General features: G+C 63.2%; 43 protein-coding genes and 1 pseudogene (1 of these 44 running past the window's edge). 25 read left to right on the top strand and 19 right to left on the bottom strand.

Annotated features, from left to right (window positions below):
* Positions 1-64: 64 nt before the first annotated feature.
* On the bottom strand, positions 65-655 hold the full coding sequence (dgt, locus tag IFT60_RS13910; RefSeq protein WP_197986324.1) for a dGTP triphosphohydrolase: 591 nt from the start codon (positions 653-655) through the stop codon (positions 65-67).
* A 599-nt stretch (positions 656-1,254) separates the two neighbouring features.
* Here dgt and IFT60_RS13905 point away from each other — a divergent pair.
* Positions 1,255-1,449 (top strand): hypothetical protein, encoded by a 195-nt coding sequence (locus IFT60_RS13905; protein WP_192052562.1) that lies wholly within the window; start codon positions 1,255-1,257, stop codon positions 1,447-1,449.
* Between the two features lie 31 nt (positions 1,450-1,480).
* Here IFT60_RS13905 and IFT60_RS13900 read toward each other — a convergent pair whose 3' ends face one another.
* The 13 genes from IFT60_RS13900 to IFT60_RS13840 form a co-directional block, all read right to left on the bottom strand.
* On the bottom strand, positions 1,481-1,792 hold the full coding sequence (locus IFT60_RS13900; protein WP_192052561.1) for a BON domain-containing protein: 312 nt from the start codon (positions 1,790-1,792) through the stop codon (positions 1,481-1,483).
* 94 nt (positions 1,793-1,886) lie between these two features.
* A complete protein-coding gene (locus IFT60_RS13895) occupies positions 1,887-3,005 on the bottom strand; it encodes a tetratricopeptide repeat protein (protein WP_192052560.1) in 1,119 nt (372 codons plus the stop codon).
* A gap of 16 nt (positions 3,006-3,021) precedes the next feature.
* Positions 3,022-3,960: a type II secretion system F family protein gene (locus tag IFT60_RS13890; protein WP_192052559.1), complete on the bottom strand. Its 939-nt coding sequence runs from the start codon at positions 3,958-3,960 to the stop codon at positions 3,022-3,024.
* A gap of 9 nt (positions 3,961-3,969) precedes the next feature.
* Complete coding sequence (locus IFT60_RS13885; RefSeq protein ID WP_192052558.1) at positions 3,970-4,947, bottom strand: type II secretion system F family protein; 978 nt, start codon at positions 4,945-4,947, stop codon at positions 3,970-3,972.
* 33 nt (positions 4,948-4,980) lie between these two features.
* On the bottom strand, positions 4,981-6,327 hold the full coding sequence (locus tag IFT60_RS13880) for a TadA family conjugal transfer-associated ATPase (protein WP_192052557.1): 1,347 nt from the start codon (positions 6,325-6,327) through the stop codon (positions 4,981-4,983).
* Between the two features lie 17 nt (positions 6,328-6,344).
* Positions 6,345-7,520: a CpaE/TadZ family protein gene (locus IFT60_RS13875; RefSeq protein WP_192052556.1), complete on the bottom strand. Its 1,176-nt coding sequence runs from the start codon at positions 7,518-7,520 to the stop codon at positions 6,345-6,347.
* 65 nt (positions 7,521-7,585) lie between these two features.
* Positions 7,586-7,858, bottom strand: a complete 273-nt coding sequence (locus IFT60_RS13870) for a hypothetical protein (RefSeq protein ID WP_192052555.1) — start codon at positions 7,856-7,858, stop codon at positions 7,586-7,588.
* Between the two features lie 9 nt (positions 7,859-7,867).
* Positions 7,868-9,406, bottom strand: coding sequence for a type II and III secretion system protein family protein (locus IFT60_RS13865; RefSeq protein ID WP_192052554.1), 1,539 nt, complete (start codon positions 9,404-9,406; stop codon positions 7,868-7,870).
* A gap of 25 nt (positions 9,407-9,431) precedes the next feature.
* Positions 9,432-10,292 carry a Flp pilus assembly protein CpaB gene (gene cpaB / locus IFT60_RS13860; RefSeq protein WP_192052553.1) on the bottom strand — a complete coding sequence of 287 codons (861 nt, stop codon included), beginning with the start codon at positions 10,290-10,292 and terminating at the stop codon, positions 9,432-9,434.
* Positions 10,289-11,698 carry a DUF8689 domain-containing protein gene (locus tag IFT60_RS13855; RefSeq protein WP_229510861.1) on the bottom strand — a complete coding sequence of 470 codons (1,410 nt, stop codon included), beginning with the start codon at positions 11,696-11,698 and terminating at the stop codon, positions 10,289-10,291. Before IFT60_RS13855 ends, cpaB begins: the two co-directional genes overlap by 4 nt.
* Positions 11,699-11,894: 196 nt before the next feature.
* Positions 11,895-12,074: a Flp family type IVb pilin gene (locus tag IFT60_RS13850; RefSeq protein WP_192052552.1), complete on the bottom strand. Its 180-nt coding sequence runs from the start codon at positions 12,072-12,074 to the stop codon at positions 11,895-11,897.
* A 178-nt stretch (positions 12,075-12,252) separates the two neighbouring features.
* Positions 12,253-12,783 (bottom strand): A24 family peptidase, encoded by a 531-nt coding sequence (locus IFT60_RS13845; RefSeq protein WP_192052551.1) that lies wholly within the window; start codon positions 12,781-12,783, stop codon positions 12,253-12,255.
* Between the two features lie 60 nt (positions 12,784-12,843).
* On the bottom strand, positions 12,844-13,023 hold the full coding sequence (locus IFT60_RS13840) for a Flp family type IVb pilin (protein ID WP_192052550.1): 180 nt from the start codon (positions 13,021-13,023) through the stop codon (positions 12,844-12,846).
* 350 nt (positions 13,024-13,373) lie between these two features.
* Between IFT60_RS13840 and IFT60_RS13835 the strand changes: the two genes are divergently transcribed.
* Entirely contained in the window at positions 13,374-14,414 is a 1,041-nt protein-coding gene (locus IFT60_RS13835; RefSeq protein WP_192052549.1) for a GGDEF domain-containing protein, read from the top strand.
* Here the strand turns inward: IFT60_RS13835 and IFT60_RS13830 are convergent.
* The gene (locus tag IFT60_RS13830; protein ID WP_192052548.1) at positions 14,411-15,631 is read right to left on the bottom strand and encodes a cyclic di-GMP phosphodiesterase; all 1,221 of its coding nucleotides are present in this window, start codon (positions 15,629-15,631) and stop codon (positions 14,411-14,413) included. The genes IFT60_RS13835 and IFT60_RS13830 overlap by 4 nt on opposite strands.
* Before the next feature lie 123 nt (positions 15,632-15,754).
* On the opposite strand from IFT60_RS13830, the gene IFT60_RS13825 reads away from it, so the two are divergent.
* From IFT60_RS13825 to icmF, 3 genes are all read left to right on the top strand, one after another.
* Positions 15,755-16,687 carry a LysR substrate-binding domain-containing protein gene (locus IFT60_RS13825; RefSeq protein WP_192052547.1) on the top strand — a complete coding sequence of 311 codons (933 nt, stop codon included), beginning with the start codon at positions 15,755-15,757 and terminating at the stop codon, positions 16,685-16,687.
* Positions 16,688-16,856: 169 nt separating this feature from the next.
* Complete coding sequence (locus tag IFT60_RS13820) at positions 16,857-20,426, top strand: indolepyruvate ferredoxin oxidoreductase family protein (protein ID WP_192052546.1); 3,570 nt, start codon at positions 16,857-16,859, stop codon at positions 20,424-20,426.
* Between the two features lie 225 nt (positions 20,427-20,651).
* Positions 20,652-23,939, top strand: coding sequence for a fused isobutyryl-CoA mutase/GTPase IcmF (gene icmF, locus IFT60_RS13815; protein ID WP_192052545.1), 3,288 nt, complete (start codon positions 20,652-20,654; stop codon positions 23,937-23,939).
* 33 nt (positions 23,940-23,972) lie between these two features.
* Here the strand turns inward: icmF and IFT60_RS13810 are convergent, their stop codons facing one another.
* Positions 23,973-25,175, bottom strand: a complete 1,203-nt coding sequence (locus IFT60_RS13810) for an FAD-dependent oxidoreductase (RefSeq protein WP_229510860.1) — start codon at positions 25,173-25,175, stop codon at positions 23,973-23,975.
* A gap of 96 nt (positions 25,176-25,271) precedes the next feature.
* Here IFT60_RS13810 and IFT60_RS13805 point away from each other — a divergent pair, with 96 nt between their 5' ends.
* The 5 genes and pseudogenes from IFT60_RS13805 to IFT60_RS13785 all read left to right on the top strand — a co-directional run.
* Positions 25,272-25,583, top strand: coding sequence for a hypothetical protein (locus tag IFT60_RS13805; protein WP_192052544.1), 312 nt, complete (start codon positions 25,272-25,274; stop codon positions 25,581-25,583).
* Positions 25,584-25,845: 262 nt separating this feature from the next.
* Positions 25,846-28,617, top strand: coding sequence for an XrtA/PEP-CTERM system TPR-repeat protein PrsT (gene prsT, locus IFT60_RS13800; protein ID WP_192052543.1), 2,772 nt, complete (start codon positions 25,846-25,848; stop codon positions 28,615-28,617).
* 125 nt (positions 28,618-28,742) lie between these two features.
* Complete coding sequence (locus tag IFT60_RS13795; protein ID WP_229510859.1) at positions 28,743-29,528, top strand: N-acyl amino acid synthase FeeM domain-containing protein; 786 nt, start codon at positions 28,743-28,745, stop codon at positions 29,526-29,528.
* A 113-nt stretch (positions 29,529-29,641) separates the two neighbouring features.
* Positions 29,642-30,541: a ThiF family adenylyltransferase gene (locus tag IFT60_RS13790; RefSeq protein ID WP_192052542.1), complete on the top strand. Its 900-nt coding sequence runs from the start codon at positions 29,642-29,644 to the stop codon at positions 30,539-30,541.
* Positions 30,538-31,583 (top strand): annotated as a pseudogene (locus IFT60_RS13785) (nitroreductase family protein); the annotation flags it as partial. The gene IFT60_RS13790 and the pseudogene IFT60_RS13785, both read left to right, overlap by 4 nt.
* A 180-nt stretch (positions 31,584-31,763) precedes the next feature.
* Here the strand turns inward: IFT60_RS13785 and pepA are convergent.
* From pepA to IFT60_RS13770, 3 genes are all read right to left on the bottom strand, one after another.
* Entirely contained in the window at positions 31,764-32,621 is an 858-nt protein-coding gene (gene pepA, locus IFT60_RS13780) for a flocculation-associated PEP-CTERM protein PepA (RefSeq protein WP_192052541.1), read from the bottom strand.
* A 347-nt stretch (positions 32,622-32,968) separates the two neighbouring features.
* Positions 32,969-33,601, bottom strand: a complete 633-nt coding sequence (locus tag IFT60_RS13775; protein ID WP_374001307.1) for an XrtA/PEP-CTERM system exopolysaccharide export protein — start codon at positions 33,599-33,601, stop codon at positions 32,969-32,971.
* 145 nt (positions 33,602-33,746) lie between these two features.
* A complete protein-coding gene (locus tag IFT60_RS13770) occupies positions 33,747-34,559 on the bottom strand; it encodes a S1 family peptidase (RefSeq protein WP_229510858.1) in 813 nt (270 codons plus the stop codon).
* A 356-nt stretch (positions 34,560-34,915) separates the two neighbouring features.
* Here IFT60_RS13770 and IFT60_RS13765 point away from each other — a divergent pair, with 356 nt between their 5' ends.
* The 15 genes from IFT60_RS13765 to IFT60_RS13695 all read left to right on the top strand — a co-directional run.
* On the top strand, positions 34,916-36,424 hold the full coding sequence (locus tag IFT60_RS13765) for an XrtA system polysaccharide chain length determinant (protein ID WP_192052540.1): 1,509 nt from the start codon (positions 34,916-34,918) through the stop codon (positions 36,422-36,424).
* A 32-nt stretch (positions 36,425-36,456) separates the two neighbouring features.
* Positions 36,457-37,416, top strand: coding sequence for an XrtA-associated tyrosine autokinase (locus IFT60_RS13760; protein ID WP_192052539.1), 960 nt, complete (start codon positions 36,457-36,459; stop codon positions 37,414-37,416).
* On the top strand, positions 37,397-38,956 hold the full coding sequence (locus tag IFT60_RS13755) for a TIGR03016 family PEP-CTERM system-associated outer membrane protein (protein WP_192052538.1): 1,560 nt from the start codon (positions 37,397-37,399) through the stop codon (positions 38,954-38,956). Before IFT60_RS13760 ends, IFT60_RS13755 begins: the two co-directional genes overlap by 20 nt.
* Positions 38,957-38,969: 13 nt before the next feature.
* Positions 38,970-40,019, top strand: a complete 1,050-nt coding sequence (locus IFT60_RS13750; protein ID WP_192052537.1) for an XrtA/PEP-CTERM system-associated ATPase — start codon at positions 38,970-38,972, stop codon at positions 40,017-40,019.
* The gene (locus IFT60_RS13745) at positions 40,016-40,900 is read left to right on the top strand and encodes an XrtA system polysaccharide deacetylase (RefSeq protein ID WP_192052536.1); all 885 of its coding nucleotides are present in this window, start codon (positions 40,016-40,018) and stop codon (positions 40,898-40,900) included. Before IFT60_RS13750 ends, IFT60_RS13745 begins: the two co-directional genes overlap by 4 nt.
* A complete protein-coding gene (locus tag IFT60_RS13740; protein ID WP_192052535.1) occupies positions 40,897-41,988 on the top strand; it encodes a FemAB family XrtA/PEP-CTERM system-associated protein in 1,092 nt (363 codons plus the stop codon). Before IFT60_RS13745 ends, IFT60_RS13740 begins: the two co-directional genes overlap by 4 nt.
* 3 nt (positions 41,989-41,991) lie before the next feature.
* A complete protein-coding gene (locus IFT60_RS13735) occupies positions 41,992-43,185 on the top strand; it encodes a TIGR03087 family PEP-CTERM/XrtA system glycosyltransferase (RefSeq protein WP_192052534.1) in 1,194 nt (397 codons plus the stop codon).
* Positions 43,176-44,708 carry an exosortase A gene (xrtA, locus tag IFT60_RS13730; RefSeq protein ID WP_192052533.1) on the top strand — a complete coding sequence of 511 codons (1,533 nt, stop codon included), beginning with the start codon at positions 43,176-43,178 and terminating at the stop codon, positions 44,706-44,708. Before IFT60_RS13735 ends, xrtA begins: the two co-directional genes overlap by 10 nt.
* Positions 44,709-44,710: 2 nt before the next feature.
* Entirely contained in the window at positions 44,711-45,895 is a 1,185-nt protein-coding gene (locus tag IFT60_RS13725; RefSeq protein WP_192052532.1) for a TIGR03088 family PEP-CTERM/XrtA system glycosyltransferase, read from the top strand.
* Positions 45,883-47,814 carry an XrtA/PEP-CTERM system amidotransferase gene (locus IFT60_RS13720; protein WP_192052531.1) on the top strand — a complete coding sequence of 644 codons (1,932 nt, stop codon included), beginning with the start codon at positions 45,883-45,885 and terminating at the stop codon, positions 47,812-47,814. The genes IFT60_RS13725 and IFT60_RS13720 overlap by 13 nt, the downstream gene beginning before the upstream one ends.
* Entirely contained in the window at positions 47,814-49,028 is a 1,215-nt protein-coding gene (locus IFT60_RS13715) for a TIGR04063 family PEP-CTERM/XrtA system glycosyltransferase (RefSeq protein WP_192052530.1), read from the top strand. The genes IFT60_RS13720 and IFT60_RS13715 overlap by 1 nt, the downstream gene beginning before the upstream one ends.
* Complete coding sequence (locus IFT60_RS13710) at positions 49,025-50,221, top strand: glycosyltransferase family 4 protein (RefSeq protein ID WP_192052529.1); 1,197 nt, start codon at positions 49,025-49,027, stop codon at positions 50,219-50,221. Before IFT60_RS13715 ends, IFT60_RS13710 begins: the two co-directional genes overlap by 4 nt.
* A 141-nt stretch (positions 50,222-50,362) precedes the next feature.
* Entirely contained in the window at positions 50,363-51,712 is a 1,350-nt protein-coding gene (locus IFT60_RS13705) for a putative O-glycosylation ligase, exosortase A system-associated (protein ID WP_192052528.1), read from the top strand.
* Positions 51,709-52,728, top strand: coding sequence for a polysaccharide deacetylase family protein (locus IFT60_RS13700; protein WP_192052527.1), 1,020 nt, complete (start codon positions 51,709-51,711; stop codon positions 52,726-52,728). Before IFT60_RS13705 ends, IFT60_RS13700 begins: the two co-directional genes overlap by 4 nt.
* A gap of 118 nt (positions 52,729-52,846) precedes the next feature.
* On the top strand, positions 52,847-53,461 hold the 5' portion of the coding sequence (locus IFT60_RS13695) for a glycosyltransferase (RefSeq protein ID WP_192052526.1). 567 nt of this gene lie beyond the right edge of the window; only the first 615 of its 1,182 coding nucleotides appear in the window; its start codon is at positions 52,847-52,849; its stop codon lies off the right edge, out of view.

Below are 53,461 nucleotides of genomic sequence, written 5' to 3'. Positions count from 1 at the left end.
GGTCATGTAAACTCCTTCGAAGGTGAATTATCCACCTATCGAGGTGTCCGGGGGCATTAGACCACTACATGGCCGACAAGGTTGCATAAGTTAGGTCTAAACCGAAGTCGTCATTCAGCAGCTGCAGCCGCGTAACGAGACGGAATGCTTGAGCATTCCCTTCAAATTTCAGAAAATCTTCTTTTTGATGTTCGCTCAGTGGTCGATCAGCACTTTCCAAAACCGACACTCTATGATCCGTAAACCAACTTTGTATCGCAGCCTCTCCCTGGTGACCGAAAGGAGGATTGCCGAGGTCATGAACAAGTCCGATAGCGGCTAAGAGAGCGGGAATATCACGCTTCGCTGCATCACTCTCGCCCGCAATTTTATAGTTGAACGCAAGAGCCATGCCGATGCTTCTTGCCAGATTCGAAACCTCGTGAGAGTGCGTCAGGCGCGTCCTCACACTGTCATTCTTGTCAAGAGGAAATACTTGGGTTTTGTCGGAAAGCCTCCGAACAGGTGTCGAGAACAAAATGCGGTCATAGTCGCGCTCAATCTCTGTTCTGGTCTCGTCAGCGCGCGTACTTTGATCGCCCCCTTGCCTCTCTTTTTTGCGGCGGCCTGGGGCGAGTAGTTTGTTCCACCGTTCATCCATAATGTTGACGTTCACGCAATTCCTTTGTCATGTAAGCAATGCTCTGATCTATCCTACCCAACATGCTACGTTAGGCTGCGCGATGACGGCAAGCATTGTAAAAGTTACTGTGTTGCCATTTCCACTTACTTTCAACAGCGGCGTCTACAGTGACAGTATCGGTACAGTTGTCAGTTCTCCTTGACTTCGTCAATTTACGCTAAGTTACTGTTAACTAAGTACTTTTACTTTCGCTAGTTTACTGTACAATTCTCTTACTAATCAAAGACATACTGTTTTCTTTGCTAATTTGTAATCATCAGGTGGCCAGTTCGAAACCGGCAGCCGGCACCAATTAGTCAAACAAAAAGCCCAGCCATCACGGTTGGGCTTTTTGCTTTCCGGGCCGGTGCGGTCCGGATGACGCTTGTCCCGAGTGCGTAATGTGCGCGAGGCGCATGCACCTCGGCAGGGCGCCGCGCGTCATTTTTCGCGTCTGATGGTGCACTTTCCGGGTGCGTCTGAGGTATGGCTTTGCGGGAGAGCAAGGGTTCAGACCAGGGCACGGTTCTTGCTGATCAGTCGATATCGGCATCGAACTGCGTTCGATGTCTCCATCTCGACAAGGACTGCCGATGTCTCCTTCCCTGCACCGCCGTCGCTTGGTTGCGGCGATCTTTGCTGCCACTTTTATCGCGCTACCTGTCCAGGCCCATGAGGCAAACATGCCACACCTGATCCACGTCTACGAAGGCCACGTGGCGCTTGGTGTGGTAGTGCTGTCGCTGGTGGGCGCGGGTCGGCTGATCAGGCGCGCACTACGCCGTTGAGCCGCATTTTCCCTGCGCGCGCGCGTGACCTTTACTTCAGGACGGTGTTGTTGCGTACTTCCTTCACACCCTTGACCCCGCGCGCGATTTGCACCGCCTTCTGGGCGCTTTCACGCGACTCGACAAAGCCGCTCAGCTGTACCGTGCCTTTAAACGTTTCCACATTGACTTCAGTGGCTTTCACAGTGGGGTCGGCCGCAAAGGCAGCCTTGATCTTGCTGGTGAGGACGGTGTCGTCGATGTATTCGCCCGTGCCTTCGCGCGTGCTGGTCGGCGCGCAGCTAACCAGCAGGAACACCATGAAGGCGGCCAATACCGAGGTGAAACGCTGAGCAATGTTCATGGCAACGCTCCCGTGAAATGAAAAAGATCATCCCATTTTCGGGTGGGCGCATCGACAACGTTTGATGAGGAACAAAGGTGTCAGGCTACCCCGTTCAAGGGGCCTTGGTTGGCAACTCTGCCGCTGCCACGATGTGGACAGGTTGCAAGGCTGGACGCAGCACGAGTTGTCCGCTTGCCAGATCCTGGCCGAGAACCAGGCGCAGGTCGGTAGGCTTGCAATTGTCGACCTGCACGATCTGCACCGGATCGAAGCGGCCTGTCTGGCGGTCGCCCAGGCGCTGGGCCAACCGTTCGGCTGCGGCGCGGTAGTCCGCATGGTGCTCGATGCGGGTATGACGTACCTGGAAACCTTTTTCGTTGCTTAGCCGGGTTACTTGCAGTCCATCGCCGGTCATCTTGCGCGACAGCGCGCGCGCCATGCCGGTGACTCCGTTCCCGTTGCGTATTTCCAGTAGCACGAAATCAAGCCGTGAATGCGGGACGGGAGGGAGCGGCGTCGGAACCGGCGCGCTCTGCGCCAACGCGCCTTTTGCCGGCAGCCGCAGCAGCTCAAGCGTGCCGTCGGCGGCTGTACGCACTTCGGTTGCCGCCCAGCCGGTGTCGGGCCGCGCCGGACGCGCGACCGCGGCCTCAATGGCGGCCACCGCCGTGCCGCCGGCCGCCGCGTAGTCGCCGCGGAAATCATGGTCGCGCAACGCAGCGGCCTGGCGGAACATCAATGCAGCGCGTTGGTCATGGCCAAGGCGGCGCAGGCTCTCGCCCAAATTATTCCAGGCACGATGGTCGAGCGGATCGAGCACACAGGCTTTCTCAAGCGCCGTCACCGCGTTCTGAAGGTCACCGCCCAGCAGATAGGCATAGCCGAGGTTGGCGAACAGATAGGCGCCATCCGGTCCGGTGCCAGGCGTCAGCTCGTCGGTCAGCGCACGCCAGATGGGGATGGCCTGGGCGAAGTCGCCCTGGCGTGCAAACGCCGCCGCCAATGCATTGCGCGCGCGCGCATGCCGCGGTGCAGAGGCAAGTACTGTGCGATAGGCGGTAATTGCTTCGTCGTAGCGGCCGGCCACATGATGCTGGCGCCCTTGGTCGTATGCGCGCTCGGCATCGGCAGCCGGCGCGGCGTCGGGCTGGCGCGTAATGTCGGCACAGGCGAGCAGCAGTGCGGCGGCACACAGCACCGAAATTTTCTTGACGATGCGTCGGGATTGCATGGGTCTTCTCCTCGGTTCAGGGGGCGCCGTTGACGGCGCTGAGCGTGCGGCTCAACTGGATTCCGGCCGGTCCCAGCAGGACCATCAGCAGCGTCGGGAAAATGCAGAAGATGAGGGGAAACAGCAGTTTCAAGCCAATCTTGGCAGCGCATTCTTCCGCCAGCAGGCGCCGCTTGTTACGCAGGTTGTCCGAATACACGCGCAGCGAATCGCCGACGCTGGTACCGAAACGTTCGGACTGGATCAGCATGGCAACCAGCGTGTCGACGTCGCCAACGCCACTGCGCAGGGCGAAATTGCGCAAGGCCCGCTCCTTGCTGAAGCCAGCGCGCATTTCCATCAGGACCAATTGCAACTCCTGCGCCAGCGTCACGCTTTTAATATGAATCTCGCCCGCCACTTTCACGAACGCCCGCTCCAGGCTCAGTCCGGCCTCGACGCAGACGGTAAGCAGGTCCAATGCGTCGGGCAAGGTCTCGAAAATCTCGCGCTGGCGGCGGCGTGCGATGCGGCTCAGGCTAACGTTCGGCATGTAATAGCCAACCGCCGCCGTCAACAACAGCAGGAACAGGAGCTGGAGGCCGGACAGCGTGATCACGGCAGTCGCGACCAGCACGCCGACGAGGGCGGGGCCGAGCAAGGCCAGCGACGTTTTCGCGGCAAAGAACAGGGTCGGCGCAACCGGGTTGCGCCAGCCTGCATTCATGAAGCGGGTGCGCAGCTGCGACTTTTCCCAGCCCTCTTCCGGGATCGACAGCTTGGTCAGCGGCTGGGTGACCTTGGCGACCCGCTCGACCCAGCCATCGGACTCGAGCTGGGTGGTATCGGACTTGCCGATGAAACGGCGCAGGCGGGTGCGCAGCACCCCCGGTGCGAACAGCATCATCGCCAGCCAGGCCAGTGCGCAGACGATACCGAAGACGATCAGCAAGAACGATAATTGTGCGGCATTCATTGCAGCTCCTTAAATACGAATGCGGATGACCTTGCGCAGCCAGACGACGCCGAACAGGATCATGCCAGCCGCATACCACAGCAGGCGTACCCCGCTTGGGTCGGTCCACAGCAGGCTGACGTAATCCGGATTAATCAATGTCAGCACCAGCATCACGCCAAACGGCAGGAGGCCGAGGATCCAGGCCGACATGCGGCCCTCGGCCGACAGCACGCGGACCTGGGCCACCAACCTCAACCGGCTGCGGATGATGGTGCTGATATTGCCGAGTATCTCGGCCAAGTTGCCGCCCGACTCGCGTTGGATCAGCACTGCGATGATCAGGTAGCGCAGGTCGGTGAGGGGAATCCGCGCCGCCATGTTGTGCAGCGCTTCGGCCATCGGAACGCCGTAGTTGATTTCCTCGCGCGCTATGCGAAACTCGCTGCTCAGCGGTTCCGGCAGCTCGTTGCCGACGATTTGCAGCACGTTCGTAAACGAGTGTCCGGCACGCAGCGCGCGGGCGATGAAATCGGCGGCGTCGGGCAGCTGGTGCTCGATGCGGCCCAGGCGTCGCGTGCGTGCACGCCGTGCCAGGACGTAGGGAATTGCAAGCGCCGGCACCAGCAGCAGCAGGCGTAGCCCCAGCGGCAGTGGCCAGCGCATGCTCACAACCAGAACCAGCAGGAAGGCTACCAGCGAACAGCCGAGGAAGCGTTCGACGGTCAGCGTGCTGCCGGCCTGGACCAGCAAGGCGTCGATCCGCTGCAGGGGGGTGATCCGGTGTAGCAGGCGATCGAAGCCGTCATGGGCGCTGAAGCGCCGCTGCTTCAGGATGGAGATGCGCTCGCCCGAGCGACCTATCCCGCCGGACATGACCTGCAGGCGGCGCGCGATACGCTGGGCAGCCTTGCCATGGGTGCTCGACCACCATAGATAAACGCCCTCGATCAGCAGGATCACGGCGGCGAACAGAAAAACGGTGAAGGTGTAGAAAAGCAGGTCCATGGCGCGACTCCACTGCAGGCACAGCCTGCGGGTTCATTGGAAAATGCGGTCGGGATCGAAGGTGTCGTCGGGGAGTTCGACGCCATACATTTTGAGGCGGTCGGCGAAGCGCGGACGCACCCCTGTCGCAGAGAATTGACCGAGCACCTTGCCATCGCGATCAACGCCGGTCTGCTCGAAACGGAAGATCTCCTGCATCGAGATAATGTCCCCTTCCATGCCGGTGATTTCCTGGATGCTGACCAGTTTGCGGCCGCCGTCGATCAGGCGCGAAGCCTGCACCACCACCGTCACCGCCGAGCAGATCTGCTGGCGAATCGCTCGCGGCGTCAGGCTCACACCAGCCATACCCACCATGTTTTCCAGACGCGACAAGGCGTCGCGCGGGGTGTTCGAGTGGATCGTCGCGAGCGAGCCTTCGTGACCGGTATTCATCGCCTGCAGCATGTCGAGCGCCTCGGGACCGCGCACTTCGCCGAGGATGATGCGGTCGGGACGCATGCGCAGCGCATTCTTGACCAATGCGCGCTGCGTAACCTCGCCCTTGCCTTCGATGTTTGCCGGCCGCGTCTCCAGACGCACCACGTGCGGCTGGCGTAGCTGCAGTTCGGCTGCGTCCTCGATGGTGACGATGCGCTCGTTGGCGGGAATGAAGCCGGACAGCAGGTTGAGCATCGTAGTCTTGCCGCTGCCGGTGCCGCCCGATATCAGGATGTTGATCTTGGCAATACCCAGGCCTTGCAGCACCTTCATCATCGGCGGCGTCACGCTCCTGTAGTCGAGCAGGTTCTGCACCGTCAGCGGCGAGGCGCCGAAGCGTCGGATCGACAAGATCGGTCCATCGATCGCCAGCGGCGGGATGATCGCGTTCACGCGCGACCCATCGGGCAGGCGGGCATCGACCATCGGACTCGACTCGTCGACGCGGCGCCCCACGCGCGAAACAATCTTCTCGATGATCTTCATTAGGTGGGCGTTGTCGTGGAAGCTGATGTCGGTCATTTCCAATTTGCCGCGGCGCTCGACGTAGACGCGGCTGGCCGTATTGACGAGAATGTCCGACACCGTCGGATCGTTCAACAACGGCTCGAGCGGGCCGAAGCCAAGCATTTCGTGCTGGATGTCGAGCACGAGATTGTGACGCTCATGCTGGTTGAGGACGATCCGCTCTTCCTCGATGATGCGCTGGATGAGCAAGGCCAGCTCGTGCTTGAACTGCTCGGCGGTCAGGCGCTTCAGGCGCTCCAGATCGATCCGGTCGAGGATCATCTGGTGCATCATCTTTTTCAGTTCCTGATAGGCGGCGTTGCCGGCTTCGGCTGGCAGCACGCCGGCCTTGCGGTCATCGTCCGAAATGGAAAGGCGTTCACGCAACGACATGAGGTTCTCCTTGCAAATCAATGCTCGGCTTCCCCGCGCCCGAACAGGCGCTCGAGCAAGCCACGGGTTTCGGGAGTGCGCCGCGCGGTGACCAGTTCCACCAGGTCGGCCAGGCTGCGCGCAGCTGCGCTGGCGCGTGACAGTTCGAGCACTGGGACCCCCTGGTTGACCGAGTCGGTCACAGCGACGTAATCGTTCGGCACGGTATGCACGACTTCGCAGCCGAGCGCCGCGTGCAGGTCCGGCAGGCGCAGACGGCCGCCTTTTTCGTAGCGGTTGACGATCAGGCGGATCGTATCGAGGGGATAACCGAGGGAGCGGAAGATGTCGAGCAAGCGGCGCGCGTCGCGGATGTCGGGCAGCGCCAGCTGCAGCACCGGGTAGATGGTATCGGTGCTGTCGAGCGCACGCAGCGAGGCGGCGTCGATCTGGCGGCCGACGTCGAGCACGATGTAATCGTAGTGTTGGCGTGCCACGCGCAAGATTGCGTCGATGTGTTCCGGCTTGGGTTCCTTTGCCTGCGACGGGTCGTCGGCCGCAGCCAGCACACCGAAGCCGCGCGTGACGTGCACCAGGCAAGAGTCGAGGAACGGGCCGTCGATGCGTGCGATCTGTTCGCATACATCGGACAGCGTCATCGCTGGCTTTTGGTCCGAGACATACAGCGCGGCGTCGCCGAACTGGCCGTGCAGGTCGATCAGCAGGACCTTCTTTTCGGCCAGCGTGGCCAGTGCATAGCCAAAATTGGTCGAAATGAAGGTCGCGCCGCTGCCGCCTTTGCAGGCGATAAAAGCGAGTACCTTGCCGTCGCGTAGCTGGGCGACGCCGGCAGCGGTGGCGATGCGGTCCATCGCCTCGTGAAAGGCCCGGTGCACCAGCGGCAGCTGCAGCACTTCGCGCACCCCGGCGCGCATTGCACGAATCAGGAATTCAGGCTGATGCTCGCTGGTGAGCAGGATGAATTGCGCTTCCGGGAACTGGCGCGCCATGCGTTCAAGGAGGTCGGCATCGTCGGGAGAGCCTTCGCCGGCATCGACAATCACCACGCTTGGTGCCTCCCCCAAGGGCCGCTCGAGCGCATCGCGCATCGAAACACGGCTGTTGGCCACATTCAGCGGCGGCACGCGTGCCGCGCCCTGAGAGGCGAGCTCGGCAAACAGCAGGCTGTCGCGGCTGATCAGAAGGGCTTTCATGACAATCCTCGTGGACGCACTTGAGTTGGAAATAACGGAGGAATTGCAGCCGCGCGCCGATCAGCTTATTTCCCGCTGCCGAGTGTATTGAGCAGCGGCGTGCTGGCCGCGGCGTCAGGCTGGATGAAGGAGCGCTGGTAGCGCTCATGGGCGGCGCGCGCCGCCGCCCCGTCGATGCCGTTGGCAGGATTGGTGTTGGCCGCCGCGGCTGGATCGACCGTTTGCGCCGCCAGATTGGCGCGTACCGCCGTGCCAAAGCTTTTTTCGAAATGCGGCGCGCTCGAGCAGCCTTGCAGCAGCAGTAGCGCCACGATTCCTGCGATTGTCCTGGTGATCATTGCCGCCTCCTATTTGAGTTCGAATCCGTCGACGCTCTGACCCGTGCGTGCGCTTGGCGCCGGCGGCTTTGCCGTGCTCTCAAGCCGGCCGCCGAGCATCAGGGCGGCGCGCGACGGGGCTTCGACGCCATCGGTCGGCAATGCGTAGCCAGTGGCCGTCAATGGCTTGACCAGGCGCGCCGTGATCACGAAGACGAGTTCGGTGCGGTCCTGCTGGAAGTCGGTACTGCGAAACAGCGCGCCAAGCACAGGAACCTCGCCCAGCACTGGGAGTCCTTTCAGGCCGGTCACCAAGTTATTCTTGATCAGGCCACCGATGGCAAAACTTTGGCCGTCGTACAGCTGCACTGTGGTGCTGGCACGGCGCGTGGTGACGACCGGCAGGATCGCACTTGCGTTCAGGCCCGTGGCATTGATGCCGATGCCTTCGCGCGACAGCTCGGATACCTCGGGGGCGACACGCAGGTTAATTCGGCCACCGCCCAGCACTGTCGGCGTAAAGCGCAGGCCGACGCCAAATTCCTTTTCCTCCAGCGTGATCCGGTTGTTGTCCTGCGCCACCGGGATATAGAACTTGCCACCGGCAAGGAAACTGCCTTCCTGGCCACTGATGGCCATGACGTTCGGCTCGGCCAGCACCCGCACCAGGCTGTCCTGGGTCTGGGCACCGACGTTATAACCGTTGCCGTTCGAGCGCTGCGAAGCCAAGCCGCTTTTCAGGGTGCCGCTCAGGAAATTCGTCGCCAGCGTCGTTGCCCAACTGCTGGTACCAAAAAAGCTCCAATTGGTGCCGGTTTCGAGCTTTTCGAGGAGGCTCTTCGATACCTCGGCCACTTTCACTTCGAGTTGTACCTGCTGTGGCGCCGCCACTGCGAGCAGGTTCACCAGACGCGGGCCGGCCGCGGCAGTCGCCGCATCCGCGCCGTTCGACGCCAGGTCCTTTGGTACGGCGCCCAACGGACGGAGCGGACGGCGCACATAAGCGGTGGCCAGCTCGGCGGCGCGAGCGACTGCTGAGGCGTCCGACACGGTCCCGGTCAGCACCAGCGAATCGGCGGCGGCCAGCACGCGGATTTCCTTTTCCTCGGGCATGACGGCAGCAAGTGTCGCCTGCAGTGCGCTCGGGTCCATCGAGACCGTGATATCGAGCACGCTGCACAAACCGCTGCGGCCCTGGACGATCATGTTGGTAGTGCCCACGTCGACGCCGGCGATGTACATCGTGTCAGGCGAGACCAGCATCGCCTGCACGACTTCCGGGTTGCCGACACTGCGGTTCTGGACTACCTCCGGCAGGCGCATCAATGTCGATTTACCCATCTGCAGCGCAACCTGCGCAGGACGCGCCGCTTCGCCGCTGCAGCGTGGCCCGGCGCCGGTTCGCTCGCCGGCAGCCGGTGCGGCATCGGCCTGGGGATTCACGCGAGCGGCATGCGCTGCGCCGGCCAGCGTCAATGCCACGCCGCCAAGCGCGCACTGGCGCAACAGGGAACCCAGGCCGGTGCGCGGATGAATGGAATAGCCGGACGGTTTTGCACTGCTGTTCATAATTTCACCTGATACGGTAAAGGGATCAGAGGCACTCTTGCGAGGAATGCAGGCCATTGATGACGGTGACGCAATTGCGACGTACGGGTGGCGTGGCGACCCGGTGCACCATAGTCTTTACGGGGCGCCGTGGCGTGGCGGCCGGCTTTGGCGGAGCCGGCTTGACGACCGGCGCCGCGACCGGCAACAAGGTCAGTTTGGTGGCACCCTCGGTCTGGGCCGATTGCGGGTCGACCTGGTTGCGCAATGCGAGCGACAGCGTGCCGACACTGCGCGCCAAGTCGAGTTTCTCGGCCTGCTCCGGCGTGACCTCGAGCGTCACGGCGTTCACCACACGCGGCTTGGTTTCGTCGCGGTTGACTTCCTGTGCCACCGCCAGCACCAGGATGCGCTCGAGTACGATCTTCGAAATGCTTTGTTCGCGGGCGTTGGTTTCGGGCGTCGGATCCTTTGCGGTGCTGACGATGATATCCACGTAATTTCCCGGCAGCGTGAAGCCTGCCACGCCGATGACATCATTGACGCGCACCGTGATCGCGCGCTTGCCTTCGGTGATCAGGGCCGAGAGGCCGCCGAGCGTGCCTGCCGGCGCCAGCTTCGCTTCGCTCACCGGTTCGCCCGCCAGCACGCTGCTTTTGAGCACCCGACCAGTCAGCTTCGCGGGATCGGTAAAGGCGCCCTTGGGTACGCTATCGGCGGGCCATTCGGCGAGCTTGACCATTTCCGGGGTCAGGCGCTGGCCGAGGTTGATATCGGTCGCGGCGACCGCGATATGTCCGGCGCTGGCAGCCGGCTGCAGCAGCAGCCAGCGTGAAGCGAGGATCACGGCGGTCAGGCCGAACAGGATGGCAATGGCCATCACGACAAGGGCGCGCTTGTTTTTCATGGTTCGATTCCTGCGACGGGGCACGAGGCCGGGGCGCTGCCGCTGGTGCAGATGCTGTTCCACGCCTGCTCCAGGGCAGCGATCGTCAGGCGGGGTTCGGTGCCGGCAAAACCGGCGAAATCGCGTACACGGCCGAGCAGCTCGTGTGGATAGCAGGCCAGCAGCGGGGTACCGCTGGCACGGTGCAAGCGCGTGATCAGGTGGTTGACCACGTCCTCGTCGCAGTCGACGCCATGCAGCATACTGGTACGGTGCAGTAAAGCCCGGTAGGCCGGTTCAGCCAGTGGTCCGAGGTCGACCCGGTAAGCGATACGGCGCAGGAAGGCAGCGTCGAACACGCTGGCCGGTACTAGATTAGTGACGAGTACGAGCATCGCATCGAATGGCATGGTTTCGCCGGTTCCGAAGCGGGCGGGGCCGCCGTCGAGCAGGCCACGCCAGCCCGCCAGCAGCTCGGCCACAGGCGTACGCGCGTGGCCGAGATCGTCAAGCACGAGGATGCCATTGTTGGCCTGCAGTTGCAGTGGAGCACGATGCATACCGCTGGCGCGATCGGCCTGCAGCGTGAGCATCGATGGCTCAAGTTCCGCGCCGACATGCACCAAGGGGCGCTGGCAGATCGTCCAGCGCGCGTCGCAGCTGCGGCGTTCTTCCTGCTGGCGTCCCAGCGGCAATGGGGCTGGATGGCGCAGCGGGTCGTGGAACGGAACGATGTGACCATCCATCAGGATCGCGTACGGCACTGCGACCGCGCCCGGCAGCAAGCGCGCCAGCTTGCGCGCCAATGTCGTCTTGCCGGCGCCGGACGGGCCGTGCAACAGCAGCGGGCGCTGCGCATGCAAGGCTGCGCCGAGCAACCCGCGCAAAGAGGGATCGAGGCCGTCTTCGGCCAATACGGTGGCCAGTTCCGCCGGCGTCAAGTGGGCAGAAGATGACTGCGCTCTGTGAGGTTTTGGGTGGCGCAGCATTGGCTGGCGCAAGGATTGGCGCTCTACCATCGCGTGGTAATCAAGGAGCGTCACCGGTGCCGGTCCGACATAGCTGCACTCCGCCAGACGAGCAAGCGCGGCAGGTTCGCCAATGGCGGTTAACTGATACTGCACATCGATGTCGGAATCGCCCGACCATGCTACCTCGACCTGCTTCTCGGCCGTCATGGCAACCAGCACTTCGCGCAGCACGCTGATGGAGAGGCGTAGTTTTCCGGACAAGAGCGGCAATGGTGCGCGGCCAGTAACACGCAATGTCTTGAGCACGAGGGTGGCCAGGAGTCGCAGATCGAGCCCGGTGTCGCTGACGGTTCGTGGCTGGCGCGGCAGAATTGCTGCCACCTCCGTCTCACCGGCAAGTGCCGAAGACATTGCAGGCACCGTGCCCGACGCTGCGAATGACAGCGTTTCGCTCATTTGTCATCTCCTAGCATTCACAAGGGTACATTCCCTTGGAATATTGAATTCATTCTAGCGACCAGGTCTTTGTGACCATTGAGGCGTAGCAAGCGGGTACCCGCATGGAAAATAACTTTTTGCAAACATGCGTGTCGAGGTTGGATCAGCTTGGAAAAAGCCCTCCGGAGCGAGTCTGGAGGGCAGGCTCGCGCAATTACTTGTTTTGCATAGCCGTCAACACGCTATTGAAGGTCTTGTCGATCTCGAGACCCAACGCCTTTGCAGCACCCGCCATTGCAACACCGACCAGCGCAGCGATCAGGCCATACTCGATGGCAGTGACGCCGTCTTCGTCAGCGATAAAGGCTTGTACAGCGGTAAAAATCGTTTTCATGATTCACTCCATATGGTGGTGGTTATAAGAACACTGCAGTTGTGATTACTAAGTACGCTGCAGTAATTCCACTATAAGATAAGTTTCCACAAAGAAATTTGTGCATTCACAATGTTTCCTCATGGAATTAATTAGAGCTTGATCCGTATCTTCTTTACTCCCCCGTGTAAACTAGGCATTACGGAAAGTGACGTTGTGCCAGCATCCAAAGCGCCGTCATGGCAATGGCAAGTCCATACGGCATCGAGCCAACACTGGGCCGGCTCAGCGACACGGCCTGCAAGGTCGGACCGGTACGCAACATCGGCAGGAGCATGCTGCGCAGGTTGGCATAGGCGTCGGACCAGCGCCGCGAAAACAGGATCATTACCAGCGCCATTACCCCGCCGACACACCAGGTGAGGATGCAGGCCTGCGCCGTTTCCACTGATCCAAGGAACAGGCCGACAGTCGACATCAGCTTGACATCGCCAGCGGCCATGCCGCGAACGGCGTACAAGGGCAGGAAAAGAGCGAAGCCGACGAGCGCGCCGCCCAGTGCGTTGCCGATGCCCGCGACCGGTGCCGTATCGGCCAAGCGCAAGCCGATGGCGGCACACCAGGCAAGCAACAGAAAAAGATTGGGAATCTTGCGTATCGCAAGGTCGGTTACGGCAGCGCTGACGACGAGGATGGTTAACACCAAGTCGAGCCAGAGTGAAATGGGCATGAGCGGACTCCCCAAAAAAAAAGCCCTCCGGACCGAAGTCCGGAGGGCAAAACTACTTGATTACTGACCTTTCAGCTTGGCGACTACGTTGGTAAACGTCGTATTGATCTCGGCGCCCAACGCCTTGGCGGTGGCCGCCATTGCGACACCAACCAGTGCAGCAATCAGACCGTACTCGATGGCAGTAACGCCGTCTTCGTCAGCGATGAAAGCTTGCACAGCGGTAAAGATCGTTTTCATGAAAAAGCTCCATATGGTGGTTTATAAGAACAACCCTGCGGCAGAAGACTTCTCTTGACGCTGCCAACTTCGCATTGTCAGTTCCGCTGCAGTGAGTTCACTATAAAAGATGATGCTGTACGGTAAGTTGACTACAAGCAAGTTTTCCATAGGGAATTAATTGCGTTCTGAAAATATTGATCCAGATCGCATGTGCCTGCAGTGAGCACCAAGCAGATCAAAAAAACCGGGGGAAATATTGCTCGGATAACAAAAAGGGATTATGCTGTTTCGCTTGCCCCTAGGAAATTTCGGCGCTCGGCGCCAGCCTTGGGAGGCAATGGCGGGTTGATTACATTTCCGAGAACGACATGGATTCCCTTCTAAAACACATGGTGGACATGACCGGCCACCGCGACCACGCGATGCTCGACATCTCCGTGGTGGCGGCTGTGCAGGAACTAGCCGCCGCCGCGCAAACGCGGGTGTTGTCCATCTCTACCACCGGCGTACGTCGCTATGTGCGGGTCCGCGCCACCATCGGTATCGGCGCCAGTGCCCGCGTCGAAGACCTGCACGACAACAGCACGCCCGGCGAGCCGCTCGACGCCTATCCGCAACTGGCAGCCTGCCTGGCGCGTCACGACACCAGCGCCGAAGCCTGCGGCCCCGGTTGTACCCGCACTTTATGGCTGCCGATCTGGTGCGGCGACAAGGCCGATACCTGCCTCGAAATCGTGCGCGACGCGCCCTTCCCGGCCGCCACCATTCACATGGTGGCCGGTATCGTCGGCGTCTACCGCAATTTCCAGAATTTGCTCGACTACAGCGAACGCGATTCGCTCACCGGTCTCCTCAACCGCAAGACCTTCGAAGACCAGCTCGCACGCATGTCGCAATGCCCGGCCGAACCCGAACCGCCGCTGGCGGGCCAACCGGAACGGCGCTGCATCGGGGAAGAGGAAAAAGGATGGCTGGCCGTCGTCGACGTCGACCGTTTCAAAACGGTAAACGACACCTTCGGCCATCTGTATGGGGATGAGGTGCTGATCCTGATTGCGAACCAGTTGCAGGCATCGTTTCGCGCCCAGGACCGGGTGTTTCGCTTCGGCGGCGAAGAATTCGTCGTGCTGCTGCGCGCGACGACGCTGAAGAATGCGCGCCGCATCATCGACCGCTTCCGCGGCAATGTCGCCTCTTACCTGTTCCCGCAGGTGGGAAAGGTGACGGTCAGTATCGGTTTTGTCAGCCTCAGCCCCTACGATTCGCCCGTGGTCACGCTGGGCCACGCCGACCAGGCCCTGTACCACGCCAAGACCCACGGCCGCAACCAGGTCTGCCATTACAACGAGCTGGTCGAGCGTGGACTGCTGCAGACGGTGACCTCGAACGACACCGCGGAGTTTTTCTAAGGAACCAGCAGGAACTTGTCCGGATCGACGCGCCACTTGTCGGGCGCCTCATGCCGCACGATCTTGTCGCCGCCGCCGAAACCGAACCCGCGCGACAGGTCGAGCAGCTCCGGACGGATGTAGGTCTGGCTCTTGGTATTGAAGAACACGTTGACCTTGGGCGTGAGCAGGTTGCTCTCGTGCGGCTCCACCACCACGCCCAGGCGGCCCGACTCGAGCATCACCAGCGTGCCCACCGGATAAATGCCGACGCAGCGCATGAATTCCTGGGTCAGGCCCGGATCGAAGTGGAACTTGCTCCATTCATAGATCTTGCGCAGTGCGTCGGCCGCCGGCATGCCCTTGTGGTAGCAACGATCGGAGGTGATCGCGTCATAGACGTCGACAATCGCCGCCATCTGCGCAAGTTCCGACATCTCCGCTGCATTCTGCATCTCCGGGTAGCCGCTGCCGTCGCGCCGTTCGTGGTGGTGCAGCGTGATGTCGAGGGGAATGGCGCCGATCTCCGGCGTCTGGCACAGGAAATCGTAACCGTCGCGCGGATGTCGTTTGATGACCGCGAATTCCTCGTCGGTCAAGCGCCCGGGCTTGTTCAGGATGGCGTCGGGCACCAGCGCCTTGCCGGTATCGTGCAGCAGACCGCCGACACCGGCCTGGTAAATCGTCTCCTCGTCCATGCCGCGCGAACGGCAGAACGCCACCAGCAAGGTGCAGACGCTGACCGAATGCAGGAACGTGTAGTCGTCCTTGGTCTTGATGCGCATCAGGCTGAGCAAGGCGCCGCTGTTGCGCAGGATCGATTCGGTAATGTTATGCACCACCGGCGCGACGTTGTCCATCTCCACCGCCTTGCCCAGGCGCGCGTCCTGCATCACCGTGCGCACCAGGTTGACCGCCTGGCGCCGGATCCCGACCGCGCGCTGCATCTCCTCGCCGAGCGTACTGCGCACCGGTTTCACAGGCTTGCCGGCGATCGCCGTCACTTCCGCTTCGGTCTTCGCCTGCGATTCGGCCAGCGTCGGCGCTTCCCATACATCGAGCCCCTTCGCGCAATCGATGACGACGTTGCGAATCCCGGCGCGCGTGATCTTGCCGATTTCGTCTTCGCTACTCAGGACGAACCTGGCACGCACAAAAGGGTGATCCATCCAGCCGCAGTCGAGGTCGTGAATGGCCATGCCGACGCGCAGCTGGGAGGAATCGATTTTCTTGAGCATTGCCAGGGTCCGGCGATATGGTAATCTCCGCCACCGCGACGGAAGGGAGAAGTATATTCAATTTCATTTCCCTACATAAACTTTTCGTCTTGACGTGTTGCAGCTCGGCACAAAATAGTCTTTATGGAATTACGCCAACTCCGCTATTTCGTCGCCATCGTCGACCACGGTTCGCTGTCACGCGCGGCCCTGGTGCTGCACGTGGCGCAGCCGGCGCTGACCCAGCAACTGCGCCAGCTGGAAGAAGAACTCGGCGCACAGTTGCTGCACCGTTCCGCGCATGGCGTGCTCAGCACCGATGCCGGAAAAATTTTCTACGAACACGCCCAGGCGATCCTGAAACAGGTGGCCGACGCGCGCTCGGCCGTCACCCAGTCGACCACGCGCCCTTCCGGCAGCGTCACGCTTGGCCTGCCACACAGCATTTCCGGGGCCCTTGCCTTACCCCTGCTCACCGCCGCCCGCGCCACCTATCCGGAAATCACCTTGCAGCTGACCGAGGAAATTTCCGGCAACCTGATCGAACAGCTGAAATCGGGCCGCCTGAACCTGGCAGTGTTGTTCGACGACGGCCAGCTCGGCGGCTTCGAAACAACGTCCCTGGTCGAGGAAGATGTGCTGTACATCTGCCGCGCCGATTCCGCGGAAAAACCGCAGGGCGCGGCGATCACACTCGCCACCGCACTCGGCACGACCCTGATCCTGCCGGCCCAGCAGCACGGGGTACGGCCACTGATCGAGGGCGCCGCGGCAAGCGCCGGCCTGGCCCTGAGCAAACTGATCGAAATCAACTCGATCGCTATTCTAAAATCCGCCCTGCTGGCCGATATGGGCGCCACCCTGCTGCCGCTGGCTCCCCTGCGGGCCGAGATCGACAGCGGCATCCTGGCCGCGATCCCGATCGAAAACCCGCCGATCCGGCGCAGCGTCACCCTGTGCGCCTCGCGCAATATCCCGCTGACGAATGCGGCGGCGGCGATCAGCCGCCTGGTGCGGCAAGTAACCGAAATGCTGTGCACTGATGGTAGCTGGCCCGGCGCGCGGCTGCGTGAATAACGGGTATCATTTTTTCTTATACCCCCATCCGCAATCCGTATTTCCCCTGCCCGCACGCAGCCCCTACACTCCACGCGCCCGTCGCCAACCGCGACAATCTCCGCCCCATCGCGCGCCTACCCGGTGCAGCAGCCAAGGCGGAAACCCCTCGATCACCCATGGAGTCCGTATGCCCGATACCGTCGCGCCGCAAGCCGCGCAGGATGCAATCCCGTCCCGTTTGAATAACTCAGCTTTAACTGCGGTCACTCTGGACGACAAATACACCGCGAAGTCGGGCAACATCTTCTTGTCGGGTATCCAGGCCCTGGTGCGCCTGCCGATGATGCAGCGCGAGCGCGACGCTGTCGCCGGCCTGAACACCGCCGGCTTCGTGTCCGGCTACCGCGGCTCGCCGCTGGGCGGCCTCGACGAAACCCTGTGGAAAGCAAAAGCTCACCTGGAAGCGAGCCACGTCCAGTTCGTGCCGGGCGTGAACGAAGACCTGGCCGCTACCGCCGTCTGGGGCACGCAAACGGTCGACCTGATCGGCCCAACCAAATACGATGGCGTGTTCGCCATGTGGTACGGCAAGGGCCCAGGCGTCGACCGCTGCGGCGACGTCTTTAAACACATGAACCATGCCGGCACCGCGAAAAACGGCGGCGTGCTGCTGGTGGCTGGTGACGACCACGGCGCATACTCGTCTACCCTGCCGCACCAGTCCGACCACATTTTCTCAGCCTGCATGATCCCGGTCCTGTACCCGTGCAACGTGCAGGAATACCTCGACCTCGGTGTGCACGGCTGGGCCATGTCGCGCTTCTCCGGCTGCGCCGTCGCCTTCAAGGCGCTGGCCGACACGGTCGAATCGAGCGCCTCGGTCGACGCCAATCCGCACCGCGTGCAAGTAAAACTGCCGGGCGATTTCACGATGCCGGAAGGCGGCCTGAATACGAAATTGTCCTCGGTCCCGCTGGGCCAGCAGGCGCGCAATCAGGAAGCGCTGATGCAGGACTATAAGATTTACGCGGCCCTGGCGTACGCGCGCGAAAACAAACTGAATCACACCACGATCGATAGCCCGAACGCGAAACTTGGCATCATCGCCTCCGGCAAATCCTATCTGGACGTGCTGGAAGCGCTGGAAGAACTCGGCATCGATGAAGCCATGGCGGCCAAAGTCGGCCTGCGCCTGTTCAAGGTCGCCATGATCTGGCCGCTCGAACCCGAAGGCGTGCGCGAATTCGCCCAGGGCCTGGACGAAATCCTGGTGGTCGAAGAAAAGCGCCAGGTCGTCGAATACCAACTGAAAGAACAGTTATATAACTGGCGCGACGACGTACGTCCACACATCATCGGCAAGTTCGACGACAAGGGAGAATGGGTCGCGCCGCGCGGCGACTGGCTCTTGCCGCCGAAAGCCGATTTTTCAGTCGCGCAGGTCGCGCGCGTGATCGCCGGCCGCATTGCGCGCTTGGTTGACGACGAGACCACGCGCGATTTGATCAAGGCGCGCCTGGCCTTCCTCGATGCGAAAGACGCCGTGCTGCAAAAGGCGATCACCACGCCCTTCCGTCCGGCCTTCTACTGCTCCGGCTGCCCGCACAATACGTCCACCAAGGTGCCGGACGGTTCGTTCGCACTGGCCGGCATCGGCTGCCACGTGATGGCAACCTCGATCTACCCGGAGATGAACAAGCTGACCACCCACATGGGCGGAGAGGGCGCCCCCTGGATCGGCCAGGCCGCGTTCTCGAAAGTGCCGCACGTGTTCCAGAACCTGGGCGACGGCACCTATTTCCACTCGGGCTACCTGGCCGTGCGCGCCGCCGTGTCGGCCAAGGTCAACATCACCTATAAAATCCTGTACAACGACGCCGTCGCCATGACCGGCGGCCAGCCGGTCGACGGCCAGACCTCGGTGCCGATGATCGCCCAGCAGATGGCGGCCGAAGGCGTGAAACGCATCGCCCTGGTGACGGAAGACCTGTCGCGCTACGCCGACCGCTCGGCGCTGCCAGCCCTGGTCACGCTGCACGACCGCAAGGAGATGGACGCCATCCAGCGCGAACTGCGCGAACTGCCGGGCGTCTCCGTCATCATCTACGACCAGACCTGCGCCGCCGAGAAGCGCCGCCGCCGCAAGAAGGGAGAATTTCCCGACCTGCCGAAACGCATGGTCATCAACGAAGCCGTCTGCGAAGGCTGCGGCGATTGCGGCATCCAGTCAAACTGCGTCTCGATCCTGCCGAAAGAAACCGATTTCGGCCGCAAGCGCACCATCGACCAATCATCCTGCAACAAGGATTATTCGTGCACCAAGGGCTTCTGCCCGAGTTTTGTTACCGTCGAAGGCGGCACGCTCAAGAAGAGCAAGACCGGCATCAGCAAAGGCGATGACGACGGCTGGGGCGTGCTGCCCGAGCCGACCCTGCCGAGTGTCGAGCATCCGTACAACATCCTGATCAACGGGATCGGCGGCACCGGCGTCATCACCGTCGGCGCGCTGATGGGCATGGCCGCGCACCTGGAAGCCAAAGGTGCTTCGGTGCTGGACATGACCGGCATGAGCCAGAAGAACGGGTCCGTCACCTCGCACGTGAAAATCGCGGCGACGCCGGAGCGCCTGCGCGCCCAGCGCATCGCCACCGGCGAAGCGGACCTGGTACTCGGCTGCGACATGCTGACCACCGGCGCCGCCGACGCGATTTCCAAGATGCGCCCGGGGCGCACGCTGGCCATCGTCAACCTCCACGAGCAGCCGACCGGCACCTTTGCCCAGAACGCCGACTGGCAGTTCCCGGCGGCAGATGTGCGCGGCCTGATCGTCGAAGCCGTGGGCGGTGCGGCCGGCGCTGACTTCGTCGATGCGACGACACTGGCGTGTGCGCTGATGGGCGACTCGATCGCCACCAACCTGTTCCTGATGGGGTACGCCTGGCAGAAAGGCCGCATCCCGCTCACGGAGGCATCGCTGATGCGCGCGATCGAATTGAATGGCGTCGCCGTCGCCTCCAACAAGAAGAGTTTTCTCTGGGGCCGCCGTGCCGCGGTCGACTTCAAGCGCGTCGAAAAAGTCGCGACGCCGACCCAGGCCGTGCTGGTGCAGATGCCGCAAAGCCTGGACACGGTCATCAAGAAGCGTGTCGAATTCCTGACCGCCTACCAGGACGCGGCCTATGCCGGCGTATATGCGCAACTGGTCGAGCGCGTGCGCGCGGCGGAAACCGCTGCGGGCCTGGGCAATAAACTGTCGCTGGCGGTCGCGAAGTACTACTTCAAGCTGATGGCCTACAAGGACGAATACGAAGTGGCGCGCCTGTACACCGATGGCCGCTTCCTGGAACAGGTCAAATCCCAGTTCGAAGGCGATTTCAAATTCAAATTCAACCTGGCGCCGCCGCTGTTCGCGAAAAAGGATGCGCAGGGCAAGCTGGTAAAAGCCGAATTCGGCCCATGGATGCTGGGAGCCTTCAAAGTGCTGGCCAAGCTGAAAGGCTTGCGCGGCGGCGCCTTCGACGTCTTCGGCCGCACCGAAGAGCGCAAGATGGAGCGCGCGCTGATCGTCGAGTATCGCCAGATGATCGAAGCGCTGCTGCCATCCCTGAGCGGTGCTTCGTATGCGGCCGCGGTCGAGCTGGCGAACCTGCCGGAACAGATCCGCGGCTTCGGCCACGTGAAGGAAAAGGCGGTCGACAACTTCCGCACCCGCAAAGCTGAGCTGCTCTCGGGTAGCGTCATCAAGCGCGCCGCCTAAACCGTAGGGTGGACGGCTCTGCCGTCCACGCGTCGACCGTTATCGGCCCCGGTATCGTGCCGGATGATCTTGCCGCTAACAGTCACCGCGTGGGCGGGGAACCCGCCCACCCTACGGGTCTTACTCAAACGCCGCGTCACCATACATTCCAAACTTGACGTTAACGTTAACGTCATATACCGTACAAGACGAACCTGTCCGCCGTCCGACTCCTGAAGGAACCCCATGAACGACATCACCACCGCTGCCAAACTCGAGCTGCAAGAGCCGCCGAAGCTCGCCAACAAGGTCCGCTTCGTCACCGCCGCGTCGCTGTTCGACGGCCACGATGCCTCGATTAACATCATGCGCCGCATCCTGCAGTCGAACGGCGTCGAAGTCATCCACCTCGGCCACAACCGCTCGGTCGACGACGTCGTCACCGCGGCGCTGGCCGAAGACGTGCAAGGCATCGCCATCTCCAGCTACCAGGGCGGCCACGTCGAGTATTTCAAGTACATGATTGACCTGCTGCGCCAGCGCGGCGGCGCCCACATCAAAGTCTTCGGCGGCGGTGGCGGCGTGATCGTGCCGAGCGAGATCGAAGAACTGCATGCCTACGGCGTCACCCGCATCTTCAGCCCCGAAGACGGCCAGCGCATGGGCCTGGTCGGCATGATCCGCTCGATGATCGAAACCTGCGACATCGATCTCTCGCCCTATGCGCCGACCAGCATCGACGCGCTCCAACACGGCGACATCGGCGAACGCCACCGTCCGCTGGCCCAGCTGATCACGGCCCTCGAAAACGGCAAAGCCGACCCGGACCTGCGCAAGGCAATCGTCGAAGCGGCCGACACGGTAAAAGTCCCGGCACTCGGCATCACCGGCACCGGCGGCGCCGGCAAATCCTCGCTCACCGATGAACTCATTCGCCGCATCCGCCTCGACCAGAACGACCGCATCAACATCGCCGTGATCTCGATCGATCCGTCGCGGCGCAAGTCGGGCGGCGCCCTGCTCGGCGACCGCATCCGCATGAACGCGATCAACCCGTGGAACGGTCAATCGCGCGTCTTCATGCGCTCGCTCGCCACGCGCGAAGCAGGCTCCGAGATTTCGCACGCACTGCCGGACGTGATCGCCGCCTGCAAGGTGGCTGGCTTCGACCTAGTGATCGTCGAGACGTCGGGCATCGGCCAGGGCGACGCCGCCATCGTGCCGCACGTCGACGCCTCGATGTACGTGATGACCCCGGAATTCGGCGCCGCCTCGCAGCTGGAAAAAATCGACATGCTCGATTTCGCCGATTTCATCGCCATCAACAAGTTCGACCGCAAAGGCGCGCAAGACGCGCTGCGCGACGTGGCGAAACAGTACCAGCGCAACCGCGAACTGTGGTCGCACAGCCCGGACCAGATGCCGGTGTTCGGCACCCAAGCTTCGCGCTTCAACGACGACGGCGTCACCGCCCTCTACCACGGCCTGCTGCCGAAGCTGGCTGAACTCGGCCTGAAGGTGGAAGCGTCAAAGCTGGCCGCGCCGCCGCAAAAGCACTCCAGCGGCAAGAACGTGATCGTGCCCCCAAGCCGCGCGCGCTACCTGGCCGAGATCGCCGACACCGTGCGCGGCTACCACAAGAACACCGCGAAACAAGTGAAACTCGCGCGCGAGCGCCAGCAGCTGAGCGAAACCAAGCGCATGCTGGCCGCGGCGAATCGCGAAGTGGTCTTGGACGACCTGATTACCGAGCGTGACAACGCGATGGATGCCGGCGCCAAAAAACTGCTGGCCATGTGGCCCGACATGCAGGCGGCCTACGCCGGCGACGATTACGTCGTCAAAATCCGCGACAAGGAAATTCGCACCAGATTAGTGCAGAAAACCCTGTCCGGCACCACCATCCGCAAGGTCGCGCTGCCGAAGTATGAAGACCATGGCGAAGTACTGCGCTTCCTGATGCTGGAAAACGTGCCGGGCTCCTTCCCCTTCACCGCCGGCGTGTTCGCCTTCAAACGCGAAGGCGAAGATCCGACCCGCATGTTCGCCGGCGAAGGCGATGCCTTCCGCACCAACAAACGTTTTAAATTGGTGTCGACCGGCATGGACGCCAAGCGCCTGTCGACGGCCTTCGATTCCGTCACCCTGTATGGCGCCGACCCGGCGCTGCGCCCGGACATCTACGGTAAAGTCGGCAACTCGGGCGTCTCGATCGCCACCCTCGACGACATGAAAGTGCTGTACGACGGCTTTGATTTGTGCAGCCCGAGCACGTCCGTCTCGATGACCATCAACGGCCCGGCGCCGACCATCCTGGCGATGTTCATGAACACGGCGATTGACCAGCAGATCGACAAGTTCGTGCTTGATAACGGCCGCCAGCCGACCGCCGACGAAGCGGCAAAAATCAAGGAATGGGTGCTGGCCAACGTGCGCGGCACCGTGCAGGCCGACATCCTGAAAGAAGACCAGGGGCAAAACACCTGCATCTTCTCGACCGAGTTCTCATTAAAAGTCATGGGCGACATCCAGGAGTATTTCGTGCACCACCAGGTGCGCAATTTCTACTCGGTGTCGATCTCGGGCTACCACATCGCCGAAGCCGGCGCGAACCCGATCTCGCAGCTGGCGTTCACCCTGTCGAACGGTTTTACCTTCGTCGAAGCCTACCTCGCGCGCGGCATGCACATCGACGACTTCGCACCGAACCTGTCGTTCTTCTTCTCGAACGGCATGGACCCGGAATACACGGTGCTGGGCCGCGTCGCGCGCCGCATCTGGGCCGTGTCCATGCGCGACAAGTACGGCGCCAACGACCGCTCGCAAAAGCTGAAATACCACGTCCAGACCTCGGGCCGTTCGCTGCACGCGCAGGAGATCGACTTCAACGACATCCGCACGACCTTGCAGGCGCTGATCGCGATCTACGACAACTGCAACTCGCTGCACACCAACGCGTATGACGAAGCGATCACCACGCCGACCGACGAATCCGTGCGGCGCGCACTGGCGATCCAGCTGATCATCAACCGCGAATGGGGCCTGGCCAAGAACGAGAATCCGAACCAGGGTTCGTTCATCATGGACGAACTGACCGACCTCGTCGAAGAAGCCGTGCTGCAGGAATTCGAGCGCATTGCCGAGCGCGGCGGCGTATTGGGCGCGATGGAAACCGGCTACCAGCGCGGCAAGATCCAGGAAGAGTCGATGCTGTACGAGCACAAGAAGCACGACGGCTCGCTGCCCATCATCGGCGTCAACACCTTCCGCAACCCGAAAGGCGCCGAAGCCCCGGCCACGATCGAGCTGGCCCGCTCGACCGACGACGAAAAGCAGTCGCAGCTGACGCGCCTGGACGCCTTCCACCAGCAGCATGCAGCCGACGCACCAGCCGCGCTGGCAGCCCTGCAGCAAGCGGCGATCGACAACCAGAACGTGTTCGACAAGCTGATGGACGCCGTGCGCGTCTGCTCGCTGGGCCAGATCACCACCGCCCTGTTCGAGGTGGGCGGGCAGTACCGCCGCAATATGTAAGCCGTTGCGCGGCCGCCTCCGCGGCGGCCACGTTCAATCCCTCCGCAACGCCCCGACGGCGTCCGGAGGGATGTGTTTTTGTGCTTTTGCCGGTGCCGCGATGCTGCGATACATCAGGCGCGCCACTCCCGGCAGCTTCAACCCGGCCGCAAACAGCAAGTCGCGCCACAAGCCGGCGCTGTCGGCCTGGAAGCAAGGCGTCAATGCACGGCTCAGCATCTGATAGTTGCGCACGGCGCACAGGCGCTCGACCGAATAGGCGGCGGCGCCGGCAATCGCGCCGTACCGGCATACCGCATCGGCCAGCGCCAGCGCATCCTGCACGGCCAAGGTGCTGCCCAGGCCGAGCTGGGGACTCATCGCATGGGCCGCGTCGCCGATCACGCACACCGGGCCGCCCGCCAGGCGCCTTGCACGCGCGTGATGGTAGGTGGCGAGCGTGAACTGGTCGTGGCGATGGATCTGGTCGATGACCGGCGCCGCCTGCGGCCACAGTGCGCGTAATTCTTCCTTCCACGCGTCGAGCGGGCCTGCCTGCCAGGCGGCGTAGCCGGCGCACGGCAAACTCCAGAACATCGACAGGCGCAGCTTGCCGTCCACCCGCGCCGTCGGCATCAGGCCGAACATCTGGCGCGTGCCCCGGTAGCGCTGCTCGAGCAGCGCCTGGCCATCCCAGTCGGCGACGTCGAACATCGCCCACAGCGCACCCCATCGATAGACGGTCGATGCCACCGCCAGCCCGGCCTGGGCCGGTAAGATGGACGCTGCGCCGTCGGCGATCGCGACCAGATCGAACCCGAACGCATCGGCAGCGTACAGCGTCGCGCGCTCACCCTCGACCGTGATCCTGTCCACCGCCGCGCCATAACGCACCCGCACGTCCAGCGCCAGCGCGGCGCCAAGTAGCACCTGCGACAGCGCTGCCCGGCTCACGCCGCGCGCTTCGCCTTCGCCGTAGCCGATGTCGACCAGGGTCCAGTTGCGGTGGCAAGTCCCGAGCAGGCGCGTGACAGGCACGCTCGCCGCGTGAAAGGCCGGCCCCACGCCGAGGGCGTCGAAGGCGGCAATCCCCTGCGGCTGGATCAGCAGGCCGGCGCCGAGTGGACGCAACGAGGCGTGTTTTTCGAAGACCGTCACCGCGTGGCCGGCGCGGGCCAGTGCAATCGCACTCGCCAGGCCGGCGGTACCGGCGCCGACGATTCCAATATTCAGAGAATTTCTTTTTGGCATCATCATCGCATTCTAGACGAGTCAGGTGCTGCCGGATCAGCGGTACGGCAATTTTCGATGCGTGCTCTAGAATAAAGGCGAGACCGATCACCGGAGCCACCCATGCCGATCAAGCCCGAAGACCTTGCCGCCCTGATGCGTGAAGTCGAACTGGAAGACCCGATCGATTTCGCCGACCTGCCGTTCGCCGAAGAAGACTTGCGCGCACTGGTGGCGAACCACCTGTGCGAGATGGCGGCATCGATGGAAAACTTCAGTACCGAAGACCGCCTGCTGACCCTGCTCGCGGTATCGGCCAAGCTCGTGCTCGAAAATCTGGTGCTGCATGTCCAGTTGTTGCGGCGCCATGGTTTGCCGGTGAGTGAAGACGTCGAGGCCTTGCTCGGGCGCTTGCGCAAGGGCGAGAGCGAATAACGCTGGCGCTGCTCTCTTACTTCTTGTCACAAATTAAGCGTGGTAATTCAGGCGGACTCGGCGCAAGCTGGCGGACGTTGCTGCCTGGGTGCCATCGAAGCGCTATTAGTGCCGCTAGGAAATCGTTTGTCTACAACGGTAAGTCGATAATGCAGTAATTTCTGCGGTTATCAAGCTGTTCCTTAAGGTATTATTGTTGGCTAGGAAACTTGTCGCCGGGTTTTTCCCGGTCGGCATCCAGCATGTCAACCCTGAGGAAATCATGTCCCGTAACAAGATCAAATTTACTACCGCCGTCGTTTCGGGCGCACTGCTGCTCAGCGGCCTGACTGCCTGCAACCGTGACCAGTCCACCGAAAGCCTGCTGGCTGAAGCCAAGCAATACCAGCAGAAGGGCGACGACAAGGCTGCCCTGATCCAGCTGAAAAATGCGGTGGCGAAGAGCCCCGAGGATGCGGAAGCGCGCCTGCAGCTCGGCACCCTGTACCTGGAAACCGGCGACGCCGTCTCGGCCGACAAGGAATTGCGCAAGGCCGCCAGCCTCGGCATGGCGCCAGCGCGCACCCTGCCGCTGCTGGCCAAGTCGCTGCAAAACCAGGGCCAGTTCAAGGAAATGCTGGACGAGATCAAACCCGAGCTGGCCGCCAAATCGGCGCCTCTGATGGCGCTGCGCGGTGACGCCCTGCTCGCCACCGGCGACGCCGACGGCGCCAAGGCGGCCTATGAGGCGGCGCTGGCGCTCGACCCGAACAGCGGCGCGGCGCTGACCGGCCTGGCGCGCCATTCCCTGATCAAAAACAACGACAAGGAAACCGGCCAGCGTTACCTGGCCGATGCGGTCGCCAAGGACAGCAAGAATCCGGACGTCTGGATGTTCCAGGCCGGAATGCTGCGCGGCCTGAACAAGCCTGAGGAAGCCCTGGCTGCGTTCGACAAGGTGCTCGCCCTGCGTCCGCAAGACCGCAATGCGAACCTGGAAAAAGCGTATATTTTCATCAACCAGAAGAAGTTCGCCGAAGCGCGCACCGAGATCGAGGCGGCGCGCAAGATCGCACCGAGCAGCCTGCTCGTTACCTACGGCCAGGCCCTGCTCGAGTTTAACGAAGGCAAGAACAAGGAAGCACGCGAATCGCTGCAGCGCGTCCTGAAAAGCGCACCGAACCACATGCCGAGCGTGCTGCTGGCCGGCGCCGTGGAACTGAACCTGGACGCGGCCCTGCAAGCGCAGCTGCACCTGCGCAAATACCTGGAAGTCGATCCGAAGAACATGTATGCGCGCAAGCTGCTGGCACAGGCGTACCTGAAAGGCTCGCAGCCGGACGAAGCGGCCGCCACGCTGGCGCCTGCGCTCACCGATTCGAAAGACCCGCAACTGCTGGCGCTGGCCGGCGAGTCGTACATGCAGGCGCGCGACTTCGGCAAGGCCACGGCCAACCTCGAAAAAGCGAGCCAGCTGGCGCCGAATGTTGCTGTGCTGCGCACCTCGCTGGGTATGTCGCGCCTGCAGCAGGGCGACACCGCCAAGGGAATTGTCGAACTGGAACGCGCCACCGAGCTCGATCCGAAGTCGGAGCGCGCGCTGGCGGCGCTGGTGCAGGCCGAACTGGGCCTGAAACACTACGACAAGGCGCTGGCCGCCGTGAACAAGCTCGAGACGCTCACGCCGAACGAGCCGCAAACCCACAACCTGAAGGCAACCGTACTGCTGACCAAGGGCGACGTACCCGCTGCCCGCGCCGCCTTCGAAAAAGCGCTGCAGATCAACCCGACCTTCTTCCCGGCTGCGGCCAACCTGGCCAAGCTCGACATGATCGAGAAGAAGCCGGACGCGGCCCGTAAGCGCTTCGAGGCGATCCTGGAAAAGGACAAGAAGAATTTCGGCGCGATGGGTGCGCTGGCCGAACTGGCAATGTACCAGCAGCGTCCTGAAGAAGCGACCACCTGGCTCGAGAAGGCGCAGGCGGAAAATCCCGATGCGATCGCACCGGTCCTCAAATTGGGCAGCCATTACCTGATGACCAAGCAGGAGAAGAAGGCGCTGACGCTGGCGCGCAAGTTCCAGACGACGAACCCGACCAGTCCCGAAATGATGGACCTGCTCGGCCAGGCGCAACTGGCGAACAACGATCCCCAGGGCGCGCTCGACAGCTATAGCAAGCTGGTCAACATGGCGCCGAAGTCGGCGCTGGCGCAAATGCGCCTGGCGCAGGTGCAGGGCGCGCTGAAGAACGACACCGGCGCGGCCGAGTCGCTCAAGAAGGCCAGTGCGCTGGCGCCGAACATGCTGCAAACGCGTGTCGCCCAGGTCGAACTGGCGATGCGCCGCGGTCGCCTCGACGAGGCAATGACGCTGGCGCGCCAGTTGCAGCAGGATACGCCCGGCTCGCCGGTCGGCTTCCTGCTCGAAGGCGATATGCAGAAGGCGCAGAACAAGCCGGCGCTGGCCCTGGTCGCCTACGACAAGGCCTTCGCCATCACCAAGCAGGGCGCGGTCCTGCTGCGCAGCGCCCAGATGTTGCGCCAGATGGGCAAGGAAGCCGAGGCGAACGGACGTGTCGCCCAGTGGGCCAAGGCGCATCCGGAGGACCTGCAAGTGGCGATGTACATGGCCGAGGCGCACCTGGCGGCCCGGGAATACAAATCGGCGTCGGTGATCCTGGAAGACATCGTCAAGCGCGCACCGAACAGTGGCCCGGCGCTGAACAACCTGGCCTGGGCCTACCAGCAGCAGAAGGATCCGCGCGCGCTGGCCACGGCCGAGCAGGCGTACAAGGTGGCCAGCGACCATGCCGCCGTCCAGGATACGCTGGGCTGGATGCTGGTGGAACAGGGCAATACCCAGCGCGGCCTGCCACTGCTGCAAAAAGCCGCAGCCGCGCCAATGGCGACGCCGGAAATCCGTTATCACCTGGCGGTCGCAATGCATAAATCGGGAGACAAAACGGGCGCGCGCAAGGAGTTGGAAACCCTGCTCGCGCAGAACAAACCGTTTGCCCAGTTGGAAGAAGCCCGTTCGTTGCTTAAAACCTTATAAGCGTCTACTATCTAAAATAAATAAAAACCAACATGCCGCGCTTTTTTCCCACGAAGAGAGCGCGGTATGGGACCAAAAAAGACGCCGTCCGTCCTGGCGGCAAAGTAAAACGAAGGTGTCTTGCCATGACCAATCCCGACGAAGTGAAAGAGTGTGAAGAACGCTCTGTCGAATTTCTAACGAACACTCATGTGTCAGAGGATCGCGATAATATAGCGAACTCAGAATTAGAGGATGTTATCGTGAACCAAGATTCATATGGAATCCGGCTTACCGATACGGCAAAAGGACGCAATTCGGCCAGCATGCTGGTCAACAAGATGTATGCTTGGCGCGGCTATGCTGGCACGCACCAGTTCAGCGACGATCCCAATCGCATCACACTCACGGCTACCGATAAAGGCGAGGTAGTAGGCACCCTGACGCTCGGTATCGATTCGCCCATCGGCATGATGGCCGACCAGATTTTCAAGGAAGAACTCGACGCCCACCGTGCGCGGGGCGCCAAGCTGTGTGAGTTCACCAAACTGGCGTTCGATCCGACCGTGCGCTCGAAAACCTCGCTCGCCAACCTGTTCCACCTGGCGGTGATTTACGCCCGCGATATCCACGATTGCACCGATATCGTCATCGAAGTCAATCCGCGCCACCGCCGCTTTTACGAGCATATGCTCGGATTCAAGCGCGAAGGCGATTTGAAGGATAATCCGCGTGTGAATGCGCCGGCCTACCTGCTGCGCATCGAGCTGGCTTATGTCACCGAGCAGATTCAAAAGCACGGCGGCACTTTCAGCGAATCGTCTCCCGAAGCGGCCACCGAGCGCTCGTTCTATCCGTATTTCTTCTCGCCGCGCGAAGAGCAGGGTATTATCAACCGCCTGCGCCGCATCGACGAACACCAGGCAGCCTGATTCACCGATTTATCCCGGCCTGTTTTCCCGAAACAGGCCGGCGGTGCACCGGCACGGTGCATCTCGTTTTCGCCATCCCGTCATTCACCGTTCACCGTTTTATCTCCCCCTACATGACCACTCCATTCCGCTACGAGCAGGCTTTTTCCCGAAATATTGGCTGGGTAACGCGGGAGGAGCAGTCGCGCTTGCGCAATAAACGGGTGGCCATCGCGGGCGGCGGCGGTGTCGGCGGCGTCCATGCGCTGACCCTGGCGCGCCTGGGGGTGAGCAAATTCCGCATTGCCGACTTCGACACCTTCGACGTGCCCAACTTTAATCGCCAGGTCGGCGCCATGGTCTCGACGCTCGACCAGCCCAAGGTCGAGGTCATCCGCCGCATGCTGCTCGACATTAATCCCGAATGCGAAGTCGAGGTGTTTGAGCAGGGCATCAACGATGCCAACCTGAATGCCTTCCTCGAGGGCGCCGACATGTACGTCGACGCGCTCGACTTCTTCGCCTTCGATATCCGCCAGAAAACGTTTGCCCTGTGCGCCCGTCTTGGCATTCCCGCCAGCACGGTGGCGCCGCTGGGCATGGGGGCGGCGTTGGTCAATTTCCTCCCGGGCCAGATGACCTTCGAAGAATATTTTCAATGGGGCGACTTGCCGGATACGGACAAGGCCGTCCACTTCGTCGTCGGCCTGGCGCCGGCCGGCCTGCACCGCCCCTACCTGGTGGTGCCGGAGGCGGTCAACTTCGTCGAACGCCGCGGTCCCTCGACCATCATGGCCTGCCAGCTGTGCGCCGGCGTGATGGGCACTGAAGCATTGAAAATCCTGCTCGGGCGCGGGCGGGTGCTGGCGGCGCCCTGGGGCATCCAGTTCGATGCCTACCGCAACAAGCTGGTACGCACGTGGCGTCCAGGCGGCAACAAAAATCCGCTGCACCGCCTGATGATTAAAATCGGCAAGAAACAATTGGCCAAGGACCTGGCCGCGGCCGGGGCAGCGGCGGGAGCGACGGCATGAGCACAAGTACGATCCAACACATCCTCGAACTGGCGCGCTGGGCGCCCAGCGGCGACAACATGCAAACCTGGCGCTTCGAGATCGTCGCGCCGGATCATCTTGCCGTGCACGCCTACGATACGCGCGACCATTGCGTCTACGACCTTGACGGCCATCCGAGCCAGATCGCCTTCGGCACCCTGCTCGAGACGATCGCCATCGCCGCCAGCGGCCATGGCCTGCGCGCCGACGTGGCGCGCAGGCCCGAGGGGCGCGCAACGCACCCGGTATTCGACGTGCGCTTCGCCGCCGACGCGGCGGTCGTGCGCAGCCCGCTGATCGACGTGATCGACAAGCGCACCGTGCAGCGCCGGCCGATGCGCACCACCCCGCTCAGCGACGAACACAAGCGCATCCTCGCCGCCACCGTCGCACCCGGCTATGCGCTTACCTGGCTCGAGAGCCGCGCGCAGAAATGGCAGGCGGCCAGGCTGATGTTCAACAACGCCCGCCTGCGCCTGACGATGCCGGAAGCATTCGAAACCCACCGCAGCATCATCGACTGGAACAACCGCACGCACAGCCCGGATAAGGTCCCGGCCGGCGCGCTCGGCGTCGACGCCATGACCCTGCACCTGATGAAATGGGCGATGGTCAGCTGGCGCCGCATGTCCACCGTCAACACCCTGATGGGCACGTGGGCGCCGCGCCTGCAGATGGACCTGGCGCCGGGCATGGCTTGCGCCGCCCACTTCGTGCTGAAAGCGCACGCGGCGCCGCAATCGATCGACGATTACGTGGCCGCCGGGCGCGCGCTGCAGCGTTTCTGGCTGACGATGACGACGCTCGGCCTGTACATGCAGCCGGAAATGACGCCGCTGATCTTCTCGAAGTACGCACGCGAAGGCACGCGCTTTACCGCCCAGCCGAAGCTCGCAGGCGCGGCGCGCGCCCTGCAGCGCGAAACCGAGGCGCTGATCTTCAACGACAGCCTGTTCCCGGTGTACATGGGCCGCCTCGGCTATGGCCCGGCGCCGGCGGCACGCTCGGTACGGCGCCCGCTNTGACTTCGATAAGTCAGCGCCGCTTTTTGCTTTCGTTTTCCCTGCCTGGTAGATCTTGTTCTTATCGCCAGCGCTTGCCCAGCAACTCGCGTCTTATTCTATTTACAACAATTGCGACTGCATGAAAAAGAGCGGGCCAGCCCGCTCTTTTCTTACATCAGGTACGGCTCAGAGGGCAATCAAGCCTTCTTTGCGCGCTTGCGGCTGACGATGCCGGCGCCCAGCATGGCGATGCCGAACAGGGCCAGCGAACCTGGCTCTGGCACTTCAGCCAGCTTGAACTGACCGTTGTTGCTCACGAAGAAGTAGTTCGAGGTGTTTTGGTAGGTGCCGCTGCCGCAGCCAGGACCGGCGAAACCAGCAAAGTCGCACGCCACTTCGCTGACCAGGGTACCGTCTGGATTCGCGATGGTGTTGGCGTTGGTGAATGCGAAGGCCATGATCGATTCCATCGACAGGTCGTCGCCGTTTTCACGGAAGAAGTAGCCTGCGTCCATCGAACCTTGCTGAATCTTTGCCAGCACGCTGACTTGGCCATTGTTGACTGGCGAGCCGCTTGCATCGACGTTACCGCCGCCACCGGCCATCACGTTGAAGACGGCGATTTCGTTGCCCAGATCGGCGCCGTAGGTGCCAGCCGAGGTAGCGTATTGGCCACCGGTTGGGTTCTGGAACATGCGGATGGTGCCGCCGGTGAAGGAGAAGGCGCCGCTGAAGTTACCGGTGCCGGTAGCTTCGAAGGTCGCGGTAATGTTGCCGCCTGGGAAATTCACTGGGAACAGGGCAAAGTTGCTGTCCGCTTGCGAAATGTTGAACACAGCGTGCTCGGTGAACGAGAAGCTGGTGCCGCCATTTGGCGTGATCTGGATGAAGGCATTGCCGTTCACGTCCAGGTATTCGTTGATTTGCTGAGAACCAGCAAAGCCGCCGCCAGTTGGGTTGAAGTGCCAATCGTTCAGCACGGTAGCAGCATTGGCGCCACCGGCGACGGACATTGCGACAGCAGCGGCACAGGCCAGTTTCTTCAGAAATTTCATAATTCAGTTCCTCGCTTAGTTGAAGGTTTGGGCAAACACATCCTCCTATTAGCAAGTGCCGTGCCACGTTAAGTATTTTCTTTAAAATCAAATACTTATATCTCTACAATTAACCCATATTAAGCGCTATGTAAAAAATCCCGACAGCATAAGTTCACAAAAAATTCTTGTAGGAATTATAATGCTTTTTAGACATGTTTCTTCTATTTATTTAACATTTCCTAGCGACAAATGGACTTGCAGTAGAAGGACGTTGCTCTCCAGGCATGCGCCGGCGATACGCTTATGCGTAAACGACAACGGCGCCCGCAGGCGCCGTTGCAATCAAAACGAATCGTCGATTCAGGTCAGAAGAAGCTCTCCGGAATGACCAGGATGTCGCCCGGGCGCATCGGCATGTTGGCCGAGATGTCGCCATCCTTGATCAGGTCGTCGAGGCGCACGTTCAGCTTTTGCTGTTTGCCGTCGATGGTGCGGATGATGCTGGCACGGTTGCCGGAAGCGAATTCGGTAACGCCCCCAACCGTGATCAAGACATCCATCAGCGACATGTCGCGACGGTAAGCCAAGGCTTGCGGGCGGGCGGCCTGCCCGATCACGCGAATCTGGTCGCCGTAATTGCCGACAAAACCGGTGACGACGACAGTGACGACCGGCTGCTGGATGAACTTGGCCAGTGCCTTTTCGATGTCGCGCGCCAGTTCGGTCGAGGTTTTACCCGCGGCCGGCAAGTCTTCGACCAGCGGGGTCGTGATCTTGCCGTCCGGACGGACCGGAACCGACATCGACACTTCCGGATTGCGCCAGACGATGATGTTGACAGCATCGCCCGGGCCGATCAGGTAGTCGGCGGGCGCGGCCCCTGCCAGCGCGGCAGCCGAGGGCGCAGGCGGCTTGTTCCACAGTGCACAGCCGGACAAGGCCAGGGCGCAGGCGCTCGCCAGGGCCAGTTTCGTCAAATTTGTCGAGATCTTGCTCACGTCATTCCCTTTCAGGACAGCAGTAACAGGCTAAGCCCGGCTGTTGTTCTAGCAAATCAAAAATTGTTATTTAGCCATCAAAACCGGCATATTGTATCTCAATCATGCCTATGTGAAAGCTATGCACGATTGAAATACTTCCTTTTCACTTTTGTTGCAACAGTTCCTGCGCATAGCGTGCAGGAATCGCGTAAGTGATCCCGCTCGGGCTGGTAATCGCCGTTTCCTTCAACCCCTTGACGAACACCATATTAATAATGCCGAGCACCGCGCCGCTGTCGGGATCATAGACTGGACTGCCGCTGTTGCCGGGATAGGCCGTGCCGTCGAGCTGGAAAATTTTCAGGGGGTCGCGCTGCAGCTGGGTGATGGCGCGCGCGTCGAGGCTGCGCGAACTGATCGAGGGCATCACGATCGGCGTGATCGCCGACAGCATGGCGCGGTGGGTGACGTGGTTCAGCCCCAACACCATCCCCAGCGGGAAACCGGTAAATGCCAAGGCCTGCCCTTCGGCGGCGCCGTTCGAGTCGCCCAGTACCATCGCCGGCAACGGCGGGCCGTCGAGCAGGCGCAAATGGGCCAGGTCGTGGGCGCGGTCGAGCGCCACCAGGCGCGCCGGGCGGAAGCGGAAATCCTGGCCGGTGCCGACCACGACGCCCAGCGTTTCCATGTTCGCGCCATCGAGCATCTTCGGCACGACGTGGGCGTTCGTGATGATGCTCAGGCCATCGCCGACGGCGAACCCGGTACCCGAAAATGTGACCGATGGACTGCGTGTCTTGAGGAAACTGCCGACGCCGACGATCGACGGTTTGACGGTCGCAATAGTGCGTCCCAGCGTCTCGGCGTGCAGCGGCGCGACCGCGCTCATGGCGCCCAGGACGGCAAGCCCAGCCAGCATGCGGCGCCGCAGCAATGCCTTGGCCGGGTTGCATTCAATATTTCGAATAGGAATCAATCGTGCCAACCTTTTTGCAAATAAAACATTACAATACAACAGCTTGATGTACCGCAAAGACGTTGTCTCGTCCTTCTGACAACAGTCTGCTCCTCACCTCACCCCTTGATGAAGTGCAACATTTTCCACTGCCTTCACTTGTCAAACGGCAATAATACTGCCGGAGATGCCGGGTGACGCAGGATTTTTATATTGCTATTTGGAATTTGTGTTGTAAGGGGGTCCTAAGCGGCGGCTTTATTACCACAAATTTTCTGAAACGCAATTGCAATTGCACATACTACAAGCGATGATGCGTGTTCTTTTATGATTGTTCCTTGCCCGGCCATGCGCCGGGCGTTCATGGCGAGACTACGATGGCAGAAATAACAGCCCTAATCCTGAATTTCCTGAAAGCCCTCGGTAAATACCGTTGGCACGCGGTGTCCATCGCCTGGCTGGTGGCCCTGATCGGCTGGGCCATGGTGTGGCGGATGCCGAATACCTATGAAACCTCGGCGCGCGTCTACGTCGATACCCAGAGCATCCTGAAACCGCTGCTGTCGGGCATGACCACCCTGCCCAACCTGGACCAGCAAGTGTCGTTCATGCGCCAGACCCTGATCAGCCGTCCGAACGTCGAAAAGGTCATGCGCGATACCGACCTGGACGTCAAGGCGACCACGACGCGCGAGAAGGAACAGATCATCGAAGGGCTGATGCGCAACATCAAGGTCTCCGGCACCGGTCGCGACGACATCTACAGCATCAGCTATACCTCGACCGACGCCAAGCTGGGCAAGGACGTGGTGCAGTCGCTGCTGACCATCTTCGTGGAGGGCAGTTTCGGCGGCAAGAAACAGGATTCCGACAAGGCCATCCAGTTCATTAACGACCAGATCCGCAGCACCGAAGAAAAGCTGGCCGCCGACGAAAACAAGCTCAAGGAATTCAAGATCAGGAACATGGGCCTGATGCCGCAGAACGGTGATTTCAGCGGCCGGGTTGCCGGCGCCAACGAGGCGCTGAACCAGGCACGCCTGGAACTGGCCGAGGCCGAGCAGTCGCGTAACGCCATCCGCCGCCGCATGAGCGGCAGTGGCAAGGAAGGCGGCGGCATGGTCGATCCGGAACTCGAAGGTCGCCTTGCCGCTGCCCAGAAGAGCCTCGATACCTTGCGCCTGCAATATACCGAGGAACACCCGGACATCATCGCCACCAGGCGCCTGATCGAGCAGCTGCAGGCGCGCAAGAAGGAAGAAGCGAAGAAGGACCGCCCTGATCCGGGCACCGCCACCAGCTTGATGATGCAACAAATGATGGTGAGCCTGTCGGACGCCGAATCGCGGGTTGCCGGACTGCGCGCCCGCGTCAACGAATATGCGAACCGCGTCACGACCCTGCGTGCCCAGAGCACGACGGCGCCGGAAGTCGAGGCGCAACTGTCCCAGCTGACCCGCGACTACCAGATCAACCGCGACAACTACGAGAAACTGGTCCAGCGCCGCGAGCAGGCCAAGCTGTCCGGTGACCTGTCCTCGGCGACCGACATGCTGACCTTCCGCGTGGTCGAGCCGCCGATGGCGGCGACCAAGCCAAGCGGGCCGAATCGCCCGATGCTGTTCTCCGGCGTCTTCCTGATGGCGCTGGCGGCCGGCGTGGTCGGTGCATTCCTGCTGAGCCAGGTGCGTCCGACCTTCCTCAGCCACGCCGCGTTGCGCCAGGAAACCGGCTTCCCGGTGCTGGGATCGATCAGCATGCACTGGACCGACAGCCAGAAAGTGCTGAGCAAGCGCCGCCTGCTCGCAGTCGGTGCCTCGGTGCTGGTGCTGTTCAGTGCCTATGCCGTCGGCATGGCCACCATGCTGGTGCGCGCCAACGCCTGAGCGGCCATAACGGATCAATATTAGGAGCGAATGTGAGCATTATCGAAAAAGCGGCCAGCCGCATCGACCACACCCGCGCAGCGGCCCCTGCCCCGGCCGTCGTCGAGTACGACGGGCAAACCATCGTGCTCGAGCAGCACGCGCCGCTGGCCGACCTTCCCGCCGTCGCGGCGGCCCCGGTGGCGCGTGTGGAAGTGCCGGGCGTCGCCACGCCGACCGTCGCCGCCGCGCGCGCGGAGCAGCCACGCAAGACAGCCCCGAAACCGGGCGCGCGCAAGGTCGACCTCGACCTGGCGCACATGCGCGCGGCCGGCATGGTCACTGCCGCCAGCGGCCGCACCAGCCTGCTCGAGGATTTCCGCGTCATCAAGCGTCCGCTGCTCAAGCAAGCCTTTACCAAAGGGTCGGATGCGCGCCCGAACAACCTGATCATGATCACCAGCTCGCTGCCGGGCGAAGGCAAGACCTATTGCGCGATCAACCTGGCGATGAGCATCGCCATGGAACTCGATCACACGGTGCTGCTGGTCGATGCCGACGTGGCCCGTCCGTCGGTGCTGCGCACGCTCGGCCTGCCGGCCCAGCGCGGCTTGATGGACATCCTGGTCGACGACAGCCTCGACCTGGCCGACGTGATGCTGCGCACCAACGTCGACACGCTCAGCATCCTGCCGGCCGGCACCAGCACGCCGCGCGCCACCGAACTGCTGGCCAGTTCGACCATGAGCAGCCTGGTCAACGAGATCGCCAACCGCTATCCGGACCGCGTCGTCATTTTCGATTCGCCGCCGCTGCTGCTGACGAGCGAATCGCGCGTCCTGGCCAGCCACATGGGCCAGATCGTGATGGTGGTCGAGGCCCAGGCCACGACCCAGCACGCCGTGACCGAAGCGCTGCGCCAGCTCGAAGGCTGCAGCAATATCAATCTCATCTACAACAAGGCGCGGGACATTCCGGGAATTGAAGAGACGTATGACTATCACTACGGCTAAACGCATCGCCGCCCGCCTGCCGCGGCTGGTGCCGCTGGCGGCGGCGCTGGCGGTGGCGCTGCCGGCCCAGGCGCAGTGGCGTGTCACCCCGTCGCTGTCGCTGACCGAAACGTATTCCGACAATCCCGCCCTGGCCAGCGATGCCCAGAAGCGCAGCCAGTGGATCAGCGAAGCGACCCCGGGAATTGCGGTGTACGGCCAGAATGCACGCGTCCAGCTCAATGCCAGCGCCCGTGCTTCGCTCTACAGCTACAGCGATGGCCGGCCTGGGAACATGCTTCGCAATAACATTCAATACGACGCCTCCGGCCGCGCCAATGTCATCGATGAGTTGCTGTACGTCGACGCGCGCATGAATGGCGGGACGCGTCCGGTGACGGCTTTCGGCCCTGACAGCAGCGGCCTTAACCGCTACACCGGCGAGAACCGCACCAAACTGAGCAACTGGAGCATCAGCCCCTATCTGGTCCAGCGCTTCGGCAACGTTGCCTCCGCAACGCTGCGCTACACTCATGACAGCGTGGACGCAGACGATGTGAATTTCGGCAAGAGTAGCTCCGACAGTGCCGCGATCGACCTCGTCAGCGGCCGCGCATGGCGCGATATCGGCTGGAACCTGCGCTACGTGCGCCAGAATATCGACGCCGAGCGCCTCGGCACGACAACATCGGAAAACGCGCTGTTGGGCCTGAGCTACCGTCTGCACCGAACGCTGAAGCTGACCGCCAGCGGCGGCTACGACAGCTACGATTACGAAGCCATGCCGGGCAACCGCACCGCCGGCACCAGCTGGTCCGGCGGCTTCGCCTGGAACCCGTCGGCGCGCACCGCCGTCCAGATGTCGGCAGGCCGCCACTTCCTGGGCAAAACCGGTTCCCTGCTGGCCACGCACCGCAGCCGCCACACGGTCTGGCAGGCAAGTTATTCCGATTCGGTCACGAACACCCGCCAGCAATTTGCAGGAGTGCAAGGCGTCGACACCCTGGCGCTGCTGGACTCGCTGTTCGCGGCGACGATTCCCGATCCGCTGGCACGGCGCCAGGCCGTGCTCGACTACCTGCTCGCCACCGGCCTGCCGCTCAGCACCGTCCAGAGCGTGAACTACCTGACCAACCGCTACTTCCGCGAGAAGAACGCGCAGGCTTCGTTCGCCTACAACATGCGCAAGCAAAGCAGCGTGTTGACGTTCTATGCGAACGAACGCACCGCGCTGTCCACCAGTGAAGCCGATGCCGGCCTGCTCGGCAGCGGACTGTTCGCACTGAACGACAACGTGCGCCAGGTCGGCGCCAGCCTCGCCCACAGCTACCGCCTGAACGCCCTCACCAGCGCCACGGCCTCGGCGACGGCGACGCGCAGCCGTTCCCTGGAAACGAACTTCGAAACCGACCAGCAGAACTTGCGCCTGACCCTGACCCGGCGCTTCAGCCGCAAGTTGTCCGGCAATGTCGAACTGCGCCACAACCGCGGCGACCTTGGCGTGTTCGGCGCGGGCTACAAGGAAAACGCCATCAGCGCCACCCTTTCGGCGCAGCTTTAAGCGGAGTGACACGATGTACGAATCGTATTATGGATTTTCAGCCAAGCCTTTCCAGCTACGCCCCGACCCGCACTTCTTCTTCGGCAGCAAGGGCCACAAGCGCGCCATGGCCTATCTCGAATACGGCCTGTCGCAAGGTGAAGGTTTTATTGTCGTGACCGGCGAAGTCGGCGCCGGCAAGACGACGCTGGTGCGCAACCTGTTCAACAAGCTGCCCTCGCAGCAGATCGTCGCCGCCCACATCGTCAACACCCACCTCGACCCGGACGACACGCTGCGCATGGTGGCCTCGGGCTTCGGCCTGGCGCACGAAGGCGCGACCAAGACCGACCTGCTCACGCGCCTGGAGCAGTTCCTGCACAGCGTCGACCGCCAGGGCAAGCGCGCCCTGCTCGTCATCGACGAAGCGCAGAACCTGAACCCGAAGACGGTCGAAGAGCTGCGCATGCTGTCGAACTTCCAGACCGACGACAAGTCGCTGCTGCAGACCTTCCTGCTGGGCCAGCCGGAGTTCCGCGGCACCCTGCACAGCCCGAGCATGCAGCAGCTGCGCCAGCGCGTCATCGCCAGCTACCACCTGGGCCCGATGGATGCGCCGGAAACGCGCGCCTACATCGAACACCGCCTGCACACGGTCGGCTGGAAGGGAGATCCTGCCTTCGACGACGCCGCCCACGCGGCGATCTTCGCCTACACCGGCGGCATCCCGCGCAAGACCAACACCCTGCTCGACCGCGTGCTGCTGATGGGCTACCTGGAAGAGCTGCACGCGTTCACCGAAGAGCATATCCAGACCGTGATCGCCGACGTCAGCGAGGAATTCCAGCTGCCCGAGGTGCTGGGCACGCCGGCCGGCCACGGCGCCGGCGGCACCGGGATGAACAACGCGCTGGACGCCGCCGCCGATCGCCGCGACAGCATCGAAGTGCTCGACGAGCGCATGATGCGCCTCGAAAAATCGATCGTCTCGGTGCTGTCGATCCTGAAGAAAATCGTCGCCACGCCGCAAAACGGCGTTTCGGCCAACCTTCCGGCCAACCAACACGTGGATACTCCCGAATGAAGATGCAGACTCCGGCAGCCCGGCCACAGCGCCAGCCGGGCGAGCGTATCCGCAATGCGATGACCTGCGACGTCGAGGATTATTTCCAGGTCTCTGCGTTTGCGCCCTACATCAGCCGCGACAGCTGGCCGGCGCGCGAATGCCGCGTCGAGGCCAACGTCGAGCGCATCCTGGCGCTGTTCGAACGACACGACGTCAAGGGGACCTTCTTCACGCTGGGCTGGATCGCCGAACGCTATCCGCAGATGGTGCGCCGCATCGTCGCCGCCGGCCACGAACTGGCCAGCCACGGCTACGGCCACCTGCGCGCCTCGGACCAGAGCCGTGCCGAATTCGACAACGACATCCGTAGCGCGAAAGCGCTGCTGGAAGACATCGGCGGCCAGCAGGTGCTCGGCTACCGCGCTCCGAGCTTTTCGATCGGCCACGGCAACCTGTGGGCACTCGACGCCCTCACTGAAGCCGGCTATCGCTACAGCTCGAGCATCTACCCGATCGCCCATGACCACTACGGCATGCCGGATGCGCCGCGCTTCGCCTTTTATCCGAACGGTCCCGACGGCCTGCTGGAGATCCCGATCACCACCGCCATGCTGGGCGGTCGTAAACTGCCGGCCGGCGGCGGCGGTTATTTTCGTTTGCTGCCCTACGCGCTGTCGCGCTGGATGGTCAAGCGCGTCAACGAGATGGATAACGAACCGGCGCTGTTCTATTTCCACCCCTGGGAAGTCGATCCGGGCCAGCCGCGTCCCGAAGGTCTCGGCGCCAAGGCGCGCTTCCGCCACTACATCAACATCGAACGCATGGAAGGGCGCATCGCCGCCCTCGCCCGTGATTTCGCGTGGGACCGGATGGACCGCATTTTCCTGAACAAGCCATGAATTCGATTATTGAAAACGCCCATGCGCGGCGCGCAGGCGGCGCTGTGGGCGCGTCCACGCTGCATCTGTTGACACCGGGCGAACGCCCGCGCTGGGATGCGTTCGTGCGCAGCTGCCCCGACGCCACCTTCTTCCACCTGTCCGGCTGGCAGAACGTCATCGAGCGCGCCTTCGGCATCAAGACCTGGTTTTATTATGTCGAGCAGGACGGCCAGATCCAGGGCGTGCTGCCACTGGCGCAAATCAAGAGCCGCCTGTTCGGCCACTCGCTGGGCGCGATGCCGTTCTGCGTGTATGGCGGCGTAGCCGCGATCGACGCCGGCGCCCGCGCCATGCTCGACGCCGCCGCCGACAAGCTGGCGCACGAACTCGGCGTCGGCCACCTCGAATACCGCGGCATGGAACGCGCGCACCCGGACGACGCGTCCTGGCTGACCAAGGAACTGTACGTCACCTTCCGCAAGGAGATCTCCGGCGACGACGAGGAAAACCTGAACGCGATCCCGCGCAAGCAGCGCGCCATGGTCCGCAAGGGCATCAAACTCGGGCTGCGCGGCGAAGTCGACGACAATGTCGAGCGCCTGTTCACGGCCTACTCGCACAGCGTGCACCGCCTCGGCACCCCGGTATTCCCGAAAAAATATTTCGCGCTCCTGCAGCAGGAATTCGGAGACGAATGCGAAGTGCGCACCATCGTCACCGAGGACAAGCGCCTGGTCGGCTCGGTGCTGAGCTTTTACTGGCGCAACGAGGTGGTGCCGTATTACGGCGGCGGCATGGACCTGGCGCGCGAAGTGGCCGGCAACGATTTCATGTACTGGAACCTGATGCAGGCGGCCGCCGCGCGCGGTTGCCGCCTGTTCGACTTCGGCCGCAGCAAGCTCGGTACCGGCGCCTACGATTTCAAGAAGAACTGGGGTTTCACGGCGCAGCCGCTGCCGTATGAATACAAGCTGTACGGGGCCGACGCGTTGCCTGATAATAACCCGCTGAACCCGAAATACCAGCTCTTCATCAAGATGTGGAAGAAATTGCCGATTCCGCTGGCGAACCTGGTCGGGCCCTACATCGTCCGCAACCTGGGGTAATCCGTGCAAGACCTGCTGCTCCTGATCCACCGGATCCCATATCCGCCGAACAAGGGTGACAAGATCCGTTCTTATCACCTGCTCAAACATCTGGCGCAGCAGTACCGGGTGCACCTGGCCACCTTCGTCGACGATGCCGACGACTGGCAGCACGTGCCGACAGTCGAGGCGATGTGCGCGAGCAGCCATTTCGCACCACTCAATCCGACGCTGGCGCGCGTGCGCAGCCTTGGCGCCCTGGTCAGGAACCGTTCGCTCTCGCTCGACTATTACCGCGACGCCGGCCTGGAACGCTGGGTCGACGCGACCGTGGCCCGCCACGGCATCGAACGCGTGCTGGTGTTTTCGTCGGCGATGGCGCAGTACGCCGACAAGTACCCGCAGGCACGCCGCGTGGTCGACTTTTGCGACGTCGACTCCGACAAGTGGCGCCAGTACGCCGAGCAGAAATCCTGGCCGATGAGCTGGCTGTACCGGCACGAGGCGCGCCAGCTGCTGTCCTACGAACGGCGGGTCGCGCGCAACTACGATGCCTCGCTGTTCGTCTCGGCGCCGGAAGCGGCGCTGTTTCGCGACCTGGCGCCGGAAAGCAGCGCCCGCATCGGCTTTTTCAACAACGGCGTCGACACCGACTATTTCACGCCCGATGCCGGCTACGCCAATCCCTACCCGGCGGGCCAGCGCGCCGTGGTGTTCACCGGCGCCATGGATTACTGGCCGAACGTGGACGCGGTGACCTGGTTTGCAAACGAGGTGCTGCCGCAACTGCGCACCCGCTTTACGAACCTGCGCTTCTACATCGTCGGTGCCCGTCCCACCCAGGCCGTGCGCGACCTTGAAAAACTGCCCGCCGTGACGGTCACCGGCACCGTGCCCGACGTGCGTCCGTACATCGCCCACGCGCAGGCGGCGGTGGCGCCGCTGCGCATCGCGCGCGGCATCCAGAACAAGGTATTGGAAGCGATGGCGATGGCAACGCCGGTGGTAGTGTCGCCGCAGGCCCTGGAAGGCATCGATGCCGAACCGGGCCTGGACCTGGTACTGGCCGACGGCGCCGACGCCTTTGTCGACGCCGTCGCCGCCATGCTGCACGCGCCCCAGGGCGCGATGGGACGCGCCGCCCGCGCGCGCGTCGAACGTCAATACAGCTGGCCGAGCAACCTGGCCTGCATCGGAGAACGCCTCGAATGTTCCTGAAACCTCCGCCCGGCCTGGTCGAGCACAGCGCCCAGCCCCTGACCCGCGCCAACATCATCCTGATCGTGCTGGCGCTGCTCGCGCCGCTGGCGCTCTACTTCGATACGGCGCGCTCGATCGTCAGTATCTGGGACAGCTCCGACACCTTCGCCCACGGCTACGCCATCGTCCCGATCAGCCTGTGGCTGATCTGGCGCCGGCGCGTCAATTTTTCGCTGATCCCCGCTACCCCGGCCTGGCCGGCGCTGGCGCTGCTGGCGCTGGCCGGCGCCGGCTGGCTGGCCGCGCGCATCGGCGGCGTGCAGGTCGTGATGCAGTATGCCTTCGTCGTCATGTTCCCGCTGGTCGCGTTCGCGCTGCTGGGACGCCGCCTGGCCGGCTCGCTCGCTTTCCCCTTGCTGTTCCTGCTGTTCGCGGTGCCGTTCGGCGAAGTCTTCGTCGACCCGCTGATCCACATCACCGCCGACTTCACCGTGTGGGCGGTGCAGGTCACCGGCATCCCGGTGCTGCGTAACGGCACCCGCTTCGAGCTGCCTACCGGCAGCTGGTCGGTGGTGGAAGCCTGCAGCGGCGTGCGCTACCTGATTTCCTCGGTCACCCTGGGTTGCCTGTACGCTTACCTGACCTACCGCTCGAACCTGCGCCGCGCGCTGTTCATCGGCCTGTCGATCGTCGTGCCGATCATCGCCAACGGCTTGCGTGCCTACATGATCGTGATGATCGGCCACCTCTCCGGCATGGAACTGGCGACCGGTGTCGACCACCTGATCTATGGCTGGCTGTTCTTCGGGCTGGTGATGTTCCTGATGTTCTGGATCGGCAGCTACTGGCGCGAAGAAGAAGCACCGGCGCCGAGCGCCGCGGCGGCGCAGGGCGTGGCCGGGATGACTCCCGTCCGTTCGCTGCTGCCGATCGCGCTGGCGAGCGTCGCCATCGCCGCCGTCTGGCCGGTCTTTGCCGCCTACAACGACCGCGCCAACCACAATACGCAAGCGGTCGCCCTCGGCCTGCCGCAGCTGTCCGGCCTGGCCGCCGCTGCCGATTTCCCGGGCTGGCAACCGGACTACATGGCGCCCGATGCGCGCGTCTCCGGGGTCTACATGGAGGCGGCGCGCCCGGTGCGGCTGCAGGTGCTGTACTACCGCAACCAGGACAAATCGAAGAACCTGATCAGTTCGCTTAACCGCCTGGCCGGCCCCAAGGATGCATGGCACGCAACGGCCAGCAGCATCCGCAGCGAGCCTGTTGGCGCCGTGCGCGAAAGCACCATGGCCGGCCCTGGCGGCCCGCTGCTGGTGTGGGACTGGATGTCGATCAACGGCCATCATACGACCAGCAATATCGTCGGCAAGCTGCGCCAGGCACAGGGCAAGCTGCTGTTCCAGGGCGACGACGGCGCGCTGATCGTGCTGGCCACGCCGGTCAATGACGACCCCGAGGCGGCGCGCGCCGCGCTGCGCGCCTTCCTGGCACGCGGCGGCGACGCCATCGAGGCCACGCTACAGCAGACGCGGGAACACTGAGCATGGCCGCGGTAACGCTTGAGCGCACCCCTCCTCTGGTGGTGCACCTGATCTATCGGCTCGATATCGGCGGCCTTGAGACGCTGCTGGTCGACACGATCAACCGCATGCCGGCCGGGCGCTACCGGCATGCCATCGTCTGCCTGACCGACTACACCGATTTCGCCGCGCGCATCGAGCGTGCGGACGTCGCCTTGTTCGCCCTGCACAAGGGGCCGGGCCTGGCGCCCGAGGTACACCTGAAATTGTTCAAGTTGCTGCGCCGCCTGCGCCCGGCAATCCTGCATACGTATAACCTCGGCACCATCGAGTACCAGGCGGTGGCGCTGCTGGCCGGGGTGCCGGTGCGCATCCACGCCGAGCACGGGCGCGACGCCTCCGACCCGCAAGGCCTGAACCGCAAGCACAACCTGCTGCGGCGCCTGCTGGCGCACGTGATCGACCGCTACGTGCCGGTGTCCGCCGACCTCGCGCGCTGGCTGGACACGACCGTGCGCCTGCCGCGGCGCAAGGTCGACACGATCATCAATGGCGTCGATACCGACCGCTTCCATGCGGGTGCCCCGCTCGACCCGGCCGCCGCAAGCTGGCGTGCCAACGGCGCCTTCGTCATCGGCGCGGTCGGCCGCCTGCAGGACGTCAAGAACCACGCCGGCCTGATCGACGCTTTCGTGCGCCTGCGCGCGCGCGTGCCGGATCAACAGCTGCGCCTGGTGCTGGTCGGCGATGGTCCGCTGCGCGCACAACTCGAGGCGCAGGCGGCCGCCAGCGGTGCCGGCGCCGACATCGTCTTCGCCGGCGCCCATGCGAATGTCGCTGCGCTGCTGGGCGGCTTTTCGCTGTTCGCCCTGCCCTCGATCGCCGAAGGCACGCCGGTGACGCTACTGGAAGCGATGGCGAGCGAACTGCCGGTCGTGGCCAGCGCCGTCGGCGGCATCCCGGAAGTCGTGACGCACGGCGTAAACGGCACCCTGGTGCCGGCCGGCGACCCGGAAGCGCTGGCGCAGGCGCTGGCCGCCTACGTGCGCGATCCGCAGCGCGCCGCCGCCCACGGCCGCTCGGCGCGCGCACGCATCGAACAACACTACAGCATGGCGGCCATGCTGGCCGCCTATCTCGGCCTCTACGACCGCCTCTGCAAAAGCAAGACAACACTTCGACAAGCAATCACACCATGTGCGGAATAACTGGCATTTTCGACCTGCGCGGCGGCCGTCCCATCGACCCGGCCCTGCTGCAGCGGATGAACGACTCGCAATTCCACCGCGGCCCGTCCGAGGGCGACCTGCACCTGGAGGCGGGCCTGGCATTCGGCCATCGCCGCCTCTCGGTGATGGACCTGGCCGCCGGCCTGCAGCCGATGTTCAACGAAGACCACAGCGTGGTCATCGTGTTCAACGGCGAGATCTATAATTTCCGCGCCCTGATGGCCGAACTCAAGGAGCTCGGCCACACCTTCCGCACCCGCTGCGACACCGAAGTCATCGTCCACGCCTGGGAAGAATGGGGAGAACAATGCGTGCAGCGCCTGCGCGGCATGTTCGGCTTCGCGATCTGGGACCGCAATCAACAAGTCCTGTTCATGGCGCGCGACCGCCTCGGCATCAAACCCTTCCACTACGCCCTGCTGCCGGACGGGATGTTCGCCTTCGGTTCGGAACTCAAATCGCTGCTGACGCTGCCGAACCTGGTGCGCGAGATCGATCCCTGCGCGGTCGAGGAATATTTTGCCTACGGCTACGTGCCGGAGCCGCGCACGATTTTCACTGGCGCCCATAAGCTGCTGCCGGGGCACACGCTCACCTTGAAACCCGGCATGACCGCGCTGCCGCCGTCGAAGCAGTTCTGGGACGTGCCGTTCACCCCGCACGTCGGCATGACCGACGGCGACATCGAGGGCGAAACCATCCACCGCCTGCGCGAAGCGGTCGAAAGCCACATGGAAGCGGACGTGCCGCTGGGCGCCTTCCTCTCCGGCGGCGTCGATTCGAGTGCGATCGTGGCGATGATGGCCGGCCTGTCGAACCAGCCGGTGAACACCTGCTCGATCGGCTTCGACGAGGCCGACTTCGACGAATCGACCTATGCCAAGCAGGTGGCCGAACGCTACAAGACAAAACACCGCAGCGAGATCGTCGACAAGGACGACTACGGCCTGCTCGACCTGCTGGCCGGCCTGTACGACGAGCCGTATGCCGACAGTTCGGCCATCCCGACCTACCGCGTCTGCGAGCTGGCGCGCAAGAACGTCACCGTGGCGCTGTCGGGCGACGGCGGCGACGAGAACTTCGCCGGCTACCGCCGCCACCGCATGGCGATGGGCGAAGAGCGGGTGCGCTCGATGCTGCCGCTGGCGCTGCGCAAACCGGTGTTCGGCTTGTTGGGTAAAGCCTATCCGAAGGCCGACTGGGCGCCGCGCGTATTACGCGCCAAGACCACCTTCGAAGCGCTGGCGCGCGACCTCACCGAAGGCTACTTCCACGGCGTCTCGATCAACAACGACCGCGTGCGCGGCGGCATGTTCTCGGATAATTTCAAAAGCAAACTGCAGGGCTACCGCGCAGTGGAGGTCATGCGCGGTTACGCCAACAAGGCGCCGACCGACGATCCGCTCTCGCTGATCCAGTACATCGACATGAAGACTTACCTGCCGGGCGACATTTTGACCAAGGTCGACCGCGCATCGATGGCGCACGCGCTCGAGGTGCGGGTGCCGCTGCTGGACCACCAGTTCGTCGAATGGGTGTCCGGCCTGCCGTCGAGCTGCAAGCTGCGCAACGGCGAAGGCAAGTACATCTTCAAAAAGGTGCTGAAGCCCTACCTGGGCGACGACATCCTGTACCGCAAGAAGATGGGCTTTTCGATCCCGCTGGCGAGCTGGCTGCGCGGCCCGCTGGCCGGCGCCATGAAGGCGGCGGTGCTCAATCCTGCCCTGCTCGACACCGGCATTTTCAACCCGAACACCCTCAGGCAGATGGTCGACGAACACCAGGCAGCGACCAAGGACCACAGCACGGCCCTGTGGTCGGTGCTGATGTTCGAAGCCTTCCTGCGCAAGAACGGCGCTGGCGCAGCCGCTGCCACCACCGCCCCAAGGAGCAACTGATGCGCGTCCTGCACGTCCTCGACCATTCGATCCCGCTACACAGCGGCTACACCTTCCGCACCCGCTCGATCCTGCGCGAACAGCGCGCGCTCGGCTGGGAAACCTACCACGTGACCGGCTCCAAGCAGAACTCCGACGAGGCGCTGGAAGACACCGTGGATGGCCTGCATTTCTACCGCACCCCGAAATCGACCGGGGCGCTGGCGCGCCTGCCGGTGCTGAACCAGAAGGAAGTCATCGACGGCCTGGCGCGGCGCCTGGCCGAGATCATCCCCGTGGTCAAACCCGACGTGCTGCATGCGCATTCGCCGAGCCTGAACGCCATTGCCGCCCTGCGCGCCGGCAAGCGCTTCGGCATCCCGGTGGTGTACGAGGTGCGCGCCTTCTGGGAAGACGCGGCCGTCGACCACGGCACCAGCGTTGAAAACGGCCTGCGCTACCGCGCCACGCGCGCGCTGGAAACCTGGGCGCTGCGCCATGCCGACGCCGTCACCACCATCTGCGAAGGCCTGCGCCGCGACATCGTCGAACGCGGCATCCCGGCCGCCAAGGTGACCGTCATCCCGAACGCGGTCGACATCGACAAGTTCGCCGTGGGCGGCACGGCCGACCAGGACCTCAAAAACCGCCTCGGTCTTGGCGGCGCACGCCTGATCGGTTTTATTGGCTCGTTCTATGCCTACGAAGGCCTGGATGTGCTGCTGCGCGCCGTGCCCGCGCTGACGGCCCGGCATCCCGACCTGCGCGTGCTGCTGGTCGGCGGCGGCCCGCAGGACGCCCAATTGCGCCAGCTGGCGCAACAGCTGAACATCGCCGACAAGGTCGTGTTCACGGGGCGCGTGCCGCACGACCAGGTCAACATGTATTACGACCTGCTCGACGTGCTGGTCTACCCGCGCCTGCCGATGCGCCTGACCGAACTGGTGACCCCGTTGAAACCGCTGGAAGCGATGGCGCAAGGCCGCATCCTGGCGGCGTCCGACGTCGGCGGCCACCTGGAACTGATCGCCGACGGCAAGACCGGCGTGCTGTTCAAGGCCGGCGACCCGGTATCGCTGGCGGACAAGGTCGGCGCCCTGCTCGGCGCGCAGGAACAATGGCCGGCGCTGCGCGCCAACGGCCGCCATTACGTCGAAACCGAACGCAACTGGCCGGTCAGCGTGGCGCGCTACCAGGACATCTATGGCCGCCTGACGCGGCAGCGCGCCGCATGAAGATCCTGACCTTCAGCACCCTGTTCCCGAACAGCGAAAAGCCCGGCCACGGGATTTTCGTCGAAACGCGCCTGCGCCACCTGGTCGCCAGCGGCCAGGTCGAGGCGCGCGTGGTGGCGCCGGTGCCCTGGTTCCCGTCGACCCATCCGCGCTTCGGCGACTATGCGAAACAGGCGCGCGTGCCGCGTCAGGAACAGCGCCACGGCATCACGGTGCTGCATCCGCGTTATCCGACCATCCCCAGGATCGGCATGAATGTGGCGCCCTTGCTGCTGGCGCAGGCAGTCAAACCGGTGATCGCGCGCATGCTCGACGAAGGCGACGACTTCGACCTGATCGACGCCCATTATTTTTATCCGGACGGCGTGGCCGCGGCCATGCTGGCACGCCACTTCAACAAGCCGCTGGTGATCACCGCGCGCGGCTCCGACATCACCTTGATCCCGCAGCACCCGCTGCCGCGGCGCATGATCCGCTGGGCCGCGCGCCGTGCCGATGCCGTCATCACGGTCTGCAACGCGCTGCGCGACGAAGTGATCGCGCTCGGCGTCGATGCGGCCCGCGTCACCTCGCTGCGCAATGGCGTCGACCTGCAGTTGTTCCGTCCGACCGAACGCCTGGCGACAAAGGGCCCCTTTACGCTGCTCACGGTCGGTCACCTGGTGCCGGTCAAGGCACAGGAGCTGATCATCGGCGCGCTGCCGCTGCTGCCGGATGTGCGCCTGGTGGTGGCCGGCGACGGCGTCAACCGGCAGATGCTAGAAGACCTGGCGCGCACCCTGAACGTAGCGGAGCGCGTGCAATTCCTCGGCGCCGTGCCGCAAGCCCAACTGCGCAGCCATTACGGCGCGGCCGACGCGCTGGTGCTGGCGTCGTCGCGCGAAGGCTGGGCCAACGTGCTGCTGGAATCGATGGCGTGCGGTACCCCGGTGGTCGCCAGCCGCGTCTACGGCACGCCGGAGGTGGTCGCCGCACCCGAAGCGGGCGTGCTGATGGCCGAACGCACGCCGCAGGGCGTGGCCGACGCCGTCAACGCGCTGCGCGCGCGCTATCCGGACCGCCTTGCCACCCGCCGCTACGCCGAGCGTTTCAGCTGGGACGACACGACGGCCGGACAGTTGCGCCTGTTCGACGACATCCTCAACCGGCGCCAGCGCCAATCGTCCGGCACCCTGGCCTGCCGGCTACCCTAACCTGGATCGACACGTACGATGGAATCAATTCTCTGGGCCTGTGACTTGCTGGCCGTGGTGTTTGCCTGCCGCTGGGCCTTGCGTGCCGACGCGGCCGCCACAAAAGCCGAACAACAAAAGAAAACGGGACGGGGCTGATCCATGCGCGACCTGGTAATGTTGAGCGTCCTGCCGTTCATGCTGTACTTCATGGCCAAACGCCCCTTCATCGGCGCCGGCATGTGGATCTGGACCGCATTGTTCTTCCCCAACGCCTGGGTCTATGGCGCCGCCGGCAGCATCCGCTACAACCTGCTGTTCACCACGGTGGCCATCGTCAGTTACCTGGTCATGAAAAACAAGCCGAAGCCCCTGATCGGAGCCTTGGGTGCGACGGTCGTGCTGTTTTTCCTGTGGACTACGGTCTCGACGATGTTGACGCTGGCCCCGCCGGAACGTGCCTGGGATATCTGGGAGCGCTTTTCGAAGGTGATCACGCTGTTCGTGTTCGTGCTTCTGGTGATCGAGAAGAAGCTGCACATCGATTTTTTCCTGTGGTGCGTGGTGTTTTCGGTGGGCTTTTACGCCGACCTCGAAGCGCTCAAATTCATCGTCAGCGGTGGCGGTCATAAGATCGAGGGCTTCGGTGGCCATGTGCTGGGCGACCGCAACGAACTGTCCCTGGCCTTCGTGATGACGCTGCCGATCTGCTATTACCTGCTGGGCGAATACGGGCAGCGCTCACGCATGATCTGGCTGGGCCTGCTCGGCACCATGGTACTGCTGACCGTCGCCGTGATCGGTACCCAGTCCCGTGGCGGCTTCGTGGCGCTCGCGGCTTTCGGCGCTTACCTCTTCCTCAAGACCGAACGCAAGGGACCGGTCCTGCTTTTGATGATCGTGCTGGCCATCGGCTTGTCCTTCTTCGTCTCGGACGAGTGGACATCGCGCATGAACACGCTCGAATCGGCCGACAAGGACGAATCCTTCATGGGACGGGTGGTCGCCTGGAAGCTCAGCTTCATCATGGCCATGCAAAATCCGTTCTTCGGCGGCGGATTCAAGTCGCTCGAGACGTATGCGGTCTGGACAGAGCTGTCCCGGTACTTCTTCGACTACAGCTGGTTCTCTACCGGTTCCGCCCTGCCGGCAACGGTAGGAGCGCGCGCTGCCCACAGCATCTATTTCCAGGTGCTGGGTGAACACGGCTTCGCCGGGCTGTTGATCTTCCTGACTTGCCTGGCGGGTGCGTTCTTCAAGGCCGGCCGCATCACGCGCAAGGCAAGGAAGCTCAAAGCCGCCGCGTGGGTCGGCCAGCTTGCCACCATGTTGCAGCTCAGCATTTTCGTCTTTGCGCTCGGCGGCGCCGCCCTCAGTTTTGCCTATTTCGAGCTGTTCTACGCCATCATCGCGCTGCTCATCGTCATCGAGTCGCGTATCCTCCCTGCCATTCTGAACGCATCGGCGCCGCCGGAGACATCAGTCATCAAGGCGACAGGAGTTTCCGCATGAACGACACCCTGCAGCTCACCGGTCGGCACACCGGGCAAATTCCGCGGCTGACGGTCGCCCTGATCAGGGCCTTGGGCAACACGCTGGCCGCCGGTCCGGCCGCCGACCGCCTCTGCATCGTCAACTACCACCGCGTACTGCCGGTCCACAACCCGCTGCTCGCGTCCGAGCCCGACGTCGCCGCCTTCAGCTGGCAGATGGAATTGCTGGCCCGTTGCTTTCACGTCATGCCACTGCGCAAGGCGATGGCCCACCTGCAGAGCGGCGAGCCGATACCGCCGCGCTCCGTGTGCATCACCTTCGACGACGGTTACCGCTCGATCCACGACCTGGCGCTGCCGGTGCTGCGCCGCTTCGGCCTGCCCGCTACCGTGTTCGTCACCAGCGGCCATGTCGGCAAGGGCAACATGTGGAACGACCGCATCATCGAGGCCGTGCAAATGCTGCCGGACGGCCTCCTCGACTTGAGCGACCTGGGCCTGGGCACGTTTTCGCTGCATAGCCTCGACGACCGCATGGCCGCGATCGGCCTCCTCACGGAGCGATCCAAATACCTGCCGCCCGCCGAGCGCAGCAACGTCATCGAACGGCTGGTCACCCTGGCGGGCGCCACGATGACGCCGGAACTGATGCTGACCCAGGACATGGTGCGCAACCTCGATCGCAGCGGCATCGAGATCGGCGCCCACACGGTGACGCATCCGATCCTGACCAGCCTGGACGATGCGTCGGCCCGCGCCGAGATCAGCACCGGGAAGGAAGAGCTGGAGGCGATCCTGGGTAAACCGGTGCGCCTGTTCGCCTACCCGAACGGCAAGGTCGGGATGGACTTCGACCATCGCCACGTGGCAATGGTGCGTGAAGCGGGCTTCGACGCCGCGTTCACGACCGCCGTCGGCGCGATCACGCGCGACCAGGACCATTTCCAACTGCCGCGCAGCCGTCCCTGGGACAGCAGCCCGCTGATGTTCGGGCTGCGCCTGCTGCGCTGGCTGGTGCAGGGACGCCCGCAATGAGCGCCCGACACCTGCCGCAGGCCAGGCGCTGGCCGAGCACGCGCATTCTCCAGGCGCTGACCTTGCACTTTACACACACATCATGCCGTTGATCCACCGCGTACCACAGGGAGGCGACGTGAGCACACCGTTGCCGATTGCATTCTGCGAAAACGGCGCCGGCTACGGCGGCGCCATCATCTCGCTGACCGCGATGCTGGACCACCTCGACCGGCGCTACGCCCCGGTCATCTTTACCGGTCTGGGCACGGAACCCTACCAACAGCTGGCGCGCTTCGGCCGCTGGCGTCAGCTGGCGCCGCGCGAACTGGTTGACCACCGCGCGCTGCGCCGCCACCGTGTGCCCTTCGCGTCGATGATCGACAACCTGTTCAACGTGTTGCCCGAGGCGCTGCGCTACTACCGCGCGTTTCGCGCCGAAGGCATTCGCCTGGTCTACCTGAACAACGACGCCACCTGTAACTTCGCGGCGGCGCTTGGCGCCCGCCTGGCCGGCCTGCCGCTGGTGCTGCACGCACGCGGATTCCATGCCGACACCCGCATCACCCGGCTGGTGCTGAAGTGGCTCGACCATTGCATCCCCGTCTCGAACGCCGTGAAAATGGACCTGCTGCAGCTCGGGCTGCCGGAAGACAAATGCACCGTCGTACCCGAAGGGCTGGACCTGGAGCTATTCCGGCCGCGCGTGCCCGCGGCCGCCCTGCTGGCCGAGCTCGGACTCCAGCCCGATGAT

It is taken from the genome of Massilia sp. CFBP 13721, from assembly GCF_014842025.1.
Lineage (GTDB): Bacteria > Pseudomonadota > Gammaproteobacteria > Burkholderiales > Burkholderiaceae_D > Telluria.
Note: the sequence above shows the minus strand (reverse complement) of the source record. Positions and strands in the feature narration are given on the sequence as shown.

Bases quoted from the DNA above. Each gene is read 5' to 3' on its own strand.
- IFT60_RS13900 (WP_192052561.1), bottom strand. From the start codon at position 1,792: ATGAACATTGCTCAGCGTTTCACCTCGGTATTGGCCGCCTTCATGGTG.
- IFT60_RS13795 (WP_229510859.1), top strand. From the start codon at position 28,743: ATGACCAATCCCGACGAAGTGAAAGAGTGTGAAGAACGCTCTGTCGAA.
- IFT60_RS13845 (WP_192052551.1), bottom strand. From the start codon at position 12,783: ATGCCCATTTCACTCTGGCTCGACTTGGTGTTAACCATCCTCGTCGTC.
- icmF (WP_192052545.1), top strand. From the start codon at position 20,652: ATGAACGACATCACCACCGCTGCCAAACTCGAGCTGCAAGAGCCGCCG.
- IFT60_RS13855 (WP_229510861.1), bottom strand. From the start codon at position 11,698: ATGAGCGAAACGCTGTCATTCGCAGCGTCGGGCACGGTGCCTGCAATG.
- IFT60_RS13810 (WP_229510860.1), bottom strand. From the start codon at position 25,175: ATGATGATGCCAAAAAGAAATTCTCTGAATATTGGAATCGTCGGCGCC.
- IFT60_RS13805 (WP_192052544.1), top strand. From the start codon at position 25,272: ATGCCGATCAAGCCCGAAGACCTTGCCGCCCTGATGCGTGAAGTCGAA.
- IFT60_RS13825 (WP_192052547.1), top strand. From the start codon at position 15,755: ATGGAATTACGCCAACTCCGCTATTTCGTCGCCATCGTCGACCACGGT.
- IFT60_RS13755 (WP_192052538.1), top strand. From the start codon at position 37,397: ATGACTATCACTACGGCTAAACGCATCGCCGCCCGCCTGCCGCGGCTG.
- IFT60_RS13705 (WP_192052528.1), top strand. From the start codon at position 50,363: ATGCGCGACCTGGTAATGTTGAGCGTCCTGCCGTTCATGCTGTACTTC.
- IFT60_RS13895 (WP_192052560.1), bottom strand. From the start codon at position 3,005: ATGCAATCCCGACGCATCGTCAAGAAAATTTCGGTGCTGTGTGCCGCC.
- IFT60_RS13765 (WP_192052540.1), top strand. From the start codon at position 34,916: ATGGCAGAAATAACAGCCCTAATCCTGAATTTCCTGAAAGCCCTCGGT.
- IFT60_RS13750 (WP_192052537.1), top strand. From the start codon at position 38,970: ATGTACGAATCGTATTATGGATTTTCAGCCAAGCCTTTCCAGCTACGC.
- IFT60_RS13865 (WP_192052554.1), bottom strand. From the start codon at position 9,406: ATGAACAGCAGTGCAAAACCGTCCGGCTATTCCATTCATCCGCGCACC.
- prsT (WP_192052543.1), top strand. From the start codon at position 25,846: ATGTCCCGTAACAAGATCAAATTTACTACCGCCGTCGTTTCGGGCGCA.
- xrtA (WP_192052533.1), top strand. From the start codon at position 43,176: ATGTTCCTGAAACCTCCGCCCGGCCTGGTCGAGCACAGCGCCCAGCCC.
- IFT60_RS13710 (WP_192052529.1), top strand. From the start codon at position 49,025: ATGAAGATCCTGACCTTCAGCACCCTGTTCCCGAACAGCGAAAAGCCC.
- pepA (WP_192052541.1), bottom strand. From the start codon at position 32,621: ATGAAATTTCTGAAGAAACTGGCCTGTGCCGCTGCTGTCGCAATGTCC.
- IFT60_RS13870 (WP_192052555.1), bottom strand. From the start codon at position 7,858: ATGATCACCAGGACAATCGCAGGAATCGTGGCGCTACTGCTGCTGCAA.
- IFT60_RS13740 (WP_192052535.1), top strand. From the start codon at position 40,897: ATGAATTCGATTATTGAAAACGCCCATGCGCGGCGCGCAGGCGGCGCT.
- IFT60_RS13840 (WP_192052550.1), bottom strand. From the start codon at position 13,023: ATGAAAACGATCTTTACCGCTGTGCAAGCTTTCATCGCTGACGAAGAC.
- IFT60_RS13720 (WP_192052531.1), top strand. From the start codon at position 45,883: ATGTGCGGAATAACTGGCATTTTCGACCTGCGCGGCGGCCGTCCCATC.
- IFT60_RS13725 (WP_192052532.1), top strand. From the start codon at position 44,711: ATGGCCGCGGTAACGCTTGAGCGCACCCCTCCTCTGGTGGTGCACCTG.
- IFT60_RS13790 (WP_192052542.1), top strand. From the start codon at position 29,642: ATGACCACTCCATTCCGCTACGAGCAGGCTTTTTCCCGAAATATTGGC.
- IFT60_RS13890 (WP_192052559.1), bottom strand. From the start codon at position 3,960: ATGAATGCCGCACAATTATCGTTCTTGCTGATCGTCTTCGGTATCGTC.
- IFT60_RS13875 (WP_192052556.1), bottom strand. From the start codon at position 7,520: ATGAAAGCCCTTCTGATCAGCCGCGACAGCCTGCTGTTTGCCGAGCTC.
- IFT60_RS13820 (WP_192052546.1), top strand. From the start codon at position 16,857: ATGCCCGATACCGTCGCGCCGCAAGCCGCGCAGGATGCAATCCCGTCC.
- IFT60_RS13885 (WP_192052558.1), bottom strand. From the start codon at position 4,947: ATGGACCTGCTTTTCTACACCTTCACCGTTTTTCTGTTCGCCGCCGTG.
- IFT60_RS13880 (WP_192052557.1), bottom strand. From the start codon at position 6,327: ATGTCGTTGCGTGAACGCCTTTCCATTTCGGACGATGACCGCAAGGCC.
- IFT60_RS13835 (WP_192052549.1), top strand. From the start codon at position 13,374: ATGGATTCCCTTCTAAAACACATGGTGGACATGACCGGCCACCGCGAC.
- IFT60_RS13715 (WP_192052530.1), top strand. From the start codon at position 47,814: ATGCGCGTCCTGCACGTCCTCGACCATTCGATCCCGCTACACAGCGGC.
- IFT60_RS13700 (WP_192052527.1), top strand. From the start codon at position 51,709: ATGAACGACACCCTGCAGCTCACCGGTCGGCACACCGGGCAAATTCCG.
- IFT60_RS13830 (WP_192052548.1), bottom strand. From the start codon at position 15,631: ATGCTCAAGAAAATCGATTCCTCCCAGCTGCGCGTCGGCATGGCCATT.
- cpaB (WP_192052553.1), bottom strand. From the start codon at position 10,292: ATGAAAAACAAGCGCGCCCTTGTCGTGATGGCCATTGCCATCCTGTTC.
- IFT60_RS13850 (WP_192052552.1), bottom strand. From the start codon at position 12,074: ATGAAAACGATTTTTACCGCTGTACAAGCCTTTATCGCTGACGAAGAC.
- IFT60_RS13905 (WP_192052562.1), top strand. From the start codon at position 1,255: ATGTCTCCTTCCCTGCACCGCCGTCGCTTGGTTGCGGCGATCTTTGCT.
- IFT60_RS13745 (WP_192052536.1), top strand. From the start codon at position 40,016: ATGAAGATGCAGACTCCGGCAGCCCGGCCACAGCGCCAGCCGGGCGAG.